Raw genomic sequence first — 55,041 nt, 5'->3', positions numbered from 1 at the left:
AACTGCCCCGAAGGCGCCATCTCCCTGACCCGTTGAGACCCAAAGTGAATCCGGTGGCGACCGCGCCGTCCAACGATCGGATGATCGCGGGGGTCGCCGCCGCATCGGTCGCGCTCGGGGTGGCCCAACTGGTGGGCATCCCGTTCGGTGCGCGGGCCGACGCGCGGGCCGCGATCGGCACGGCCGTCGTCGACCTGACACCCGGCCCGGTCAAGGAGTGGGCGATTCAGACGCTGGGCTCGTCGGACAAACTCTTCCTCGCCGCGGCCGTGCTGGTGGTGATCGCCGCGATCGCCGCCATCGCCGGGACGTTCGAGACTCCGCGCCGCCCGGTCGGGAGCGCCGTGATCGCCGCGGCGGGCGCGCTCGGCTGCGTCGCGGTGCTGTCGCGGCCGGGCGCGACGGCGCTCGACACCATCCCGACCCTCGCCGGCGCCGCCTGCGGCGTCGCCGCCCTGCGCCTGCTCACCCGCCGCCTACGCCCGGTCCCCGAAGACACCGGCGACCACGACGAGCCGGATGCCGGCAGGCGCCGGTTGGTCGTGCTCGGGGTACTCGGATTCGGCGTGGTGAGTGGCGTTGCGGGCGCTGTCATCACGCGGTTGGCGCATTCGGTCGCCGCCGACCGCATCAGCTTCGCGCTGCCCAAACCGCGTACCCCGGCGCCCCCGATACCCCCGGATGTGCAGCCGAAAGGCGTTGCGCTGCCGAGCTTTGTCACCCCCAGCGCCGACTTCTACCGGGTGGACACCGCGCTCAGCGTCCCCCAACTCAGTCACTCCGACTGGCGGCTGCGCATCCACGGCATGGTGAACCGGGACGCCACCTACGGCTTCGCCGACCTCGCCGGCTTTGAGGTGGTCGAAAAGGTGGCCACGCTCACCTGCGTGTCCAATCCCGTTGGCGGCAACCTCATTTCGACCGGGGTCTGGACGGGCTATCGCGTGGCCGATCTGTTGGCCGCGGCCGGTGTGCGTCCGGAAGCCGACATGGTGCTCTCGACGTCGATCGACGGGTTCACCGCGGGAACGCCGGTGGACGCGCTCACCGATGGCCGCGACGCGCTGCTGGCGGTCGCCCTCAACGGTGAGCCCCTGCCCATCGAGCATGGCTATCCGGCCCGGCTGGTCGTGCCCGGGCTCTACGGGTACGTGTCGGCCACCAAGTGGGTCGTCGACATGGAGCTGACCCGCTTCGACAAGGCGGAGGCGTACTGGACGCGGCAGGGCTGGGCGGCGCGCGCGCCCGTCAAGACCGAGTCGCGGATCGACGTGCCGAAAAGCGGCCAGCGGGTGCCGGTGGGTCCCGTCGTTTTCGGCGGCGTGGCGTGGGCGCAGAATCGCGGCGTGCGGTCCGTGGAAGTCCGCGTCGACGACGGCGCCTGGCAGGCCGCCGAACAGGGCGCCAGCTACTCCAACGAGACGTGGCGGCTGTGGAGCTTCCCCTGGCAGGCGAAAGACCCTGGGCGGCACACCATCACGGTGCGCGCCACCGACAACACCGGGGCCACCCAGACCTCGGACAGGGCCGCCAGCGTCCCCGACGGCGCCACCGGCTGGCACACGGTGGACTTCACCGTCACCGGGGCCTGACGCCTACTTCGACGACAGCTTCCGCCAGCTGAGCACCGCGATCACGATGCCGATCACCGCCGTGATGGGACCGATGACGGACCAGGTCGTGGTGTTGCTCATCGGGCTGCCGCCAAGCACCCCGAATCCCTGCAGCGCCCAGATCAAACCGAACAACGCGACGATCACACCCAAGGCCAATGTCGCGACCGCTGTCCTTCTCATAGGCGGATGGTACGACCCGGCTCAGCGGCGGGCCAGGGCGTGCCACGCCATGTCGACGATGGCCGCGCAATAGCCGTCGTCGACGGGAACGTCGGAGTACAGGGCGCGAATGTTGAGCGGCGCCAGCACGATCTGAACGGCGGCCAGGGTGTCGACGCCCTCGCGCAGCTCGCCCCGCTCCCTGGCCCGGTCCACGATTGCGCGCACGGCGGCGAAATGCACCATCCAAAATCTCACCCGGGTAGCTTCGTCGTGCCCGCCGCGGGTGTCCATCACCAGCGCACGCAGTATTGTGCGGCCGACCTCGGTGTTGATCCGGTTCGTCACGTTGCGGGCCAGGGCCTCCAGGTCGCCGCGCAGCGACCCGGTGTCGGTCCCCGCGCTCTCGCTCTCCAGGTCGGAGAGCACCGCATCCACGATGAGTTGGCGCCGATCCTCCCAGTACCGGTACACCATGGCCGCGTCGATGCGGTGCCGCTCGGCCAGCGCCTCGATGCTGAACCGCTCGAGACCCCAGCGCGCCAGCTCGTCGAGCACCGCCGGCATCACCCGTGCCCGGACATCCGCGGGGACGGATTCACGGATCGGCTCGGACGGCTGCATCGACGTCTCCTTACCCCGGCTAGAGGTACCCGGTTTGGTTCACCAGGCGCACGGACGAGGCCCCGTCAGGATAGAACTCGGCGATGCTCAGCGACGCCAGATCGAGGTGCAGGCGATAGAGGATGCCCGGCCCGGCCTCCAGCGCCAACCGCAGCAGCATCTTGATCGGCGTCACGTGCGACACCACCAGCACCGTCGTGCCGGGGTGCGCGGCGATGATCCGTTCGCGGGCCCGCACCACCCGGTCGAGCACGTCGTCGAAGCTCTCACCCCCCGGCGGGGTGGTGCCGGTGTCACGCAGCCAGCGGCCGTGCAGCTCCGGGTCGCGCTCGGCGGCCTCGCCGAAGGTCAGCCCCTCCCACGCGCCGAAATCCGTCTCGATCAAGTCGTCGTCGACGGTCACATCCAGGCCGAGCGCCTTGGCCGCCCGGGCCGCGGTGTCGTAGGCCCGCTGCAGGGGCGAGGCGAACACCGCCGAGATCCCGCCGCGCTCGGCCAGATATCGCGCCGCGGCGTCCGCCTGGCGGCGACCCACCTCGGTGAGCGCCGGATTGCCGCGACCCGAATAGCGGCGCTGCGCCGACAGCTCGGTCTGGCCGTGCCGCAGCAACAGCAGCCTGGTCGGCGTGCCGCGCGCGCCCGTCCAGCCTGGCGCCTGCGGGGATTGCGGCACAACGGTTTTCGGGGGCTCGGCCGCGCGCTCCTCGGGTTCTTCCGCCAGGCCGCCGGCGGCCGCCGCGTCCATCGCCTCGTTGGCCAGCCGGTCGGCGTAGGAGTTGCGCTCACGCGGAATCCATGTGTAGCTGACCCGGTCGAACCGCGCCGCCAGCGTTCGGGCCTGGCCGTGCAGTTCGACCAGGTCGGGATGCTTGACCTTCCACCGCCCCGACATCTGCTCCACCAACAGCTTGGAATCCAGGAAGACCGCGGCCTCGGTGGCGCCGAGTTGCAGGGCGTCCTCCAAACCGGCCAGCAGTCCACGGTATTCGGCGACGTTGTTGGTGGCCCGGCCGATGGCCTGCTTGTTCTCCGCCAGCGCCGTCGAGCGGTCCTCGGTCCACACGACGGCCCCGTAGCCGGCCGGTCCCGGATTGCCGCGCGAGCCGCCGTCGGCCTCGATCACCACCTTCATTGGTCGAAGCCCTTGACCCGCAACAGGATCGCGCCGCACTCGGGGCATCGCACCACGTCGTCGTCGGCCGCGGCCGAGATGCGGGACATTTCGCCCCGGTCGATCTCGAGTCGGCAGGCGCCGCATCGGCGTCCCAGCAACGGCCCGGCGCCCGGGCCTCCCCCGGCGCGCTGGCGTTCGTAGAGCGCGGCCAGGTCGGGGTCCAGTTCGGCGGTCAGGGCCTCGCGGCGCGACGAATGCGCCTCCCGGGCCGCACTGATTTCGGTGAGCGCGGCGTCGAGAGCCTGCCGGGCGCCGGCAAGTTCGGTCTCCAGCGCCTCGACCTTGCCCTGCGCGTCGTCCAGTTGGGACTGCAGCTCCTCGCGGCGCTCCATCACCTCCAGCAGCGAATCTTCCAGGCTGCCCTGGCGACGCGTCAGCGTCTCGAGCTCGTGCTGCAGGTCCGACAGTTGCTTGGCGTCGGCGGCGCCGGACTGCAGCAGCGACCGGTCGCGGTCTTCGCGCTGCCGGACCGCTTCGATTTCGGACTCGAACCGCGACACCTGAACATCGATGTCCTCCAAGGCGATCCGAATGGCGCCCACCCGGTCGGCGGCGTCGTTGAGTTCGTCCTGCAACCGCTCGCAGGCCTGTTGCTCGGCCAGATGGCCGGCCCGGTGCGTGATGCGGGACAGCTCCGCATCCAGTTTCGACAGCTCGAGCAGCGAACGCTGCTGAGCGACTTCGGCCTTCATCACGCCTCACCCCCGGTCTCGTCGCCGCACTGCCCCATGGTCCAGGGGTCGGTGCGGATGGTGCACACCCGCACCGCCAGCGCCGCACCGAAACGGGACCGCAACACGTCGGCGGCCTGGTGGCACCACGGAAATTCACTGGCCCAGTGCGCCACGTCCACCAGCGCCACAGCAGAACCCCGGCGATGCTCGTCGGCCGGATGGTGTCGCAGGTCGGCCGTTACGTAGGCCTGCACCCCCGCGGCCGCCGCTGCCGCCAGCAGCGAGTCCCCCGCGCCGCCGCAGACGGCGACCCGCGACACCGGCAGGTCGGGATCGCCCGCCGCGCGGACCCCCCAGGCCGTCCGCGGCAGCGCGGCGTCCACGCGGGACACGAAGTCGCGCAGCGGTTCCGGCCGGGGCAGGGCGCCGATCCGCCCCAGCCCGGCGTCGCCCGGCGCGGGCACCAACGCGAACACGTCGAACGCCGGCTCCTCGTAGGGATGGGCGGCGCGCATCGCCGCCAGCACGCTTCCCCGGATCCGCGCGGGCGCGACCACCTCGAACCGATCCTCGGCCACCCGCTCGACGGTGCCGACGCTGCCCACCGCGGGCGACGCCCCTTCGTGCGGCAGGAACTGGCCGATGCCGCTGACACTCCAGCTGCAGTGCGAGTAGTCGCCGATGTGCCCGGCGCCGGCCTCGAACACGGCCGCCTGCACCGCTTCTGAGTTCTCGCGCGGCACGTAGACCACCCACTTGTCGAGGTCGGTCGCGGCCGTCCGCGGCTCCAGCGGTGCTTCGACGGCGAGGCCGAGGGCTTCGGCGAGCGCGTCCGAGACGCCCGGGGCGGCCGAGTCGGCGTTGGTGTGCGCGGTGAACAGCGAACGCCCCGTTCGGATCAGGCGGTGCACCAGCGCGCCCTTGGGCGTACTGGCCGCCACCGTGTCGACGCCGCGCATCAGCAACGGATGATGGGCCAAGAGCAGCCCGCCGTCGGGAACCTCGTCGACGACGGCCGGCGTCGCGTCGACCGCCACGGTCACCGACTCGAGCGCATCATCGGGGTCCCCGCACACCAGGCCCACCGAATCCCACGATTCGGCCAGCCCCGGTGGGTAGGCCTCGTCCAGCGCGTCGATCACGTCGGCCAGCCGCACGCTCACGCGCACACCTCCGAGACGGCCTCGACCAGCAGCGGCCATTCCCGGCGCACCGCGGCCCGCAGGTACCGTTGGTCCAGGCCGACGAACGTGTCACAGCGACGGATGGCAATCCCCTTGTCTCGCAGCTTGTTTCGGATCTCAACGGCGTCCGGGCGGCGGAACAGCACGAACGGCGCCCGCCCGTGGACCACCTCGGCGCCCACCGACGTCAGACCGTCCACCATCTCGGCGCGCAACTCCGTGAGACGCTCGGCACCGGCCGCCGCTTCGGCGACGGACTGCGGGCCGCAGCACGCCGCGATCGCCGTCAGCTGCAGTGTGCCCACCGGCCAGTGGGCGCGCTGAGCGGTCAGCCGGTCGAGGACTTCCGGTGAGCCCAGGGCGTAGCCCACCCGCAACCCCGCCAGCGCCCAGGTCTTGGTCAGGCTGCGCAGCACCACCACGTCGGGCAGCGAGTCACCGGCCAGCGACTCCGGTTCGCCCGGGATCGCATCGGCGAACGCCTCATCGACCACCAGGATGCGGCCCGGCCGCCGCAGCGCGAGGAGCTGCTCGCGGGTGTGCAGCACCGAGGTGGGGTTGGTCGGGTTGCCGACCACGACCAGGTCGGCGTCGTCGGGGATTCGCACCCCGTCCAGGCCGAACGGCGGCTCGAGCACCACATGGTGCACGGCCACCCCGGCGGCGGTGAGCGCCGCCGCCGGCTCGGTGAACGAGGGCGCAACGATCGCCGCCCGCGCCGGACGCAGGTTGCTCAACAGCGCGAACCCCTCGGCCGCCCCGGCGAGCGGCAGCACCTCGTCGCGGGCCCGGCCGTGCCGCTCGGCGACCGCGTCCTGCGCCACCCGGACGTCCTGGGCGCTCGGATAGCGCGCCAAATCCGGCAGCCGCGCGGCCAGCCGCCGCACCAGCCATTCGGGTGGTTGGGCGTGACGGACGTTGACGGCGAAATCCAGCATCCCGGGTGCGACGGCCTGATCACCGTGATAGCGCGCCGCAGGCGGGGTCAAGTTCAGACTCGCCATCCGAGAAACACTAGTGGGCCGCGCCGGGGCGCGGCAGCGACACCGGCACACCCGGCCGCGGGGCATCGAGGACAATGGTGAGGTGACAGGCTCAACGTCCACCGATCGCCCTTCGCCACGCCTGGCGACCGAGCTGGTGATCTTCGACCTCGACGGCACGCTCACCGACTCCGCGGAGGGGATCGTGGCCAGCTTCCTGCACGCGCTCGAGCAGGTCGGCGTGGACGTGCCGGACGGCGACCTGGTGGCCCAGATCGTGGGCCCGCCGATGGACGACACGTTCCACGCCATGCTGGGCGAGGACGCCGAGCGGGCGATCGCGGCCTTCCGCGCCGAATACGCCGACCGCGGCTGGGCGATGAACACCCTGTTCGACGGTATCGAGCCGCTGCTGGCCGACCTGCAGGCCGCTGGCGCCCGGCTGGCGGTGGCCACGTCGAAGCTCGAGCCGACGGCGCGCCGCATCCTGGCCCATTTCGGGCTCGATCGGCATTTCGAGGTCATCGCCGGGGCGAGCCCGGACGGCTCGCGCAAGACCAAGGTCGAGGTGCTGGCGCACGCATTGGAGCAACTGCAGCCGCTGCCCGATCGGGTGCTCATGGTCGGCGACCGCAGCCACGACGTGCACGGCGCGGCCGCGCACGGCATCGACACCGTGGTGGTCGGCTGGGGCTACGGCCGCGACGACTTCCCCGACGGGGCGACCGCCGCCGGCGCCACGGCGGTGACACACGCCGCGACCGTCGACGAACTGCGGGCGGTGCTCGGTGTCTGAGCGCGAGCCGCTGCACGTGACGTTCGTGTGCACCGGCAACATCTGCCGGTCGGTGATGGCCGAGAAGATGTTCGCCGACCAGCTGCGCCGCCGCGGCCTCGCCGACGCGGTGCGGGTGACCAGCGCGGGCACCGGCAACTGGCACGTCGGGGAATGCGCCGACGACCGGGCGACCGACGTGCTGCGCGCCCACGGTTACTCCACCGACCACCGCGCCGCCCAGGTCGGCGCGGACCATCTGGCGGCCGACCTGGTGGTGGCCCTGGGCCGTAACCATCTTCGGATGCTGCGCGAGCTGGGCGTCGACGAGGAGCGGGTGCGGATGCTGAGGTCGTTCGACCCGCGTTCGGGCGCCCACGCCCTCGACGTCGAGGACCCGTACTACGGCGACGCGCGGGACTTCGAGGACGTGTTCACCGTCATCGAGGCCTCGTTGCCCGGCCTGCACGCCTGGGTCGACGATCGGCTAGACCGGAACGGATCGCCCTGACATGCGTCGGTTGACGTTCTTGTTGCGGCCCGGCTGGATCGCGCTGGCGCTGGTGGTCATCGCGTTCGCCTACCTGTGCTTCACCGTGCTGGCGCCGTGGCAACTGGGCAAGCACAACCGGACGTCGCGGGAGAACCGCCAGATCGAGTATTCCCTCAAAACCGAGCCTGTTCCCCTGAAAACCCTGCTGCCGCAGCAAGGTTCGGCGGCCCCGAACGCGCAGTGGCGCCGCGTCACGGCCACCGGGCACTACCTGCCCGACGTCCAGGTGCTGGCGCGGTTGCGGGTGATCGAGGGCAAACCCGCGTTCGAGGTGCTGGCGCCGTTCGTCGTCGACGACGGGCCCATGGTCCTCGTCGACCGGGGCTACGTGCGGCCCGAGCAGGGCTCCCAGGTGCCGCCGTTCCCCCGCCCGCCCCGGGAACCCGTCACCATCACCGCGCGGCTGCGCGATTCCGAGGCCGCCGTCCCGGGCAAGGACCCGTTCACCCAGGACGGTGTGCAGCAGGTGTATTCGATCAACACCGAACAGGTCGCTGCGCTGATGAAGGTCCCCCTCGCCGGGTCCTATCTCCAGCTGACCGAGGACCAGCCCGGCGGGCTCGGCGTTATCGGCGTGCCGCACCTGGACGCCGGTCCGTTCCTGTCCTACGGCATCCAGTGGATTTCATTCGGCATCGTCGCGCCGCTGGGTTTGGGTTACTTCGTGTATTCCGAGATCCGCGCCCGCCGCCGGGAAAAGCAACCCCCGGCCGCGGCTGCGCGGGCCCCGGAACCGCCGAAGACCGTGGAGGCGAAACTCGCCGACCGCTACGGCCGCCGCAGGTAACACAGCAGCCCGGCCACGACGGCGGCGCCCGCCTGCACCGTCCGCGACAGCGCCACCGCGCGCCGTAGGTCGGCCGCCGTCGGCTCGTGGCCGTCGCCCAGGGTGGGCCGGATCTGCAACTCGTGGTGGTATTGCGTGGGCCCACCGAGGCGCACGCCCAGCGCCCCGGCGAAGGCCGCCTCGACGACGCCGGCGTTGGGGCTGGGGTGCCGGGCGGCGTCACGGCGCCAGGCCCGCACCGCATCCGAAGCCGACCCGCTGACGAAGGGCGCCGAACCTACCACCAGCGCCGCCGTCACCCGGGCGGCGACGTAGTTGGCTGCGTCGTCCAATCGTGCTGCGGCCCAACCGAATCGGGCATAGCGCGCCGAACGATAGCCCACCATGGAGTCCAGCGTGTTGATGCCGCGGTACGCCAGCACCGCGGGTACTCCGCCCACGGCGGCGCACAGCAGCGGCGCCACCTGGGCGTCGGACGTGTTCTCCGCGACCGATTCCAGCGACGCACGCGCCAGGCCTGCGGCGTCCAGCCAGGCCGGATCGCGGCCGCACAACGAGGGCAGCAGGCGGCGCGCTCCCTCGATGTCCCCGCGTTCCAGCAGTTCCGACATCGCCAAGCCGGTGCGCGCCAGCGAGGTCCCGCCCACCGACACCCAGGTGGCGGCGGCGGTGGCCGCGATCGACCAGGGCCAAACGCCGCGCGCGGCGGCCCGTTGCAGCGCGGCGCCCAGCAGGCCCACCGCTCCCACCAGCACGCCGACGTGCACCACCCCCGCGCCCCTGGCGTCGCGGTAGGTCACGCGCTCCAGCCCCGCCGCGGCCCGGCCGAACACCGCGACCGGATGCCCCCGCGCCGGGTCGCCCAGCGCCACGTCGGCCAGGTAGCCGGCCAGCACGCCGGCCAGCCGCGTCCGCGTCGCCAACACCCTGGCAGCGTCTCACACGCGTGCCGAGCGCTAGGCCATGGCGAAAAGGCCCGCGACGATCACCGCGGCGATCAGCACGACGATCACCCACCAGATCAGCAAGGGTGAGTCGAACGTGGCCGTCGACGCGGTCGCCCGGTGGCGCGCCGGGCCCGTGGCCGGAACGCCGAATGGGGTGCTCATTTTGCTAGGCGTGCCCGTTTTCGGCCGGTTCTAACGTCCGGGTCGTGGTTCACTCGAAGGCATGGCGTCGTCCGCGACGAAGCGGCCCGCGACCCGGGTCGCCGACCTCCTGAACCCGGCGGCACTGCTGCTCCCGGCCGCGAACGTGATCATGCAGTTGTCCTTGCCGGGCGTCGGGTACGGGGTGCTGGAAAGCCCGGTGGACAGCGGCAACGTCTACAAGCATCCGTTCAAGCGAGCCCGCACCACCGGCACCTACCTCGCGGCCGCCACCATCGGGACCGAGTCCGACCGCGCGTTGATTCGCGGCGCCGTCGACACCGTGCACCGGCAGGTCCGCTCGACGTCGTCAAGCCCGGTGCCCTACAACGCTTTCGACCCCAAGTTGCAGCTGTGGGTGGCCGCGTGCCTGTACCGCTATTTCGTGGACCAGCACGAATTCCTGCACGGCCCGCTCGACGACACCGCCGCCGACGCCGTCTACCTCGACGCCGCCCGGCTGGGCACCACTTTGCAGGTGCCCGAGGGCATGTGGCCGCCGGACCGGGCGGCGTTCGACGCGTACTGGAAGCGCTCGCTCGACGAGCTGCGCATCGACCCTCCGGTGCGCGAGCATCTGCGCGGCGTGGCGTCGCTGGCGTTCCTGCCCTGGCCGTTGCGGGTTTTGGCCGGCCCGTTCAACCTGTTCGCGACGACGGGTTTCCTGGCTCCGGAGTTTCGCGCGCTGATGCGGTTGGACTGGTCGCGGGGCCGGCAGCGCCGGTTCGAGTGGCTGCTGTCCGCGCTGCGGCTGGCCGACCTCTTCCTGCCGCACGGGGTCTGGGTCCTCGGGTATCAAATCTACCTGTGGGACATGCGATTTCGTGCGCGGCGGGGTTGGCGAATCGTCTAGCCCCGGATCGTCGCGAAGAACGCGCGGACGTCGTCGACGAACAGCTCCGGCTGCTCGAACGCCGCGAAGTGTCCGCCGCGCTCCATCGTGGTCCAATGCGTGATGTTGTAGACCGGCTCGCACCAGCTTCTCGGCGCCTTCAGCAGCTCGTGCGGGAAAGCCGCGACCCCCGTGGGCAATTCGACTCGGTCCAGCTGCCCGAACACCCTGAAGCTCTCCCAGTACAGACGCGCCGACGACGCGGCGGTGTCGGTGACCCAATAGACCATCACGTTGTCGAGGAGCTCGTCGCGGGTGAACGCGTTTTCCGGGTGGCCATCGCAATCGGCCCAGGCCCAGAACTTCTCGACGATCCACGCCAGTTGCCCCACCGGTGAATCGGCCAGCCCGTAGCCCAGCGTTTGGGGGCGGGTGGATTGCTGCTTGGAATAGCCGGTGCCCCACTTGCGGTGCTCGGCCATCGCGGCCATCGCCCGCTGTTCCTCGTCCGTCGGGTTCTTCAGGGACTCCGGGGTGGGCCGCCCGATGGGCATGTTGAGGTGGATTCCCGCGCAGTGCCCCCGGTTTCGCCCGATCTGCGTGGTCACCGCGGCGCCCCAGTCGCCGCCCTGGGCGCCGTAGCGGTCGTAGCCCAGGCGCAGCATCAGCGCCTCCCACGCCTCGGCGATCTTCTCCACGCCCCAGCCCGTGCGGGTCGGCTTTCCGGAGAACCCGTATCCGGGCAGCGACGGGCAGATGACGTGGAAGGCGTCCTCTGCGCGCCCGGACGCCGGGTTCGTCAGCGGCTCGATCACCTTGTGGAATTCGACGATCGAGCCGGGCCAGCCGTGGGTGATCAGCAGCGGGAACGCATCGTCGTGCGGCGATCGCTGGTGGATGAAATGGATGTCCAGCCCGTCGATTTGGGTGGTGAACTGGTCGAAGCGGTTGAGCGCGGCTTCGCGTGAGCGCCAGTCGTATTCGTCGGCCCAGTAGCCGGCCAGCTCGCGGGTGTAGGCCAGCGGCATGCCCTGGCTCCAGTCGTCCACGCATTCGGCTTCCGGCCATCGGGTGCGCGCCAGCCTGGAGCGCAGGTCTTCCAGGACGTCCTCAGGGACATCGATGCGAAACGGTTCCACGGGTTGCTCGTCCACGCTCCTGAGGTTGCCACACCGCCACGGTGCGGGGCGAGCGTAACGCCATGGCGAAGATCGGAGCCGAAAGTCGCCGTGGCGTTACGCCCACGACCGCCGCGAATGGATGAGAGCGCGACAGGGACGCGAACCGGCGAAGCCGGCCGGTTGCCGGGCCGGCACCGCGGGTATCGCGGTCGCTACTCGTACGGCGATCATGGCCACCGCGGTCAACTGAACTGTTCTGCGGACATCCATGTCGACGTGGCGATCAGGTCGCCGCGGTCGAGCGCGGCGGCGCGGTGCTCGTGGACCTTCGCGTACTCCTCCGTGGTGACCATCTCCAAAAACGCTCCCGGCGTCGGGTATTCGACGAGCAGGATCGCGTCCCACCACGGCTCTTGACCCTCGCCGATGACCACCGCGGGGGCGGTGCCGCCGAAGCGAACCTTCGCGCCGACGCGCTCGAGGTGCGGCGCGACCTCCGCCCCGTATTGCAGGTAGCGCTCGAGGCCGCCGGGGTTCTTGAACTTCAGCAGATTGACCATCACCACCGGGGCGTCGGCCGGCCGCGCGACGAGCGCTTTCACCTGCTCGGGGGTGGTCTCTATCGAGGTGCTCATGTGGATCTCCTTGTCGTTGTCAGTGCTGGCTAACCGTGCCGGCGGCCCCACCGCCGATGTAATTGACCGGCCCCGCTTGTTGCGCCTCGGCGACCACCGGGGTCAGGTGGCGGATCATCACCGCGTCGAGGACGGAGTGGAATTGGCCGTCCTCGGTGAAATTGATGTTGGCTCCCTCGACGCGGATGAACACGACCGTGTCCTCGGTGTTGGACTCCGGGCAGACGAAGGTGTGCACGGAGCCGGCCGGCTCGTACAGATACGAACCGGCGGTCTGCGGCTGATCGGGGTACTCGAGGTAGTACCAGCGACCCGAGAGTGTGTAGGCCTCCGCGGTGCCGGTGTGGTAGTGCACCGGCAACTGGGCTCCGGGACTCAAGACGGCCAGCACCACCCAGCAGCCGGCTTCCAAATCGAGGCGAAGCGGCTTGAAGTGCACTCCCGGGGCGAGCGCGTCGCGCAGCAGGGGGTTGTCCCCCTCGTTGACCGTCAGGAGTTCGCCCTGCGGCAGGGCCGCCAGCGGCAACGGCGTTCCGGAGCTTGTCTTGGCCGATGTTGGTTCAGCGGCGAGCGTCATGGTCTTTCCTTGGGCTGCAGTGACTTCCCCCGCATCGGTGGAAGGGCGGTGTTGGTACCGCCGACTCCACGATGCCGAAGTGGCATGCCTTCGGTCTTGACCGTCAGAGACTACCTTTTGGCTTTTGACGACACCGGGGTCCGTTCGCTACTAGCATCCCGGAGCATGTCGGTGGTGCGCGGCACGGCGCTGTCGAACTATCCCGAACTGGTCACCGAGCTGGGCGGTGACCCACGACGGCTGCTGGCGCGCGCGGGGATACGGCCCATGGACATCGGCCATTACGAGGTGTTCGTGCCGTTGCGCGGAGTGGTTTTCGCCTTGGAGTCGGCAGCCGAAGAAACGGCCACACCGGATTTCGGCCGCCGCCTGGCCCGGCGGCAGGGCATCGAGATCCTCGGTCCGGTGGGGGTGGCGGCCCGCACGGCGGCCACGGTGGGTGACGCGATGGCGATCTTCGGCACCTTTCTTGCCGCGTACAGCCCCGCCCTGTCGGTCCGCGCCGCGCCGGTGCCGGACCGTCCCGAACGTTCTTTTTTCGAGTTTCACATCCTCATGGAGCGCCTGCCGCCCGTCATCCAAAGCGTGGAGTTGTCGCTCGGCGTGATCCTGGAGGTGCTGCGGCTGCTGCTTGGCGCCGCGTACTGCCCGCTTTCGGTGCACGTGCCCCATGAGCCGGTCACCCCCGCCGCGCAGTATCGCGAATACTTCGGATGCAGGCCGTATTTCGCGGAGCCGGTCGCGGGGTTCACTCTCCGAACCGCCGACTTGAGCGGCTCGCTCCAGCACGACGAACTGGCTCACCGGGCTGTGGTCGAATACCTCAGCACGCTGATCGGCCCGCGCGGCCCGGACATGAGCCAGTCGGTGCGCACGATCGCCCGGCAGTTGTTGCCTACCGGCGCCGCGAAGCTCGAGGTGATCGCGGCGCAGTTCAACGTCCACCCCAAGACGTTGCAACGCAGGTTAGCCGACGAAGGCACAACGTTTTTCGAGCTGATCGACGACTTGCGGCGCGAAACCGCCGAGCACTACCTGCGCGACACCGACATCGACCTGTCTCACCTTGCCCGAGAGCTCGGCTACACCGAACAAAGCGTGCTGACCCGATCCTGCAAGCGCTGGTTCGGCACCGGGCCGGCGGCCTACCGGCGCGCCCTCAGACCCCGCAGACATCCCGCCTTTTCCTGACCTCACAGTCCGACCGCCCGCTCCAAGTCCTTGAGTGAGGTTTCCAGGTGGCCGAGCAGGCGCTGCAGGTGCGGGACGGCGCGACGGCATCCGACGAGACCGAAGTCGAGGCTGTCGGCACTGGTGGCGACCGTGACGTTGAGGGCCTGCCCGTCCACGGCGATCGACAACGGGTAGTTTCCGTCGAGGCGGGCCCCGTTGCAGTACAACGGTTTCTGCACACCCGGTACGTTGGAGACGACGATGTTGAACGGCGGCGGCGTTGCCGCGCCGAGGCCCGGAATCCCGCCGAAAGCGGCCGGCGCCAGCAAGCCCATCCCCAACGCCATCGCCTGGGCGCGTGGCAGTTCGGACAGCACCAGCTTGTTGTCGCGCATGGACTCATGGATGGTCCGCAGACGGTCGGCCGGATCGTCGCGGTCGGTCGCCAGGTTGCACAACACAGCAGAGACCACGTTGCCGCCGTCCGCGTCGCGTTCGGTGCGCAGATTCACCGGGACCATCGCGGTCAGCGGCTTGTCCGGCAGCGCCTCGTGATCGGTGAGGTAGGAGCGTAATGCGCCGGCGCACATGGCCAGAACGACGTCGTTGACCGTCATTCCCGCGACGTTCTTCACGTCCTTGATGCGTTCCAGCGGCCAGGACTGGGCGGCGCACCGCCGGGCACCGCCGATCGGAACGTTCAGCATGGTGCGCGGAGCCCGAAACGGCAGGGTCAGCTGCTGTTCGAGCAGCGCGGCGCGGGTCAGCTTCAGCGTCGCCGGCGCGAAGCCGGCCGCGGTCGCAATGGCGTCGGCCAGCATCGCGCGGCGCCCACGAGCCGGCCGCTTCTGCCGCGGCGGCGGTGCCCAGGGAGCCCGAATCACGGTGTCATGCGGGTCAGCGCTCAAGGCGCCCTGCAACATTCGCAGCGCGGACACGCCGTCGACGACCGCGTGATGCATCTTGGTATAGACCGCGAAACGTCCGTCCGCCAACCCCTCGATCAGATGTGTCTCCCACAGCGGGCGGTGCCGGTCGAGCAGGGTTCCGTGCAGCCGCGACGTCAACTCGAGTAACTCGCGGACCCGTCCGGGCGCGGGCAGCGCCGAGCGCCGCACGTGATAGCCGAGGTCGATCTCCTCGTCGAACTTCCACAGGGCGTTGCTGAACGCACCGAGCGTCTTGGCCGGACGCTTCCGGAAGGCGGGAGCCACGTGGCCGCCCGCCACCAAGGCGTCGTAGATGTCGCGAGCGAACTCCGGGCCGGCGCCCGGCGGCGGCGTGAACAACTGCAGGCCGGCGACGTGCATCGGGTGCTCGCGAGACTCGGCCAGCAGGCAGAAGGCGTCGACTGGTGCGATGAGGTTCATTGTCTTCCTTCGGCTTTCGTCATGGATGGTCGCGCTCACGCGCTCATCGCCGCATCAGGTGTGCGCATCGCCGCCACCGGGATGAAAGTCAAGTTGCCATCCGCGACGGAGCTCTCGCGCAGCATCTTGGCGTCGGCGAGGTGGTCCATCGCCGTCCGCCACGGCTGGCGGTCGCCCTGGCGCGGGAACTCCTCGACCGCCCTCTGGACGTAGCCGGCGTGCACTTCCAGTAGCGGCATGGTGCGCATCTCCCCGCTGAAGTGCGGGTAGCACACCGCGTACCCGTGCGCGTCCATGTGGTCGAGCAGGCGGCACAGGTGCTCGCACACCGGGCCGACCTTCAACGTCCACGACGAGTTGGTGTAGCCGAACGAGTAGGCGAAGTTGGGCACCCCGTCGAGCATCATCCCCTTGAAGGCGACCTTCTCCGGCAGGTTCACCGGTGCACCGTCGACGGTCAGGGTGATGCCGCCCAATGCCAGCAGGTTCAGCCCGGTCGCGGTCACGATGATGTCGGCCTCGAGCTCCCGCCCGGACACGAGCCGGATGCCCTTCTCCGTGAAGGTGTCGATCCGATCGGTGACCACCGAGGCGCTGCCGTTGCGGATCGCGGCGAACATATCCCCGTCGGGGACCGCGCAGAGCCGTTGGTCCCACGGGTTGTAGGCCGGCCGGAAGTGCTCGTCGACCGGGTATCCCTTCGGTAGCTGCCTGGCGTTGAGGTAGCGGATGATGCGCCGTGCGGTGTCGGGATGGCGTTGGCACAGCCGGAATACCGCGCGCTGCTTGGCGATGTTCTTGCGCCGGGTGATCGCGTACGCCCGCTTACGCCCCACCAGCTTGGGCAGCGCATTGGCGATGCGGTCCTTCGCGGGAACCGGCAGGACGTAGGTCGGTGAGCGTTGCAGCATCGTCACGTGGGCCGCCGTGTCGGCCATCGCCGGAACCAGCGTGACTGCGGTGGCGCCGCTGCCGATGACGACCACGCGCTTACCGCTGTAGTCGAGGTCCTCCGGCCACAGTTGCGGATGCACGATCTGCCCCGAAAACCGTTCGCGGCCCTCGAACTCGGGGGTGAAACCTTGGTCGTAGCGATAGTAACCGCCAGCGCAGAACAGCCAGCCGCAGGTGATGCGCACCCGCGCACCGGTGTCCGTGCACTCGACGTCGACCGTCCACCGGGTGTCGGTGCTCGACCATGACGCACTGATCACCTTGTGGTGGAAGCGAATCGCGGGCGCAATGTCGTTTTCCGCGACCGTCTCGCGCAGGTAGGCCATGATGGCATCGGCGCTGGCGATCGCCTTGTCGTTCTCCCACGGCTTGAACTCGTAGCTGAAGGTGTGTAGATCGGAGTCGGAGCGAATCCCCGGGTAGCGGAACAGATCCCAGGTGCCGCCGATCTCACCGCGCGCCTCCACGATCGCGAAGGTCTTGGCCGGCCGCCTGGTCTTCAGGTAGTACGCCGCCCCGATGCCGGAGATTCCGGCCCCGACGATCAACACGTCGACGTGCTCGGTGGTGGTGGTCATCGCGAGGCTCCTTTGCTTTCGATGTAGTGCATCAACTGTGCGGCACCAGCGGCCCATACGTCTTGACCGAAGAGGACTCGTATTTAGCATCCGGAGACAGGCGAGCTGCAGATATGCGCGCAAGGGTGCAATCGGCCTCCTGTGCGAGCGGGGATCAGATGCCGGCGAGTAAGCCGCGGAGCCGGTCGAGCAGGACGTCGGGGCGCTGCTCGGCGAACCAGTGGCCCACGCCGTCGACCAACTCCACGTCGAAGTCCCGAACCCGCCCCTCGTACCCACGCAACCGCGTCGGGGTGAGCACCGGGACTCGCGATGAGGCCCCGAGCGTGCGGCCACGGCGAAAATCGAGCCTGCAAGTCGCGATGGCGTTGTGCCCGCGAAGCGGATGAGTGGGCGCGGACGGTATCGAACCGCCGACCGCTGGTGTGTAAAACCAGAGCTCTACCACTGAGCTACGCGCCCGTGCCCCGGGGAGGCTACACGTCCGAAGGGCCGGTACTCAAAACTGTAAGCTCGCGTCAGGCCCGCTCAGCCCCGCAAGGCCGCCAGGGCTTCGGTCCACAGCCCCTGGTTGCGCGATTCGCCGGGTTGCTTCATCTCCGCGAACCGGATGATGCCGGCCTTATCGACGACGAACGTGCCGCGATTGGGGTAGCCGGCCTCGTCGTTGAACACGCCGTAGGCCTGGCTGACCTCGCCGTGCGGCCAGAAGTCCGACAGCACCGGGAAGGTGAAGCCGCTTTCCAGCGACCAGATTCGGTGCGTGGGCGGCGGACCCACCGAGATCGCCAGCGTCGCGCTGTCGTCGTTCTCGTAGTCGGGCAGGTGGTCGCGCAGCTGGTCCAACTCGCCCTGGCAGATGCCGGTGAAGGCCAGCGGGAAGAACACCAGCAGCACGTTCTTGGCGCCGCGGTAGGAGCTCAGGGTGACACGCTGTTGGTTCTGGTCGCGCAGTGTGAAATCCGGGGCGGTGGCGCCAACGGGCAGCATCAACGCTTCCCGGTTCGGGACTTCGGCTGCACCAGTCGGCTGGCGCTCCAGTCGCCCAGGTTGACCGACGACGTCGGCATCAGGCCGGCGGTCGGGGCCGCCTCGGCGATTTCGGCAGGCAGGACGTGGCCGGGCTTGCCGGTCTTGGGCGTCAGCACCCAGATCACGCCGTCCTCGGCCAGCGGACCGATCGCGTCCATCAGGGTGTCCACCAGGTCGCCGTCCCCGTCACGCCACCACAGCAGCACGACGTCGACCACCTCGTCGGTGTCCTCATCGAGCAGCTCAGCGCCACACGCTTCCTCGACGTCGGCCCGGATCTCGTCGTCGGTGTCCTCGTCCCAGCCCCATTCCTGGACAACTTGGTCTCGTTGGATGCCCAGTTTGCGAGCGTAGCTCGGGGCGTGATCCGCCGCGACCACCGTGGAGCCTCCTTAAACCGTCCCGCGCCGTGCGATGGGGATTATCGTCGCACAGCCGCAACCGCGTCGACACCCGCGCCTTTAGAAGGATGCCAGGCACAGTTTCAGCGCTTTCGTCTTGGCGTCGTTGAGGCGGTCCACGCGCCGATTGAACTCACCCGTCGCGGCGTGGGTGCCGATCGCGTTGGCCACCCCCCGGGCCGCGTCGATATACGTGTTGAACGCGTCCTTCAGCTGCTGGGACAGCGCATCGCTGAAGCTGTTGCCCACGGTGTCGGCGCTGCTGTTCAGGGCGTCGATCGCCGGGCCCTCCGTCGGGCCGGTGCTGCGGCCCGCGTTGAACGCGCCGACGAAGATGTTCACCTTGTCGATCGCGTCCTTGCTCGACGTGGCCAGCGTGTCGCACGAGGTGCGCACGGCCCGGGTGGTGAGCGATTGCTGCCGCTGGGACTCGCGGACCCGCGAGGTCGCCGACGACGCGGACACCGACGCGGACACCGACTGCCGATACGCCGGGGCGACCTGGGTGTCGGGGGTGGCGGTGCCGTTGGTGACGGTGGTACACCCCACGATCCCCATCAGCGTCGCCGCTATACATCCGAGCGCCAAAGCGCCTCGCCTGGGGGAGCCCCCCGCAAGGACGGCACGCCATCCACTGAGCACGGCTCATGACGTTACCGGGTGGCCTCCCCGATCGTTTCGCTACGCGCGGGTTCGTGTCCGCGGGGTGAACCCGCGTCAGCTACCCGATGTCGGCTAGCCCCGCGAAACGCCGGTGCGGCACGATAGGGGGAGACGGTGCACGGCACCCCGAGGGCACAAACCCCGCCAACTACAGGAGAGTGCGTTGACAACCGAGTTCGCGCGCCACGATCTGGCCAAAACCCCTAGCAGCGCAAGCGAACCCGACCGCGTTCGGGTGATCCGTGAAGGCGTGGCGTCGTACCTGCCCGACATCGACCCCGAGGAAACGTCGGAGTGGCTGGAATCCTTCGACGAGCTGCTGGAGCGCTCCGGGCCCGCGCGGGCCCGCTATTTGATGCTGCGGCTGCTGGAACGGGCCGGCGAGCAGCGCGTCGCCATTCCGTCGCTGACGTCAACCGATTACGTCAACACGATCCCGACCGAACTCGAGCCGTGGTTTCCCGGCGACGAGGACGTGGAGCGGCGCTTCCGGGCCTGGATCCGCTGGAACGCCGCCATCATGGTGCACCGCGCGCAGCGCCCGGGAGTCGGCGTCGGCGGCCACATTTCGACGTACGCGTCGTCGGCGGCGCTGTACGAGGTCGGGTTCAACCACTTCTTCCGGGGCAAGTCGCATCCCGGCGGCGGCGACCAGGTGTTCATCCAGGGCCACGCGTCGCCCGGGATTTATGCGCGCGCCTTCCTCGAAGGCCGGCTCAGCGAGGACCGGCTCGACGGCTTCCGCCAGGAACACAGCCACGCCGCCGGCGGGCTGCCGTCCTACCCGCACCCCCGGCTGATGCCCGACTTCTGGGAATTCCCAACCGTGTCGATGGGCCTGGGCCCGCTCAACGCCATCTACCAGGCGCGGTTCAACCACTACCTGCACGACCGGGGCATCAGGGACACCTCCGACCAGCACGTGTGGTGCTTCCTCGGCGACGGGGAGATGGACGAGCCGGAGAGCCGCGGGCTCGCGCACGTCGGCGCGCTGGAGGGCCTGGACAACCTGACGTTCGTGATCAACTGCAACCTGCAGCGCCTCGACGGCCCGGTGCGCGGCAACGGCAAGATCATCCAGGAGCTGGAGTCGTTCTTCCGCGGCGCCGGCTGGAACGTCATCAAGGTGGTCTGGGGCCGCGAGTGGGACGCCCTGCTGCACGCCGACCGCGACGGCGCGCTGGTGAACCTGATGAACACCACCCCCGACGGGGACTACCAGACGTACAAGGCCAACGACGGCGCCTACGTGCGCGACCACTTCTTCGGCCGCGACCCCCGCACCAAGGCGCTCGTCGAGAACATGACCGACGCCGAGATCTGGAACCTCAAGCGCGGCGGCCACGACTACCGCAAGGTGTACGCCGCCTACCGGGCCGCCCTCGACCACAAGGGCCAACCGACGGTGATCCTGGCCAAGACCATCAAGGGCTACTCGCTGGGCGCACACTTCCAGGGCCGCAACGCCACCCATCAGATGAAAAAGCTTGCGCTGGAAGACCTTAAGCGCTTCCGGGACTCCATGCGCATCCCGATCAGCGACGCCCAGCTGGACGAGAACCCCTACCTGCCGCCCTACTACCACCCGGGGTCGGACGCCCCGGAGATCCGCTACCTGCTCGACCGCCGGCGCACCCTCGGCGGGTTCCTGCCCGAGCGCCGCACCAAGGCCAAGGCGCTCAAGCTGCCCGGACGCGAAATCTACGCCGCGCTGAAGAAGGGATCGGGCACCCAGGAGGTCGCCACCACCATGGCGACCGTGCGCACCTTCAAGGAAGTGTTGCGCGACAAGGAGATTGGGCCGCGCATCGTGCCGATCATTCCCGACGAGGCGCGCACATTCGGCATGGACTCCTGGTTCCCGTCGCTGAAGATCTACAACCGCCTGGGCCAGCTCTACACCGCCGTCGACGCCGAGCTGATGCTGGCGTACAAGGAGAGCGAAGTCGGGCAGATCCTGCACGAGGGCATCAACGAGGCCGGGTCGGTGGGCTCGTTCATCGCGGCAGGCACCTCGTACGCGACGCACAACGAGCCGATGATCCCGATCTACATCTTCTATTCGATGTTCGGTTTCCAGCGCACCGGCGACGGGCTGTGGGCCGCCGCCGACCAGATGACCCGCGGCTTCCTGCTCGGGGCCACCGCGGGACGCACCACGCTGACCGGCGAGGGGCTGCAGCACGCCGACGGTCACTCGCTGCTGCTGGCCAGCACGAATCCCGCCGTGGTCGCCTACGACCCGGCGTTCGCCTACGAGATCGCCTACATCGTGGAGAGCGGGCTGGCGCGGATGTTCGGGGAGGACCCCGAGGACGTGTACTTCTACATGACCGTCTACAACGAGCCGTACGTGCAGCCGCCGGAGCCGGAGAACTTCGACCCCGAGGGCGTGCTGCGGGGCATCTACCGCTACCGCGCGGCCACCGAACAGCGCGCCAACACCGCGCACATCCTGGCCTCCGGGGTGGCGATGCCGTCGGCGCTGCAGGCGGCCGAGATGCTGGCCGAGTGGGACGTCGCCGCCGACGTGTGGTCGGTGACCAGCTGGGGCGAACTGAACCGCGACGGCCTGTCCATCGAGAAGGCCAAGCTGCGCCACCCGGACCGACCGGCCGGGACCGCCTACGTCACCCAGGCCCTGTCGAATGCCGACGGGCCGGTGATCGCCGTGTCGGACTGGATGCGCGCCGTGCCCGAGCAGATCCGGCCGTGGGTGCCCAACACGTTCGTCACGCTGGGCACCGACGGCTTCGGCTTCTCCGACACCCGGCCCGCCGCCCGGCGCTACTTCAACACCGACGCCGAGTCGCAGGTGGTGGCGGTGCTGGAGGCGTTGGCGCGCGACGGTGAGATCGACCCGTCGGTGCCGGTCGCGGCCGCCCGCCAGTACAAGATCGACGACGTCCAGGCCGCGCCAGAGCAGACGTCCGACCCCGGGGTCGCCTGAGCGCCCAGGATTCCGCGAGCGCCCCGCCAGCGGGGCGCTGGGCCGTGAGCGCCCCGCGAGTGTGCGGCCAGCCGCACACTCGCGCAAAACCGCCCACCTCTTTGGCGGATACTTCCAAAATGTGGCGTAGGTTTTAGGGGTGAATGACAACCCGTTCGCCGGTCCGTTCGCCAAGCAGCCCAGGTCGCCGCTGGAGATGCTCAACACGGTGCCCGACTCCGTGCTGCGCCGGCTCAAGCAATACTCCGGCCGGCTGGCCACCGAGGCGGTCTCGGTCATGCAGGACCGGTTGCCCTTCTTCGCCGACCTGGAAGCCTCGCAGCGGGCCAGCGTGGCGCTGGTGGTGCAGACGGCCATCAACAACTTCGTCGAGTGGATGCAGGACCCACACAGCAACGTCAGCTACACCGCCCAGGCCTTCGAGCTGGTGCCCCAGGATCTGGCCCGCCGGATCGCGCTGCGGCACAGCGTCGACATGGTGCGCGTCACCATGGAGTTCTTCGAGGAGGTGTTGCCGCTGGTGGCCCGCTCCGAGGAGCAGCTGACGGCCCTGACCGTGGGTGTCCTCAAGTACAGCCGCGACCTGGCGTTCACCGCGGCCTCGGCCTACGCCAACGCCGCCGAGGCCCGCGGCACGTGGGACAGCCGGATGGAGGCCAGCGTCGTCGACGCGGTGGTCCGCGGCGACACCGGCCCCGAACTGCTGTCCCGGGCCGCGGCGCTGAACTGGGACACCACCGCCCCGGCGACCGTGGTGGTCGGCGTCCCGGCCCCCGGGCGGGACGGCTCCACCGGGCCCGGCGACGACCAGCGGGCCAGCCAGCACGTCCGCGACATCGCCGCCCAGCATGGCCGCGCCGCCCTCACCGACGTCCACGGCACCTGGCTGGTCGCTATAGTTTCCGGCCAACTGTCGCCAACCGACAAATTCCTCGGCGATCTGCTGCAGGCCTTTTCCGACGGCCCGGTGGTCATCGGGCCCACCGCACCGATGCTGACGGCCGCCTATCACAGCGCCAGCGAGGCTATTTCCGGGATGAACGCCGTCGGTGGCTGGCGGGGCGCACCGAGGCCGGTTCAGGCCCGGGAACTTCTGCCCGAACGCGCCCTGATGGGCGACGCGTCCGCGATCGTCGCGTTGCACACCGACGTGATGGGGCCGCTGGCCGACGCGGGACCGACGCTCATCGAGACTCTTGACGCTTATTTGGATTGTGGCGGCGCGATTGAAGCTTGTGCCAGAAAGTTGTTCGTTCATCCAAATACGGTGCGCTACCGGCTCAAGCGGATCACCGACTTCACGGGACGCGATCCGACCCAGCCCCGCGACGCATACGTGCTGCGCGTGGCGGCGACGGTCGGCCAGCTCAACTACCCCACCCCGACCGCCAGCGTCGGCACCAACCCGCTGCCCCCTGTTCCGCTGCCGGTCAGGGCGGCTATCGTCGGTCAATCGGAGTAATAGTGACCCAGGCAACAGATCAAGCAACGGTATCGAACATGTAGCTTACGGAGCTGTTTTGTGGGGAGTACACAAAAACCTAAGACCAGGTTCATAATCTGTTACACCCGCCAAAACCGTTTCCACAGTGTTCTCTTAAACACGTGATTGCTTTGCTTGCGCCCGGACAGGGTTCGCAGACCGAGGGGATGCTCTCGCCGTGGCTCGACCTGCCGGGTGCCGCGGACCAGCTCGACCTGTGGTCGAAGGCCAGCGGCCTCGACCTGGTCAGGCTGGGCACCACCGCGTCGACCGAAGAGATCACCGACACCGCGGTCACGCAGCCCCTGGTCGTCGCCGCCACCCTGCTGGCCCACCAGGAGCTCACCAAGCGCGGCCTGCTCTCCGGCGCGGAGCTGATCGTCGCCGGCCACTCCGTCGGCGAGATCGCGGCGTACGCGATCGCCGGTGTGATGGCCGCCGACGACGCCGTCTCGCTGGCCGCCACCCGTGGCGCCGAGATGGCCAAGGCGTGCGCCATCGAGCCGACCGGCATGTCCGCCGTGCTCGGCGGTGACGAGGCCGAAGTGCTGGCCCGCCTCGAGCAGCTCGACCTGTTCCCCGCGAACCGCAACGCCGCCGGCCAGATCGTCGCCGCCGGCCCGCTGACGGCGCTGGAGAAGCTGGCCGAGGACCCGCCGGCCAAGGCCCGGGTTCGCGCCCTCGGCGTGGCCGGGGCGTTCCACACCAAGTACATGGCTCCGGCCCTCGACCGCTACGCCGCCGCGGCGGCCGCGGTCGCGACCGCCGAGCCCACCGCCACGCTGCTGTCGAACCGCGACGGCCAGCCCGTCGGCTCCGCGGCGGCGGCGATGGAGGCGCTGGTCGCCCAGCTCACCCAGCCCGTGCGCTGGGACCTGTGCACGGCGACCATGCGTGACCGGGAGATCACGGCGGCCGTGGAGTTCCCGCCCGCGGGCACTCTGACCGGCATCGCCAAACGCGAACTTCGGGGGGTTACGACCCGCGCCGTCAAGGCACCCGCAGACCTGGACGCACTGGCTGAACTGTAGAAAGCCGCTTCCAGTACAACCACATAACGCTCTATAAGAACGCTCTGTTCGATTAACACAACACATCACGAAGGGAAGACGCTGTGGCCGTCAGCCAGGAAGAAATCATCGCCGGTATCGCGGAGATCATCGAAGAGGTCACCGGTATCGAGCCGTCCGAGGTCACCCCGGAGAAGTCGTTCGTCGACGACCTGGACATCGACTCGCTGTCGATGGTGGAGATCGCGGTGCAGACCGAGGACAAGTACGGCGTGAAGATCCCGGACGAGGACCTCGCCGGTCTGCGCACCGTCGGTGACGTCGTCTCCTACATCCAGAAGCTCGAGGAAGAGAACCCCGAGGCTGCCGAGGCCCTGCGCGCCAAGCTGGAGACGGAGAACCCCGACGCCGTCGCCAACGTCAAGGCGAGGATGGAAGCGGACAAGTGAGCAAGCCTTCCACTGCTAATGGCGGTTACCCCAGCGTTGTGGTGACCGCCGTCACGGCGACGACGTCGGTCGCGCCGGACATCGAGAGCACGTGGAAGGGTTTGTTGGCCGGCGAAAGCGGCATCCACGTACTCGAGGACGAGTTCGTCACCAAGTGGGACCTGCCCGTCAAGATCGGTGGGCACCTCAAGGAGCCCATCGACGAGCACATGAGCAGGCTCGACCTGCGGCGTATGTCGTACGTCCAACGGTTGGCCAAGCTGCTCAGCACTCAGCTGTGGGAGTCCGCCGGCAGCCCGGAGGTCGACCCCGACCGGTTCTCGGTCGTGGTCGGCACCGGGCTCGGTGGCGCCGAGCGGATCGTCGAGAGCTACGACCTGATGAACGAGGGCGGCCCCCGCAAGGTGTCGCCGCTCGCCGTCCAGATGATCATGCCCAACGGCGCCGCGGCGGTGGTGGGTCTGCAACTGGGCGCTCGCGCCGGGGTCATCACCCCGGTGTCGGCATGCTCGTCGGGCTCGGAGGCGATCGCGCACGCGTGGCGCCAGATCGCGATGGGTGACGCCGACTTCGCCGTCTGCGGCGGTGTCGAGGGTCCCATCGAGGCGCTGCCGATCGCGGCGTTCTCGATGATGCGGGCGATGTCCACTCGCAACGATGAGCCCGAACGCGCCTCGCGCCCGTTCGACAAGGACCGCGACGGCTTCGTGTTCGGCGAGGCCGGGGCCCTGATGATCATCGAGACCGAGGAGCACGCCAAGGCCCGCGGCGCCAAGCCGCTGGCCCGGTTGATGGGTGCGGGCATCACCTCGGACGCGTTCCACATGGTTGCGCCGGCCGCGGACGGCGTGCGCGCCGGCCGGGCGATGCAACGGTCGCTCGAGTTGGCTGGCTTGTCCCCCAAGGACATTGACCACGTCAACGCGCACGGCACGGCGACACCGATCGGCGACACGGCCGAGGCCAACGCCATCCGGGTCGCGGGCTGCGAGCAGGCGGCGGTGTACGCACCGAAGTCGGCTCTGGGCCACTCCATCGGCGCGGTCGGCGCGCTGGAATCTGTCCTCACGGTATTGAGCCTTCGGGACGGCGTGATACCGCCAACTCTCAATTACGAAACGCCAGATCCCGAGATCGATCTTGATGTTGTCGCGGGCGAACCCCGCTACGGCGATTTCCGTTACGCCATCAACAACTCGTTCGGATTCGGTGGCCACAACGTGGCGCTCGCCTTCGGGCGGTACTGAGCACGACGTCGGGCGACGAAGCGGGCCTCAGCAAGCGGCCCGCGGAGGAGCCGGACAAGTACGAAAGGAACGTTTGCAAGACCCATGACAGAGCTGGTTACCGGGAAAACGCTCCCGAATGTGGTCGTCACTGGCGTCGCCATGACGACCGCACTGGCCACTGACGCCGAGAACACCTGGAAGTTGTTGCAGGACGGACAAAGTGGTATCCGCAGACTCGAGGACCCGTTCGTCGAGGAGTTCGACCTGCCGGTCAAGATCGGCGGGCACCTGTTGGAGGAATTCGACAGCCAGATGACCCGTGTCGAGCTGCGGCGCACGGGTTACCTGCAGCGGATGTCGACCATCTTGAGCCGCCGGGTCTGGGAGAACGCCGGCTCGCCCGAGGTCGACTCCGACCGGTTGCTGGTGTCCATCGGCACCGGCTTGGGCTCGTCGGAGGAAATGGTCTTCAGCTACGACGACATGCGCGCCCGTGGCATGCGGGCGGTTTCCCCGCTCGGTGTGCAGAAATACATGCCCAACGGCGCCGCGGCGGCGGTGGGTCTGGAACGGCACGCCAAGGCCGGCGTGATCACGCCCGTGTCGGCGTGCGCGTCCGGTTCCGAGGGTGTGGCCCAGGCGTGGCGCAACATCGTCTTCGGCGAGGCCGACATCGCCATCTGCGGTGGTGTCGAGACCAAGATCGAGGCGGTGCCGATCGCGGCGTTCGCCCAGATGCGCATCGTGATGTCGACCAAGAACGACGACCCGGCGGGTGCCTGCCGCCCGTTCGACCGGGATCGCACCGGCTTCGTGTTCGGCGAGGCCGGGGCGCTCATGGTGATCGAGACCGAGGAGCACGCCAAGGCTCGGGGGGCCAACATCCTGGCCCGCATCATGGGGGCCGCCATCACCTCGGACGGCTACCACATGGTCGCGCCGGACCCCAACGGGCTTCGGGCCGGGCACGCGATGAGCCGGGCGATTCAGCTCGCCGGCCTGACCCCCGGCGACATCCACCACGTGAACGCCCACGCGACGGGTACGTCGGTGGGTGACGTGGCCGAGGGCAAGGCGATCAACAACGCGCTGGGCCCCCACGGCGGCAACGCGGCCGTCTACGCGCCCAAGGCCGCGCTGGGCCACTCGGTGGGCGCGGTGGGTGCGGTCGAATCGATCCTGACGGTGCTGGCCCTGCGGGACCAGGTGATTCCGCCGACGCTGAACCTGGAAAACCTCGACCCCGAGATCGACCTGGACGTGGTGGCGGGCAAGCCGCGGCCGGGCAAGTACGAGTACGCGATCAACAACTCGTTCGGATTCGGCGGGCACAACGTCGCGATCGCCTTCGGGCGGTACTGACCATCGCTGCCCAACCAGAGAGCACACCGGAGAACAGGAGACCTGCGATGACAATCATGGCCCCCGCGTCGGTCGGCGAATCGCTCGACCCCAGGGACCCGTTGCTGCGTCTGAGCAACTTCTTCGACGAGGGCAGCGTCGCGCTGCTGCACGAGCGTGACCGCTCGGGTGTGCTTTCTGCGTCGGGCACCGTGAACGGTGTGCGCACCATCGCCTTCTGCACCGACGGCACCGTCATGGGCGGCGCCATGGGTATCGAGGGCTGTGCGCACATCGTCAACGCCTACGACACCGCCATCGAGGAGCAGAGCCCGATCGTCGGGATCTGGCACTCCGGCGGTGCGCGGTTGGCCGAGGGCGTGAAGGCGTTGCACGCGGTGGGGACGGTCTTCGAGGCGATGATCCGTGCGTCCGGTTACATCCCGCAGATCTCGGTGGTCGTCGGCTTCGCCGCCGGTGGCGCCGCCTACGGGCCGGCGCTGACCGACGTGATCGTGATGGCTCCGGAGAGCCGGGTGTTCGTGACCGGGCCCGACGTCGTGCGCAGCGTGACCGGCGAGGACGTCGACATGGCGTCCCTCGGCGGTCCGGAGACCCACCACAAGAAGTCCGGCGTGTGCCACATCGTCGCCGACGACGAGCTCGACGCCTACGAGCGCGGCCGTCGACTGGTCGGATTGTTCTGCCAGCAGGGCCATTTCGACCGCACCAAGGCCGAGGCCGGTGACACCGACATCCACGCCCTGTTGCCGGAATCGGCGCGGCGGGCCTACGACGTGCGTCCGATCGTGACCGCGATCCTGGACGCCGAGACCCCGTTCGACGAGTTCCAGGCCAACTGGGCGCCGTCGATGGTGATCGGGCTGGGCCGGCTCTCCGGCCGCACGGTGGGTGTCCTGGCGAACAACCCGCTTCGTCTGGGCGGCTGCCTGAACTCCGAAAGCGCCGAGAAGGCAGCACGTTTCGTGCGCCTCTGTGACGCGTTCGGCATCCCGCTGGTCGTGATCGTCGACGTGCCCGGCTACCTGCCCGGCGTCGACCAGGAGTGGGGCGGCGTGGTGCGCCGCGGCGCCAAGCTGTTGCACGCCTTCGGCGAGTGCACGGTTCCGCGGGTCACGCTGGTCACCCGAAAGACCTACGGCGGGGCCTACATTGCGATGAACTCCCGGTCGCTCAACGCGACCAAGGTGTACGCCTGGCCGGACGCCGAGGTGGCGGTGATGGGCGCCAAGGCCGCCGTCGGCATCCTGCACAAGAAAAAGCTGGCCGCCGCGGCCGATCACGAGCGTGAGGCGCTGCACGACCAGCTCGCCGCCGAACACGAGAAGATCGCCGGTGGCGTGGACAGCGCCATCGAGATCGGCGTGGTCGACGAGAAGATCGACCCGTCGCACACCCGCAGCAAGCTCACCGAGGCGCTGGCTCAGGCCCCGGCGCGCCGCGGTCGGCACAAGAACATCCCGCTGTAAGCCGCAGCGGCACCTTCTAGCGCGAGCAGACGCAAAATCGCACTCGCGGTGCCCGCGTGGTGCGATTTTGCGTCTGCTCGGCGGTTAATCCCCAGGCGTGACTGGTCAATTGAGCCGAGCCACCGCATGCTTCCGCGGTGCTCACCGACGCGCTAAAGCTGATGCAGGAAGTCGGCGGGTTCGCGACGACGTCCCAACTGCTGACAGTCATGACCCGTCAACAACTCGACGTTCAAGTCCGAAACGGTGGGCTGGTCCGCGTATGGCACGGGGTCTACGGCGCCACACAGCCAACTTGTCTGGGGCGGTTGGCCGCCTTGGACGTCTTCATGGGCCGACATGCGGTGGCCTGCCTGGGCACCGCCGCGGCCTTGTACGGATTCGACACCGAGAACACGAGAGCTATTCACGTTCTCGATCCCGGTGTGCGCATGCGCCCTACGGCCGGCTTGATGGTTCACCAACGAACCGGTGCCCGGCTCCAACGAATTGGGGGTCGTCTCGCGACGGCACCGGGATGGACTGCAGTGGAGGTCGCAAGGCAACTGCGCCGGCCGCGGGCGCTGGCGACGCTTGACGCGGCGTTGCGCTCAATGAAGTGCACTCGCAACGAAATTCGGAGAGCCGTTATCGAGCAGCGAGGACGTCGAGGCATAGTTGCTGTGCGCGCACTGTTGCCCTTGGCGGATGGCCGTGCGGAATCGCCCATGGAAAGCGAGGCGCGGCTGGTGATGATCGATCGCGGGCTACCGCTTCCCGAGCTGCAGCATCCGATCGTCGGACGCGATGGCCAGTTGTGGCGCGTCGACTTCGCATGGCCGCATCTGCGTTTGGCCGCAGAATACGAGAGCGTCGATTGGCACGTTGGTCGCGAGGAAATGCTTCGCGACAAGACGCGGTGGGCCAAGATCCAGGAGCTTGGGTGGACGATCATCCCAATCGTCGTCGACGACGTGCGACGAGAACCTGACCGCCTCGCTGACCGCATCGCGACGCACCTGAACCGCCCACCGATGGCCGGTTAACGCCGCCGAGCAGACACATAATCGCACGCAACACGCTTTGGCCATGCGCTTTTGTGTCTGCTCACGGAGCGCGGTCATGGTCTGCAGAGGATCTTCGCAAGCACCGCCCGCAGTTGCCCTTCGGGATCGTCGGGCAGAAAGTCACAGCGCCAGCCGACGAAATCGTCGGGGCGCACCAGCAGCGCGCCGGAAGGGCCGAGCCCGGTGACCGCCGCCCACTCGTCGCTCTCGATGCGATGCGCGGCCACCGACGCCGAAGCCGCGGCGGCGCACCAGCGTTCGTCGCCGGTGAGCACGGTGAATCCCGGGCCCAGCAGGTCGAGCGTCGAAACCCCCTCGCGCACCCAAACATGCGGCACCCGAGTGCCGGGCTGCCCGCGCAATTCGTCGATCAGCGACACGGCGTCGGGATCCGCCGGGCCGGGATCATCGGAAACCACTGCGCCCGAGCGGTATTGGTAGCCGATAAGCAGCGCGAACATCGGCGCCTCCTCGTCCGGCGGCAACATGGGCCGGTCGTCGTCCAACCGCAGGAAGCCCAGCGACGGCCCGCTAAGCGACTGGCGAGCATTGAAGCGCCCGACCGGGTGTCGCTCGGCATGGTAGGTGGTCAGCAGGGCCGGGCCGGCGGTCCCGTTCACGACGGCGGCCAGTTTCCAGGCCAGGTTATGCGCGCTCTGGATGGCGGTGTTGGCCCCGCCGCCCTTGAACGGCGGCATGGTATGGGCCGAGTCGCCGACGAGAAACACTCGGCCGCAGTGGAATTGGTTGGCTACCCGCTCGTAGGGCTGCCAGGGTGCCACATCGATGATTTCCACGTCCATCGGCTCACCGATCGCTTTGCTCAGCATCTCGCGGCACCGCTGGGCGGTGAACTGTACGGCGGTTTCCCCGCGGGCGGGAAAGTACGTGGTGATGAACATGCCCATGTCGTCGCGCACCGACAGAAAAATTCCCTCGACGTCCGGGTTGCTGACTTGGATGGCGTCGCCGTCGCCCAGGTCCGGAGCGAATTTTCGCCACGGCGCCCGGAAGTAGATGAACACGACATAGATGGGCAATGCCCCGTGGCCGGAGGTGGTCACGCCAAGCGCGTCGCGGACCGGGCTGTGCACGCCGTCGGCCGCGACGAGATAGTCGGCGCGTACCGCCTCGGTCGCGCCCGACTCGCGATCGCGGACAACCGCGGTGATGCCGCTAGCGTCTTGTTCGAACGAGCCCAACTCCGTGTTGTAGCGCACCTCGCTGCCGCGCCGGCGGATGTGGGTGAGCAGGATCGGTTCGAAGGCGCTCTGCGGGCAGTACTGGCCGCCGGGCTCGGGGCTTAATTCGTCGAACGGCGCGAAGATCGCGTTGATGTCGATCGCCTGACGCTGTTCGGCGCTGTTGAGCGTCGGCTTGCTCAGCATGTCGGAAACGCCGTTGGCGACCGCGTGGATCTCGTCGGCCAATCCAAGACCGCGCAGGATTTCCAGGGTGCGGAAGCTGAGGTTGCGGGCCTTCGGATAGATGAACACCTCGCGCCGCTTCTCGACCAGCAGCGAGCGGACCCCGTGTTTCGCCAGCAATGCCGACGTGGCGAGGCCGGCGGCGCCGGCGCCGACGATGAGGACTGGAACTCGTGTGGTCGTCATAGAACAAAATGATAGTCGCTATCATTCGATATCTACAGTCAGAATCAAGTTTCGGCGCCTAACCCAGGCGCGCCACGAACTCCTCGGCCGCCGGCAGCGCCCGCTCGCGATCGGAGGCCACCAGGCCGATGCGGGTCCGCCGGTCCACGATGTCGGAGACATCCAGCGCGCCCTCATGGGTGATGGCGTACTCGAATTCCGCCCGGGTGACGTCGATGCCCTCGGCGACCGGCTCGGTCGGGCGCTTACACGTGGCGGTGGCCACGACCTTGGCGGCCTCGGCGCCGTACCGCCGCACCAGCGAGTCCGGCAACCCGGCGACCGGGCCGGAGCCCGGCGGTCCCGGATTGGCGGGCGCCCCGACCAGCGGCAGGTCATGGGTCCGGCACTTCGCGGCGGGCAGGCGCCGAAGGCCGACGGCGCGGTCCAGCACGTCTTGCGCCATGTAGCGGTACTCGGTCAGCTTGCCGCCGATCACGCTGATGATCCCGGACGCCGACTCCACGACGGCGTGCTCGCGCGAGACGTCGGCGGTGCGGCCCTCGCCGGTGTCGATCAGCGGCCGCAGCCCCGCGTAGGCGCCGATGACGTCGGCCGGCCCGAGCGCGACCCCCAACGCGGTGTTGACCGTGTCGAGCAGGAAGGTGACCTCGTCGGCCGACGGTGTGGGCACATCCGGAATCGGGCCGGGGGCGGCTTCGTCGGTCAGCCCCAGATAGACCCGGCCCAGCTGCTCGGGCATGGCGAAGACGAACCGGTTGAGCTCGCCGGGGATCGGAATCGTCAGCGCCGCAGTGGGATTCCCGAACGCTTCGGCGTCGAACACCAGATGCGTTCCGCGGCTGGGCCGCAGCCGCAGCAGGCCGTCGATCTCCGCGGCCCACACCCCGGCGGCGTTGATGACCGCCCGCGCCGCGACGTCGAACGACTGTCCCGTGCGCTGGTCGGTCAGCCGCACCGAGGTGCCGGTGGCCCTCGACGCCGCCACGTAGGTCAGGATCCGTGCGCCGTGCTGCGCCGCGGTGCGCGCGACCGCGGTGACCAGGCGGGCGTCGTCGATCAACTGCCCGTCGTAGGCCAGCAGCCCGCCGTCCAGCCCCGCGCGCCGAACGGTGGGCGCCAGCTGCACGACGCGCTCCGGTGAGATCCGGCGCGACCGCGGCAGTATCGACGACGACGTGCCCGCAAGCGTCCGCAGCGCGTCGCCCGCCAGGAACCCCGCGCGCACCAGCGCGCGCTTGCCCCGGCTCATCGAGGGCAACAACGGAACCACTTGCGGCATCGCGTGAACCAAGTGGGGGGCGTTGCGGCCCATCAGGATTCCGCGCTCGAGGGCGCTGCGGCGGGCGATCCCCACGTTGCCGGTCGCGAGGTAACGCAGCCCGCCGTGCACCAGTTTGGAGCTCCACCGGCTGGTGCCGAAGGCGAGGTCGTGCTTCTCCACCAGCGCCACCCGCAGCCCGCGCGACGCGGCGTCCAGGGCGATGCCGGCGCCGGTGATGCCGCCGCCGATCACGACGACGTCCAGCGGCTCGCCGTCGGCCAGGGCAGTCAGGTCCGCCTCGCGGCGGGCGGCGTTCAGCGCGGTGGGGTCGGGTATCACGACAGGTATCCGTTCAGCGAGTAAGCGAGTTCGACGGCCAGCGTGTCGGCGTCGAGGAGGGGTTCGACGATCTGCGCCGACTGAATGGTCGACTGGGCGATCAGCAACACCATGGTGGCCATCTGGACGGGGTCGCCGGCGCGCACGCTGCCGTTGCGCTGGGCCACCCGCAGCCGGGCGGCGAGGGCGTCGATCAGCATGTGCTGGCTGGTTCCCAGCCGCTCGGTGATGTAGATCGGCGCGAGTTCGGAGTGCAGCACCGACATGACGAGGCGGTCGCGACGCAGCAGATTGGCCACCGTAACGATCTGTCGCACAAGGGATTCCCGGTCGTCACCGAGCAGCGGCGCGTCCCGCATCACCTCGGTGATGTGGCGGGTCAACAGCGCCGCGACGATCGACGGGGTGTCCGGCCAGCGCCGGTACACCGTGGGCCTGCTGACGCCGGCACGTCGCGCGATCTCGGCCAGGGTGACCCGGTCCACCCCGAAGTCGACCACGCAGCTGGCCGCCGCCGCGAGGATGCGCTCCCCCGTGTCCACCGGGACGCGTGCGTTACTGGTTGACAGCATGTGTAATACTGTAACGCATGACGCAACCCGAGGGCCTGCTCCCCCCGATGAAATGGAACGCGTGGGGGGATCCGGCCGCGGCCAAGCCGCTCTCCGAGGGCATAAGGACGCTGCTGAAACAGGCCGTCGGCGTGCAGGATTCCGGCGCCGCCGAGCTGCAACCCGATCAGGTGCGCCTGCGCCCGTCGGCGCTCTCGCAGGCCCATCGCGACGCGCTGGCCGAGCTCGTCGGCGCCGAGTACTGCCGCACCGACGACCGGGACCGGCTGCTGCACGCCGGCGGCAAGTCCACGCTCGATCTGCTGCGCCGCAAGGACGCCGGCGTGCAGGACGCGCCCGACGCGGTCTTGCTGCCCGGTGACGAGGACGCCGTCGCCACGATCCTGCGCTACTGCTCCCACCACCACATCGCCGTGGTTCCGTTCGGCGGCGGCACCAGTGTGGTCGGCGGCCTGGATCCCATTCGCGGCGAGTTCCCCGCCGTGGTGTCGCTCGACCTGCGCCGCCTCGACCAACTGTTCTCCCTCGACGAGGTGTCCGGCCAGGCCGTGTTCGGGGCCGGCGTCACCGGGCCGGATGCCGAACGCATGCTTGGCGCCCAAGGTTTTTCGCTCGGGCATTTCCCGCAGAGCTTCGAATACGCGACGATCGGCGGCTTCGCCGCCACGCGCTCGTCCGGGCAGGACTCGGCGGGCTACGGCCGCTTCAACGACATGGTGCGCGGCCTGCGGGTGGTCACGCCGGTGGGCACCCTGGACCTGGGCCGCGCGCCCGAGTCCGCGGCCGGCCCCGACCTGCGCCAGCTGATGATCGGGTCCGAGGGCGTCTTCGGCGTCATCACCCGGGTGCGGCTGCGCGTGCACCGGGTCCCGGCGGCCGTCCGCTACGAGGCGTGGTCCTTCCCCGACTTCGAGACCGGCGCCGCAGCCCTGCGCGCCGTCACCCAAACCGCGACCGGCCCCACGGTCATCCGGCTTTCCGACGAGGCCGAGACCGGGGTCAACCTGGCCACCACCGAGTCCATCGGGGAAAGCCAGATCACCGGCGGTTGCCTGGGCATCACCGTGTTCGAAGGCACCGAGGAACACGTCGAAAGCCGGCACGCCGAAACCAGCGCCCTGCTGGCGGCGCAGGGCGGAACCTCGCTGGGCGAAGCGCCGGCGCGGGCGTGGGAGCACGGGCGCTTCGGCGCGCCGTACCTGCGCGATTCGCTGCTGTCGGCGGGCGCGCTGTGCGAGACGCTCGAGACGGCCACCGACTGGTCCAATGTTGCGGCCCTCAAAGCCGCTGTGACGCAAGCGCTTACGGACGCTCTGGCCGCGAGCGGCACGCCCGCGTTGGTGATGTGCCACATCTCGCACGTCTACCCGACCGGGGCGTCGCTGTACTTCACCGTCGTCGCCGGGCAGCGCGGCAACCCGATCGAACAATGGTGGGCCGCCAAGAAGGCCGCGTGCGACGCGATCATGGCCACCGGCGGGACCATCACCCACCACCATGCGGTCGGCGCCGACCACCGCCCCTGGATGGGCGACGAGGTGGGCGAGCTGGGCGTGCAGGTGCTGCGCGCGGTGAAGGCCACCCTGGACCCGGCCGGAATCCTCAACCCGGGCAAGCTGATTCCATGACCCGGCGCGAGATCGCGAAGGTGATCGCGCTGACCAATCCCGTCTCGGGGCATGGCGCCGCGATCCGGGCGGCGCAGCTCGCGATCGCGCGGCTGCACCACCGCGGGGTCGAGGTCGTCGAGATCATCGGCGACGACGCGCAAGACGCGCGGTACCTGGTGGGCGCCGCGCTGGAAAAGGGCGCCGACGCGGTAATGGTGACCGGCGGGGACGGCGTCGTCTCCAACGCGCTGCAGGTGCTCGCGGGCACCGACGTGCCGATCGGCATCGTGGCGGCCGGGACCGGCAACGACCACGCCCGCGAATTCGGGCTTCCCACCAAGGATCCCGAGGCCGCGGCGGACATCATCGTCGAAGGTTTCACCCAGACGATCGATCTGGGCCGCATCCGCAACAGCGACGGGGCCACGAAGTGGTTCGGCACCGTGGCGGCCACCGGATTCGACTCGCTGGTGACCGACCGGGCCAACCGGATGCGCTGGCCGCACGGGCGGTTGCGGTACTACGTCGCGATGCTCGCCGAGCTATCGCAGCTGCGGCTCCTGCCCTTCCGCATGGTGCTCGACGGGACGCGCGAGATCGACGCCGACATCACGCTGGCGGCCTTCGGCAACACCCGCAGCTACGGCGGGGGCATGCTGATCTGCCCGCACGCCGACCCCACCGACGGCCTGCTCGACATCACGATGGTGCACGAGGCGTCGCGCACCAAGCTGGTCCGCCTGTTCCCCACCGTCATGAAGGGCACCCACATCGACCTCGCCGAGGTGAGCACGACGCGGGCCCGATCCATTCACGTCGAGTGCCCCGGCATCAACGTCTACGCCGACGGCGACTTCGCCTGCGCGCTGCCCGCGGAGATCAGCGCGGTTGCGGGGGCGCTGCGGATCCTGCGCCGGGCCGGGGACCAATAGCGGGCCACCGGATTTGATATCGCCCGCGATATCAAATCCGGACGTCGCACATTCCCGCGGAGACCTAGCCGACGCCGCGGCTGAGCCAGGTCACCTCGCCGACCTCGCCGCCGTCGCGGTAGGCCTCCAGGGCGTCGTCCCACGCCGTTCCTAGCACGGTGTCCAGCTCGGCGGCCAGGGTGTCGGCGCCCTGCGACATCAGCGCCCGCAGTCGCATCTCCCCGACCATGACGTCGCCGTTGGCGCTCATCGCCCCGCTCCACAGGCCGAGCTGCGGGGTGTGGCTGAACCGCTGGCCGTCGACTCCGGGGCTGGGGTCCTCGGTGACCTCGAACCGCAGCACCGACCACGACCGCAGGGCGTTGGCCAGCCGGGCGCCGGTGCCCACCGGCCCGACCCAGTTGGTGACCGCCCGCAGCTGTCCGGGCATGGCCGGCTGCGGGGTCCACGTGAGGTTCGCCTTCGCCCCAAGGGTCGACGACAACGCCCACTCGACATGCGGGCACACCGCCGCGGGCGAGGCGTGCACGTACACCACGCCAGTCGTCACGTCGGCGAATTGATTCGACGCACGCATTTCCTGCTCCTTCGGTTCCGCGAGGGACGTCTTCCCCAACGACCTGGCGGGACCTGGCAAGCAGGATGTCTAACTATTTTGTGTGTCGTGCGTGTCTATTGTGCCTTGTGATACCCGTGTTGCGCTAGTGTGCATTTTTTCTCAGCCGTATTCCGCGACCACGGCGTCCGAGAACGCCGGCCACGGCTGCAGCGCCCACTCCCCGAAATCGCGGTTGGTCAGGGCCACCAGCGCCAGCTCCCGTTCGGGATCTGCCCAGATGAACCCACCCGCCTGGCCGAAATGGCCGTAGGTGCGCGGCGAGTTGTGCGCGCCGGTCCAGTGCGGCGATTTGGCGTCCCGAATCTCGAAGCCCAGCCCCCAGTCGTTGGGCCGCTGGACGCCGTAGCCGGGCAGCACGCCGTCCAGGCCGGGAAACTGCACCGTCGTCGCCTCGGCGTGCAGCTCGGCGGAGACAGTCACCGGCCGCAGCAGGTCGCCGGCGAATTTCGCCAGGTCAACCACCGTGGACACCGCCCCGAACCCCGCCGCCGCCGCGCCGCCGTCCAGCCGGGTGGAAGCCATCCCGAGCGGCTGGAACACCGCCTCGGTTAGGTAGCGGCCGAATTCGATGCCCGATTCGCGCTCCACGGTCTCGGCCAGCACGGTGAAGCCGTGGTTGGAGTAGATGCGCCGCGCGCCGGGGGCGGCGAGCACGTGGTCGTTCTGCAACGCCAGCCCCGACGCGTGCGCCAGCAGATGGCGCACGGTGGCCCCGGGCGGGCCGGCCGCGGTGCTCAGGTCGACCACGCCCTCTTCGACGGCGACCTGCACCGCGCGGGCCACCAGCGGCTTGGTCACCGAAGCCAGCACGAACACCCGCTCGGTGTCGCCGTGACCGGCCAGCACGCCGTCGGGTCCGATCACCGCCGCGGCGGCGGCCTCGACTGGCCAATCCCGCAGAGCGTCGAGGGCCGCCATCACTTTCGGGCGATGTAGTAGTTGTTGATCGGGTCGGACTCGATCTCGGCGACCCGCACGTCGCCGAATCCGGCGTCGGCCAGCATCGCGGTGGCCAGCTGCGTCCCCCACGCCGTGCCCAGCCCGGCGCCGTCCAGCGCCAACGACACCGTCATGCAGTGCATCAGCGACGTGGTGTACAGGTAGGTGCTCATCGGAACGCCGACGTTGTCCTCGAGGCGGCTCGACGCCTTGATGTCGGCCATCAGCAGCACGCCGCCGGGCCGCAGGGCGCGGTAGATGTTCTCCAGCACCTGCGCGGGCTGGGCCTGGTCGTGGATGGCGTCGAACACGGTGATGACGTCGTAGGCCTCGACCTTGTCCAACTCGGCCAGGTTGTGGCTCTCGAAGGTCGCGTTCGCCAGGCCGAGGTCGGCCGCCTCACGGGCGCCGACGGCGATCGCCTCGTCGGAGAAGTCGATGCCGGTGAAGCGGCTGGCGGGGAACGCGCGCGCCATCACGTTGATCGCGTGGCCGCTGCCGCAGCCGAAGTCCGCGACGTCGGCCCCGTCCCGCAGGCGTTCGACGAGGCCGTCCACCAGCGTCAGCACCACGTCGACCAGCGCCTTGTCGTACACCACCCCGCTCTGCTCGGCCATCAGCGCGTGGAAGCGGGGGAACTCGCTGTAATGCAGGCCGCCGCCGTCGCGGAAGCAGCCGATGATCTTCTGTTCGACCTCGGCGAGCAGCGGGACGAACAGGGTCACCAGGGCGAGGTTGTCCGGCCCGGCCGCCCGGGTCAGCACGCCGGCACGGTGCGCGGGCAGCGAGTAGGTGGCGGTCTCGGCGTCATAGTCGACGACGTGCGCGGTCGTCATGCCGGCCAGCCATTCGCGCACGTAGCGCTCGTTGAGGCCGGCCGCCTCGGCGATCTCGGCGCTGGTGGCCGGCGCGAGCCCGGACATCGTGTCGAGCAGACCGGTCTGGTGCCCGATGCTCAGCAGCAGGGTCAGGCTGGCGCCGTCGATGGCCGCGGCGATTCGTTCGGTGAATTCGTCGGTGGTTTCCGAGGCGGTCTCGGGTGCTGCGTTCATCTGCGCCGCTCCTCGTCATCGTTTCGTCCCCCGCAAGCGGGTGGGGGTCCCACTGCATCGTCCCCGGCGCGCATGGTCAGCGACGGTACACCGTAGTTTGGTGGCCATGAGTCAGACAGTGCGCGGCGTGATTTCACGAAAGAAGGGCGAGCCCGTCGAGCTGGTCGACATCGTCGTCCCCGACCCGGGGCCCGGTGAGGCCCTGGTGGACGTCATCGCCTGCGGGGTGTGCCATACCGACCTGACCTACCGCGAGGGCGGCATCAACGACGAGTACCCGTTCCTGCTCGGCCACGAGGCCGCCGGCCGGGTCGAGGCCGTCGGGCCGGGCGTGACGGCGGTCGAGCCGGGCGACTTCGTGATCCTGAACTGGCGGGCCGTCTGCGGCCAGTGCCGGGCCTGCAAACGCGGCCGCCCTCACCTGTGCTTCGACACGTTCAACGCCTCGCAGAAGATGACGCTGACCGACGGCACGGAACTGACGCCCGCGCTGGGCATCGGGGCGTTCGCCGACAAGACGCTGGTGCACGCCGGGCAGTGCACCAAGGTCGATCCCGCCGCCGACCCGGCCGTCGCGGGCCTGCTCGGCTGCGGGGTGATGGCCGGCATCGGCGCGGCGATCAACACCGGCGGCGTCACCCGCGACGACACGGTCGCGGTGATCGGCTGCGGCGGGGTCGGGGACGCCGCGATCGCCGGCGCCGCGCTGGTCGGGGCCCGGCGGATCATCGCGGTCGACACCGACGACACCAAGCTGGAGTGGGCCCGAAAGTTCGGCGCCACCCACACCGTCAACGCCCGCCAGGCCGATGTCGTCGAGGCGATCCAGGACCTCACCGACGGGTTCGGGGTGAACGTGGCGATCGACGCGGTCGGCCGGCCGGAGACCTGGAAGCAGGCCTTTTACGCCCGCGACCTCGCGGGAACCGTTGTGCTGGTGGGGGTTCCGACGCCCGACATGAAGCTGGAGATGCCGCTGATCGACTTCTTCAGCCACGGCGGGTCGCTGAAGTCGTCGTGGTACGGCGATTGCCTGCCCGAACGCGACTTCCCGACGCTGATCGATCTGTATTTGCAGGGCCGGCTCCCGCTGGAGCAGTTCGTCTCCGAGCGCATCGGCCTCGGCGACGTCGAGGAGGCCTTCCACAAGATGCACGGGGGCAAGGTGTTGCGTTCGGTGGTGGTGCTCTAATGGTCGAGATCCAGAAGGTGGTCACCCACGGCACGTTCGAACTGGACGGCGGCAGTTGGGAAGTCGACAACAACATCTGGCTGATCGGTGACAACTCCAACGTCGTGGTGTTCGACGCCGCGCACACGGCCGAGCCGATCATCGAGGCCGTGGACGGCCGGCACGTGGTCGCGGTGGTGTGCACGCACGGCCACAACGACCACGTGACGGTCGCGCCGGAACTGGGCGAGGCGCTCGACGCGCCGGTGCTGCTGCACCCGGCCGACGAGGTCCTGTGGCGAATGACGCACCCCGACAAGGAGTTCCGCTCCGTGTCCGACGGCGAGACGGTCAAGATCGGCGGGACCGAGCTGCGCGCGTTGCACACCCCGGGCCACTCGCCCGGATCGGTGTGCTGGTATTCGCACGACCTGGGCGTGGTGTTCAGCGGCGACACCCTGTTCTCCGGCGGCCCGGGTGCGACCGGCCGCTCCTATTCGGATTTCCCGACGATCCTGCAGTCGATCTCCGAGCGGTTGGGCAAATTGCCCGGCGAGACGCTGGTGCACACCGGCCACGGCGATGACACCACGATCGGCGACGAGATCGTGCACTACGAGGAGTGGGTGGCCCGGGGCCACTGAGCGTTCGCGCGCCCTGGCGGCCACATCCGTCACACGCGCAACGGTTTCCTACCACCATGCCGCCGCCGGATTTGATATCGCCGGCGATATCAAATCCGAGGGTCGCCTAATGGTCGCGGACAGGCGGGCTATTGCCCCTCGAAGATCCGCCGCTTCTCGGCCTCGAACTCCTCCTGGGTCAGCGCCCCCGAGTCACGCAGCGCCGCAAGGGTTTTGAGCCGCTCCAGGCGCACCCCCTCGTCGGTCGGCTCGACGGGCGCCGCGGTCACGACCGGCGCCCCGTAGTAGGGATTCGCCGCCACAACGGCCCGGCGGCGGGTGCGGCTCAGCCACCGGCCCGACAACACCGATCCGGCCAGGCCCACCACGAACGTGGCGACGAACAGCCACACCGCAAAGCCGTAGGAACTCTTGTGGCCGAAGGCCAGTCGCGGGTCGATGTACCCGTTGACCTGTCCGTCGGTCGTGATGTTGTAGGTGCCGCTCGACGCGACGCGGGCGACCCACACCCGCACGTGTGCGTCGTTGTTGACCGTCGTCGTCGTCCCGATGCTCTCGGTCACGACGGGCTGCGCCACGCCGTCGGGCGGCGCGATCGTGACGCCCAGCGGCGGCACCGGCAGCCCGCGGTCGGGGCCGCTGATGACGACGGTGTGCAGGCTGATGGTGACATCACCGGCGGGCAGGTAGAGGCTGCCCGACCCGGGGACGGGCACCTCACCGTAGGCGTTGTATTTGTCCAGAAAGAAGGCGTTGAGCACCAGGGCGGCGATGAAGCCGCCCACCGATACGACCATCACGACGATGGCAGCGGCCAGCGAAATCTTCGCGAGCCGTCGGCTGCTCATCCAGGCAGTGTGTCACCGCGACGGCAGACGGCGCACACTGGGAGCCGGGTGAAACCGGTAAGGAGTGATACGCATGGCCAACGATCTCGTCGCCACGGTCCCCGACCTGTCCGGCAAGCTGGCTATCGTCACGGGTGCCAACAGCGGCCTGGGCTTCGGTCTGGCCCGCCGGCTCGCGGCCGCCGGCGCCGACGTCGTGATGGCGATCCGCAACCGCGCCAAGGGCGAGGGGGCGATCGAGCAAATCCGCAAGACGGTGCCGGACGCCAAGCTGACCATCGCCGCGCTGGACCTGTCGTCGCTGGCCTCCGTCGCCGCGCTGGGTGAACAACTCAACGCCGAGGGCCGCCCGATCGACATCCTGATCAACAACGCCGGCGTCATGACGCCGCCGGAACGCGACACCACCGCCGACGGCTTCGAATTGCAGTTCGGCAGCAACCATCTCGGGCACTTCGCGCTGACCGGGCACGTGCTGCCGCTGCTGCGCGCCGCCGGCAAGGCGCGCGTCGTCTCGCTGAGCAGCCTGGCGGCCCGCCAAAGCGGCAAGATCCACTTCGACGACCCGAATTTCGAGAAGTCCTACGCGGCGATGTCGGCGTACGGCCAGTCGAAGCTCGCGGTGCTGATGTTCGCCCTCGAGCTGGACCGGCGCGGCCGCGCGGGCGGTTGGGGCATCGTGTCCAACGCCGCGCACCCGGGCCTGACCAAGACCAACCTGCAGATCGCCGGGCCCTCGCACGGCCGGGAGAAGCCCGCGCTGATGGAGCGGCTGTACAAGGCGTCCTGGCGCTTCACGCCGTTCCTGTGGCAGGAGATCGACGAGGGAATCCTGCCTGCGCTCTACGCGGCGGCCGCCCCGCACGCCGAGGGCGGCGCGTTCTACGGGCCCCGCGGGTTACAGGAGCTGGCCGGCGGCGGCGTCCGGCCGGCCAAGGTCCCGGCGCCGGCCCGCAACGAGGCTGACTGCCAACGACTTTGGGAGCTTTCCGAGCGGCTCACCGGCGTCAGCTACCCGAAGCCGGACTGACGACTATCGTTGGGACATGCGGCCTGAGCCAAGGATGCCCGAATCGAGCATTGTGGTTCGGCCCGAGCCCGTTTACACCCAGTCGTCGCGGCTGCAGGCCGCCGGGCTGGCGCCGGCCATCGCGATGTTCGAGCGCGCCGCCGAGCAGGTGGCGCTGCCCAAGCCGCCGCAGCCCATCGTCATCGCCGACTACGGCGCCGCCAACGGCCACAATTCGCTGAAGCCCCTCGCGGCCGCCATCGCGGTGCTGCGCCGCCGTACCCGTCACGACCACGCAATCCTGGTGGCGCACACCGACATACCGGACAACGACTTCTCGGCGCTCTTCCACACCCTGGAAGACGACCCGGAGAGCTACCTGCAGCTCGACAACGCGACGTTCGCGTCGTCGATCGGCCGTTCTTTCTACGACCAGATCGTGCCGTCCAAGACGGTCAACCTCGGCTGGTCGTCGTGGGCGACGCAGTGGCTGAGCGCGATGCCCGGGGAGGTGCACGATCACGTGCACGTCGCCTACAGCAGCGACGCCGCGGCGCGCGCGGCGTACGCCGAGCGCGCGGCGCTGGACTGGCACAACTTCGTCGCGTTCCGGGGCCGCGAGCTGGCCCCCGAGGGGCGGCTGGTGGTGATGACGATCGCGCTCGACGAAGACGGCACGACGGGGTTCCCGACGCTGATCGACGCGATGCTCGAGGGGCTGCGGGAGCGCGTGCGCGACGGCCTGGTGCGCGAGGACGAGGCGCGGCGGATGACCATTCCCACCTTCGCCCGCGGCGAGAAGGACTTCCGCGCCCCGTTCGCGCCCAGTGGGCGCTTCGAGGGCCTGACGATCGACCAGCTGGAGATGTTCAACGCCGAGGACCGATTCTGGGCCCGCTTTCAAGCCGACCGCGACGCCGAGGCCTTCGGCGCGCAGTGGGCTGCCTTCGCCCGCGCGGCGCTGTTTCCCGCCCTGGTGCGCGGGCTGGACGGCGGGGTCGACGACGCCCGGGCCCGCGAGTTCGTCGATCAGCTCGAGCGCGCGGTCGCGGTTCGGCTGGCAAGCGCACCCGAGCCGATGCGAATCCCCCTGGCCTTGGTCGAGCTGGTCAAACGCGAACGATCCGGTGCGTGAGAGTTTCGACACATCCCGGCAACGGGTAACCCCCGACAATCGCGACCTGCGATTGCGAGGGGGTTATTGCATGAGCGTGCAGGACGACAAGTCGGCTGACCAGGACGCCGATCTCAAGTCGGCTGACGAGGACACCGATCAGAAGCTGACGGAAAAGCCCGAGCCTGACGAGGACGATAAAGCGAAGGCCGCCGAGATGATGGAGGCCTATAAGGAGAAGCCGACCATCGTGCTCCCCGGCACCGGCGGGAGCGTATCCGGCACCGCCGTCAACGACTGGCTGGACGAGGACGGCAATCCCAAGCACGAGGTTCCCGAGGGTACCGACTCGAAGGCCGAAAATTCCGACGACGAGCGCGACGAGCAGGCGTTGAAGGAACAGATCGAGAAAGACAAGGAGCTCAACGAGAAGCTCAAAGAGGCCGCGGCCGCCGAGAACAAGGGCGAAAAGGGTTGACCCGTCGGCCCGTTCCGCGCTACGGGCCGAATTGAGGGATGCCGCTGATGCCCAAGTCGCCCGCGATCCCCTGCACGATCTGATTGACGCGGTCCAGCCCCGGGATGGGTTCGTTGAGACCCGGCACCGGCGGGATGGGCGGCACCTCGGGGATCCGCGGGGCCACCGGACGGGCGGGCGCGGCCGCGAGTGGGGGCGCCTGCTGCGGTTTGGCTGACGGGACGCTGCTGGACGGCGTCTCGGTGTTGGCCGGCGGGTTGGTGTCCGTGCTCGACGGCGGCGGAGCCTCTTGCGTCGGGGGCGGCGGCTGCGCCGTCGCGGTATTGGGCGGCGGGGCGGGCGCCCGACTGCTGGTCACGCCCGGAGCCGGCGTGTTCGCCGAGTCGTTCGAGGAGGTCAGGCCGATCGTGACCGCGGTCCCCACGAGCGCAACCGCGGCCGCCCCGCCGACGATCGCGGCCAGCACCGGCAGCCGAAACAGGCGGTTCTTGCGCTTGGCGATCGGCCGCTCGCGCGGCTCGTCGATGTCAATGGCGGGCGCGGCCCCCGTCGGCCTCTCCGACCCCACTGGAGCCGCCTGCGCCGTCGCCGTGACGGGTGCGGCGGGCGCGGCCCCGGTCGCCGCCGCCGCGAACGCCTCCCCGGGCCCGTGCGCCGCCCGCAGCGCGGCCCCGGTCGCGGCCGTCAGCTCCGGGCGCGCCGTGGTGATGACCGGGACACGGAAGTACTGCGACAGCGTGGTGGTGATCGACGGGATGTGCGCCCCGCCGCCGGCGGATGCCACCGCGACCAGATCTTGAATCCCGTTGCGCGCCAACGCGTTTTCCAACACGGCCACGAACCTGTCCAGCGGGGTGCGGATCGCGTCGTCGAGCTCCTCGCGGGTGACCCGGATTTCGCCGGTCAGCCCGTCGGCCACCGTGGTGACCGTGTTGAACGACAGCTCTTCCTTGGCGTTTCGGCACGCGGTCCGCAGCCGGCTCAGCGAGCCGATCGCCACGGTGCCGGCCGGGTCGAAGGACGCGGTGCTCGGCATGTTGGCGACGACGGCGCTCAGCAGCGCCTGATCGATTAGGTCGCCGGAGAAGTCGTGCAGCCGCAGGGTCGGGGCCAGCGCCTGGTAGTCGCCGTCGGCGCGCAGGAAGGTGACGCTGGTGCCGGTGCCGCCGAAGTCGCACACCGCCACCGTGCCGCGGCCCGGGATGCCGGCGTTGTTGCGCGCGGCGACGAGCGTGGCGGCGGCGTCGGGAATCAGCAGCAGGGGCCGGGCCCGGTTGGACCATTCGGCCACCGAGCTCAGCGCCGTGCCCACCGCGTCCACCGCCGCGGACGGCCAGTGGGCGGGGTAGGTCACGGCGACGCTCTCGGGCAGGGGCCGCCCGCCGGTGACGGCGTAGGCGAGCGCGCGCATGGCGTCGGCGATCAGTTGCTCGCCGCGGTGCACCGAGCCGTCGGGCGCCACGATGCCGCGGGGGTCGGAGACCCGGTTGACGAATCCGGTCAGCACCAGGCCGGGCTGGTTGAGCCGCGGGTTCTCGGCGGGGATGCCGACCTCGGGGGCGCGCTCGGGGTACAGCGTCAGGACGGGCTTGCGGGTGATGGCCTGGCCGGGGGCGACGGCCGCCAGGTTGGTGGCCCCGATCGACAGTCCCAGCGCGGTCTCAGCTCCATCGGCCATGTATCCCAACCCCAAACCTCAGCGACTCGCAAACCGGCTCGCCGTCATTGTGCCGCGGAAACCTGTACCGCGTCTCAGCGCAACCTAGGTGCCGGCTGTGCGGCGCGTCAGCGAATGTTGCCGGTCCCCGCGATCAGCGGGAGGTCCAGCGGCGTGACCCAGCCCGGCCGCAGGTCGTTGACGGCCGGCACCGCGTTGAGGGCGCGCATCCCGGTCGCCAGGCACCCGGCCGTGGCCGCGTCGCGGCCCGAGCCGTCGGTGAACCGGAACGCGGTCTCCTGGAAGATGCTGGGCGTGCCCTCGATGTCCACCCGGTAGACGTCGTTGTCGTGGCCGGACGGCCAGTCGGGGGCGGCGTCCAGGCCGATGCGGTTGACGTGCTCGAGCTGAATCCTGGTGTCGCCCTTGTAGATTCCGTTAATGGTGAACCGGACGGCGGCGACGTGCCCGGCCTTGATGACGCCCTTGACGGTGTGCCGCTCGGTGGGCGTCACCCACTTGTCCCAGGTGGTGGTGATCTCATCGAGCATGATGCCCGCGGCATGAGCGATCATCGGGACCGTGGCGCCCCACGCGAAGATCAACATGTTGGAGTCTTCGAGCATCGGGCTGTATTCGGGTTCGCGGCCGATGCCCATCTCGACCTCGTAGTCACCCTCGTAGTTGGTGTAGTCGAGCAGCTCGGACGCGCGCACCCGGCGCACCTCCGAGCACAGGCCCATCAGCGTCATGGGGAACAGGTCGTTGGCGAACCCCGGGTCGATGCCGGTGGTGAAGCAGGACGACTCCCCCAGCTCGCAGGCTTCGGTGATGGGCGCGATCCACTGCGGCGGGTTGAGGTGCATCGTCGGCCACACCCAGGGGGTCATCGCGGTCGAGCACACGTCGATGCCGGCCCGCAGGAAGCGGGTGATCAGCGCGATGTTGTCCTTGGCGTGCATCGCCGTCGGGCCGTAGTGCACCAGCGCGTCGGGCTGCAGCGCGATCAGGGCGTCGACGTCGTCGGTGGCCTTGATGCCCACCGGCTCGGGCAGCCCGCAGATGTCGCCGACGTCGCGGCCGACCTTGTCGGGATTGCTGACGCCGACACCCACCAACTCGAACAGCGGATGCTTGACGATCTCGGCGATCACCATCTTGCCGACGAAGCCGGTGCCCCAGACCACCACACGTTTTGAACCGTGTTCCGACATACTCACCTTCCCGTACCAGCCCCCGTGGGACTCACACTAGACCGGGCCGGTCGTCGCCTTGGCCGGAAACCTTCCCTAGCACCGCGTGTGGTGACACGATGCAAATCATGACCAAGCATGTGCGCGGGCTCTCGATCCTGTTCGCCGTCGCCGTCGCGGCGGCCCCGGGCGTGGCGCACGCCCTCCCCCAGATGCCCCAGGCCCGTTACGAGGTGACCGGTACCGGCGTCGCGCAGTACATCTCGTACCAGACCGACAACGGACAGCTGCACCAGGTGAATGCGCCGCTGCCGTGGTCGACGGAATTCACCGCCTTCGGGGGCCAGGTGTTCGTGGTCAGCGCGCAGGGGGTCGGCCCCATCCGCTGCCGGATCCTGCTCGACGGCAACGTCGTCGCCGACGCGCAGTCGGCCGGCGGCCGGACCGTATGCACCCATTAACGGAGGTCCTGTGAGTCTGAAGACGGGTATCGCGACGCGAACCAACGGGGCGCCTCCGCCGGAGGTCCCGCTCTCCGACATCCATCTGGAATCGCTCGACTTCTGGGGTCTGGACGACGACTTCCGCGACGGCGCGTTCGCCACGTTGCGTCGCGAGGCCCCGCTGTCGTTCTGGCCCGCGATCGAGATGGAGGGATTCGTGGCGGGCGAGGGTTATTGGTCGCTCAGCCGCCACGACGACGTGCACTTCGCCAGCCGTCACCCGGAGATCTTCAGCAGCACCCCCAACATCACGGTCAACGACAACGCGCCGGAGATCGCCGAGTACTTCGGGTCGATGATCGTGCTCGACGATCCTCGGCACCAAAGGCTGCGCTCGATCGTCAGCCGCGCGTTCACGCCGAAGGTGGTGGCGCGCATCGAGGCGTCGGTGCGCGAGCGCGCCCGCCGGCTGGTCGCGTCGCTGATCGCCAACCACCCCGACGGCGAGGCCGATCTGGTCACCGAGCTCGCGGGGCCGCTGCCGCTGCAGATCATCTGCGACATGATGGGCATCCCCGAGGACGACCATCAGCGAATCTTCCACTGGACCAACGTGATTCTCGGGTTCGGTGACCCCGACCTGACGACCGACTTCGACGAGTTCCTGAAGATCTCGATGGACATCGGCGCGTACGCGACCGCGCTCGCCGAGGACCGCCGCGTCAATCACCACGACGACCTGACCACCAGCCTGGTCGAGGCCGAGGTCGACGGTGAACGGCTGTCGTCGGCGGAGATCGCGTCGTTCTTCATCCTGCTGGTGGTAGCCGGCAACGAGACGACGCGCAACGCGATCAGCCACGGCGTGCTGGCGCTGTCCCGCTACCCCGACGAACGGGACAAGTGGTGGGCCAACTTCGACCGGCTGGCGCCGACCGCCGTCGAGGAGATCGTGCGGTGGGCCTCGCCGGTGGTCTACATGCGGCGCACCCTGACCCGTGATTTCAAGCTCAGCGGCACCAAGCTGGCCGAGGGAGACAAGGCCGTGCTGTGGTACAACTCGGCCAACCGCGACGAGTCGAAGTTCGCCAATCCCTGGCAGTTCGACGTGGCGCGCTCCCCCAACCCGCATTTCGGATTCGGCGGCGGCGGGGCGCATTTCTGCCTGGGCGCCAACCTCGCCCGCCGCGAGATCCGGGTCGTCTTCGACGAATTGCGCCGCGAGATACCCGACATCGTCGCGACCGACGAGCCCGCGCGGCTGCTGTCGCAGTTCATCCACGGCATCAAGGCCCTGCCGGTCGCCTGGACCCCGCCCCGGTAGCGCTCAGTCCGGCTCCGCGAGCAGACACAAACTCGCACTGAGCGCAGCAAAATTGTGCGAGTTTGTGTCTGCTCGACCAGGTTTATCGTTACCTGCATGACGATTCCCGAGTTTCCTAACCCGGAGGTGCTGGCCGCCCGCGAGAAGCTCGTGCTCGACCATTTCCACGACGAGGTCCGCCAGGACTGGGACGACGTGTTGGCGACGTTCCCGCATCCGCGCTACGAGCTGATCCCGCAGATGATCGTGCACGACGGCGACAGGGCGGTGCGCGACTACTACACCTACACGCGCACCGCCTTTCCCGACCAGGACCACGAGATCATCGCGCTGCGCCACAGCGCCGACGCGGTGATCGTCGAGTTCTGGTTGATGGGCACCCATCGCGGTTACCTGGGCAAGGTCCCGCCCACCGGCAGCCGGTTCCGGGTCCGGATGACCGCCTACTTCGTCTTCGACGACACCGAAACCCTTGTCTGCGAACGTATTTACTTCGACACGCTGACCATGATCAAACAGCTGCTCGGCGGGCTGGACATGAAGAAGCCAGCGAACTGGCTGCTGGCCGCGCGCTGCGCGCGCGGCTTCCTGTCGATGTCGTCGGAAAAGCCCGACCCGGCGCTCACGGGTGCCTAGACTCTCTGCATGCGTGGCCTTTACGCGTTGGGCGGCCTGACCGTCGCGGCGATGCTGGCCGCCTGCCCCGGCGCCGCGGCCGCCCCCACCACCTCGCACACCGTGAAGTGGATCGACCTGCAGGTCGGCGACTGCGTGGCCGACCTCCCGCCGATCGACCTGAGCCGGGTGACCGTCACCGCCGTCGACTGCGCCACACCACATTTGGCCGAGGTGTACCTGCGCGGTCCCTTGGCCGTCGACAAAGCCGTCGCCATCGTCGCCAACAAGGACTGCAACGACGGATTCGCCCCGTACACCGGGCGATCCGTCGACGGCAGCCCGTTCTCGATCACGTTTCTCATCGACTCGAACCAGGACCGGACCGGCGCGGACCCCACGCCCAGCACCGTCATCTGCCTGCTGCAGTCCGCCACCGGGCAACCCCTGACCGGGTCGGCGCGCCGCTGATCAGCGGCCGAGTTGTGCCGCCAGGTCCAAGAAGTCGGACGCGTTGACGTCGAACTCGTCGGAATAGGCCACGTCGGCCTGGCCGTCGGCCCCGAACTCCATCGGGCGCGCGACGAAGGCGGTCCGGAATCCGATTGCGGCCGCGGCGCGGATGTCGTATTTGTGGCTGGCCACCATCATGATCTCGGCGGTTTCGAGGCCGAGGTAGGTCGCGGCCATCCGATAGATGGCCGGGTCGGGCTTGAACACCCCGGCCATCTCCGCGGCGAACACCGCATCCCACGGCAGGCCCGCCCGTTTGGAGATCTCGACGACGGCCGACACGTCGGCGTTGGACAGGGTGGCCAGCGTGTACCCGGCTTTCAGGCGCGTCAGCCCGGGCACCACGTCCGGCCAGGGTTTCAGCCGCCGCCAGGCCTGCGTCAGCTCGTCCCTTTCGGCCGCTGTGAATGCGATGCCGCGCTCGTCCAGGATGGCGTCGAGCGACCGCCGATACACCGAGTGCACCGACACCCACCCGCTCTGACGGGACCGCGCCGCCTCCAGCGTCGTGAAGTAGCCTGCGCGCCAACGCCTTACCACCTCGGGCCAGTCCGCTTCCGGGTGCCGCCCGGCGCTGATCCGCCGCGCCTCGTCGCAGACGGTCGAATGAAAGTCCGTCGCCGTGCCTTGCACGTCGAACAGCAGAGCCTTGACCACAGGCTTCATCATGCAACGATGTGCGTCGTGGCCGACACCGACTGCGCCGACGAGCTAGAGCCCGACTACCGGTTCACCTTCGCCAACGAGCGGACCTTCCTGGCCTGGCAGCGCACCGCGCTGGGGTTGCTCGCCGCGGCGGTCGCGCTCGTCCAGCTGGTCCCCGAGCTCGCCGTCCCGGGCGCCCGCCGGGTGCTGGCGGTGGGGCTCGCGGTGCTCGCGATCCTCACCAGCGGGATGGGCCTGCTGCGCTGGCGGCAGGCGGATGACGCGATGCGCCACGGGCGGCCGCTGCCCCGGCATCCCTCGCCGACCTACCTAGCGATCGGGCTCACGCTGGTCGCGATCGTGGCGCTCGGACTGGTGATCGCCAAGGCGGTGATGCATTGACCGACGCGCCGGGTGGCCCGGTGGAGCGGACGATCCTGGCCTGGACGCGGACCTCGTTCGCGTTTCTGGGCAACGGCGCCCTGCTGATGATCAGGAATCTGCACGGCCCGGTCGGGCCCGCCGCCTTCATCCCGGCCGGCCTCGCCGGCGCGGTGGCGTTGGCGACGTTCGTGATCGCCGTTCGGCGCCAGCGGGTTCTGCAGCAGCGCCCCATTCCGCCGCGCGTCACGCCGCGGCGGCAGGTCTACATCGTCGGGGTCGCCGTCCTGCTGCTCGTCGCCGTGACTACGGTCGCCCAGCTGATCTAGCAGCGTATTTCGTCGTCAACGGGGTCGACGTCATCCGCGCGATCTTCGGCTACGAATCACCAGCGTGGACAGGTCCGGGCACCCCGCCGCCCTGCTGCGGCATCGGGTTGCCGCAGCAGGGCGACAAACTCGATCCTTCGGCGGCGCGCCGGGCGCTAGGCTACCGATCGATGACCGGACCGCCCACGCCCAGCAAGGACCTGGACGCGCTGCTGCACCAGGTCGCGCGCGGCGACCGCGACGCCTTCGCCGCGGTCTACGACCTCACAAAGAGTCGGGTGTACGGCATGGTGATGCGGGTGCTACGCGATTCCGGCTACAGCGAGGAGACCACCCAGGAGGTCTACTGCGAGGTGTGGCGGACGGCGCCGGACTACGACTCCAGCAGGGGGTCGGCTCTGTCCTGGCTGCTGACCATCGCGCACCGGCGGGCCGTCGACCGGGTGCGGTCCGAGGAGGCTTCCGGCAGGCGGGATTCCCGCTACGCCGCGGCCAGCGCCGACCCCGCCAGTGATGTGGTCGCCGAATCGGCGATCGCCGGCGACGAGCGCCGCCGCGTCGCCGAATGCCTGGGCGCGTTGACCGACACGCAGCGGGAGTGTATCCAGTTGGCGTACTACGACGGACTCACCTACAGCCAAGTGTCGGACCGGCTGGCGGCGAATCTGTCGACGGTCAAGTCGCGCATGCGCGACGCGCTGCGTGCCTTGCGTAACTGCCTGGATGTGCCATGACGGAACCGAACGAATTCGAATTGCTCGAGCTGGCAACGCCGTACGCGTTGGACGCCGTGTCCGACGAGGAGCGGGCCGACATCGAGCGGCGGCTGGCGGCCGCGCCACGGTCGGTGGCGGCGGCCTTCGACGACGAGGTTCGTGCCGTCCGCGAGACGCTGGCGGTCATCTCGGCGACGACAGCCGTCGAACCACCGGCGCACCTGCGGGCCGCGACGCTGGCGGCGATACCCGCACACGGCGAACGCAGATACGGTTGGCGCGCCGCCCTTTTGGGGGCCGCGGCGGCAGCGGTGGTGGTCGGCGCCGCCGCATTCGGCATCGGCATACTGCTGCGTCCGCATCCACCGTCCACGATCGCCGAGCAGGTGTTCGCGGCCCCGGACGTGCGCACCGTGTCGGGACCGCTCGGCAATGGCACTGCGACCGTTGTCTTTTCCCACGACCGCAACGCCGGCGTGCTGGTGATGAACAACGTCCCGCCGCCGAAGCCCGGGACCGTCTACCAGATGTGGCTGCTGAGCGACAAGGGGCCGACGTCGGCCGGGACGATGGGCACCGCCGCGGTGGCGCCGTCGACGACCGCGACGCTCACCAACCTGGGGTCGTCCACCAGCCTGGCGTTCACCGTCGAACCGGGCACCGGGTCCCCACGTCCGACGGGGACGTTCCTGGCCGCGCTGCCCCTCGGCTGAGCGGCGCACGGCTCCCGGAAAATCGTGGCCCGTCCGCGGCGTCGGCACAACCACTTTCGACCACCCGCCCACTCTTCCGGACGGACGATCCGTCGCCATTCCCATCGGCGGCCCGCCGACGTCACATCAGATCGTCTCCGGCGATCGCCTGCAATCAGAACCCTCGAGGTCGCCCCGACCAAGGGCTGCAGGTGTATTCGTTCAACTACGGCTAGAAACTTCTGCCCCGGCACCCATCCGAAGGTGTTCGGGCTCCGAATCGCTGTCAAATGTCGGACCAACCAAAGGAGTCAAAGGCGATGAAGTCACACAGGACGTCGGTGGCGGCGAAGGGGTTCGCGGTGGCGGCGATGCTGGGTCTGGGTGTGGTGACCGCTCCCACCGCGGCAGCGGCCGATTTGGTGGGCCCCGGGTGCTCTGATTACGCGGCAGCCAACCCCAGCGGCCCGGCGTCGGTGGAAGGAATGTCGCAGGTTCCGGTGGCGGTGGCGGCGTCCAACAACCCCGCGTTGACCACCCTGACCTCCGCGCTGTCGGGCAAGCTGAACCCGAATGTCAACCTGGTCGAGACGCTGAACAATGGGCAGTACACGGTCTTCGCTCCGACCGACGCCGCATTCGGCAAGCTGCCGGCGCAGACGATCGACCAACTGAAGACGGATTCCAGGTTGCTGACCAGCATCCTGACCTATCACGTGGTGCCCGGCCAGCTGAGTCCGGCCAAGGTCGCCGGCTCGCACAAGACCGTTCAGGGCGCGAACGTCACGGTGACCGGCCAGGGCAACGGCCTGCGGGTCAACAACGCGGGCCTGGTCTGCGGCGGCGTACCGACCGCCAACGCGACGGTGTACATGATCGACACGGTGCTGCTGCCGCCGGCGTAACGGCGCACTCGGTCCCGCTCGCCACACCGGCCTCCCCGGGAAGTCAAGCGGTCTTGCAGCCGGCCGCTTGCGCCCGGCCAGAGGCTGGTGTGGCGATGCGCTAGCGGCCCACGGCGAGACGATCGGTCAGCGGTCGCTGACCTGTACGGCGGCCGAGAGCTCTACGTGCGAGTAGGCGACCGAATGCGCGGGCGCGTCCATGTTGCCCAACACGAACGCAAGGGGCGCCGCCAAGCAGGCGCACCAACGGCACAGTGTTTCCATTGGGCCACACCGCCTTTCGCATCGGTTGGGGATCGCGCCTTGTTCGGTTACCCCGCCGACTGCGGGGGCAAACGGAGATTCGCCGAAAAGCTGGCGCCCCGCCCGCCTCACCCGTCACCGGAAAGCAGACGGACGCCGAACTGCCCGCCTCACAGCGACAACCGCGCCTACCCCGGCGTTGTCGCTACGAGGCGGGCAAACACCCGCCCGCTTCCGCCGTCGGGGCGGCCGGGGCTGGTGTGGCGGGTGTGGCGTTAGGCGATGACGTAGTCGCTGAGCGGGAATGTCGCGGCTTCCCGCACCGAGTTCAACGTCGAGGTCGGTCGCAGCAGCGAGGCCTCGCCGCTGGGGCTGAAGTAGTACGAACGCGACGTCGCGCAGTTCCCGGCGTAGAACACCGTGTTGTCCAGCCGCTTGGTCATCCGCTCCATGAATCGGTCGTTGGCCTCTTCGGTCACCTCGAAGGTCGTCGCACCGCGGCGCTTGACCTCGCCGAGCAGCCGGTCCATGTGCCGCATCTGGTATTCGATGGTGTGGAAGAAGGACAGCCCGGAGAAGGCGAACGGGCTGGCCAGGCTCAGGTAGTTCGGGAAGTAGGGCATCGAGAGGCCCTGGTAGGCCTGGAAGCGGGTCTCTCGCCACCACTTGCCCAGGTTGCGGCCCTTGCGGCCGACCACCTCGATGGCCGGGAAGTTGGCCTCCCACAGGTCGAAACCGGTCGCCAGGACCAGGGTGTCGATGACGGTCTTGCGCCCGTCGACGGTGACGATGCCGTCCGACTCGATCCGTGCGATCGAGTCGGTCTCCAGGTGCACGTTCGGCTTGGTGAACGCGCGGTAGAAGCCGTTGGAAAAGGTTGGCCGCTTGCAGCCGAGGTCGTAGTCCGGCGTCAGCCTGGCGCGCAGTTTCTTGTCCCGGATCCACCGGAATCGGTTGATCTTGGCCAGGTCGGATGCAGAGATGTTCCCCCGACCGCGGGACTCCCGGAAGTGCAGCGCTCCGACGACCATGATGATTTCGAGGAGGATGTCGGTCACCCACCGCAGCGTCCGCTGCGCCACCGGCACCCGGGCGAACAGGCTGGGGAATTGACCGTGTACCAGCGCACCGCGACGCATGTGCTGCCCAAGTTCGACTTTGAGTTTCCCC

General features: G+C 69.2%; 58 protein-coding genes, 1 tRNA gene and 1 pseudogene (1 of these 60 only partly in view). 31 read left to right on the top strand and 29 right to left on the bottom strand.

Features of this window, described 5'->3' with window-relative positions:
- Both A5691_RS01025 and A5691_RS01020 read left to right on the top strand, forming a co-directional pair.
- On the top strand, nucleotides 1–36 hold the 3' end of the coding sequence (locus tag A5691_RS01025) for a ferredoxin (RefSeq protein WP_067757963.1). It extends 159 nt beyond the left edge of the window; the window shows 36 of its 195 coding nt (coding positions 160–195); the start codon falls outside the window, past its left edge; the stop codon is at nucleotides 34–36.
- A 44-nt stretch (nucleotides 37–80) separates the two neighbouring features.
- Entirely contained in the window at nucleotides 81–1,592 is a 1,512-nt protein-coding gene (locus A5691_RS01020) for a molybdopterin-dependent oxidoreductase (RefSeq protein ID WP_067758020.1), read from the top strand.
- Nucleotides 1,593–1,595: 3 nt separating this feature from the next.
- On the opposite strand, the gene A5691_RS01015 is transcribed toward A5691_RS01020, so the two are convergent.
- The 6 genes from A5691_RS01015 to cobC are packed head-to-tail and all read right to left on the bottom strand — an operon-like array spanning nucleotide 1,596 to nucleotide 6,435.
- Nucleotides 1,596–1,796 carry a hypothetical protein gene (locus A5691_RS01015; protein ID WP_067757960.1) on the bottom strand — a complete coding sequence of 67 codons (201 nt, stop codon included), beginning with the start codon at nucleotides 1,794–1,796 and terminating at the stop codon, nucleotides 1,596–1,598.
- Nucleotides 1,797–1,817: 21 nt separating this feature from the next.
- The gene (locus tag A5691_RS01010; RefSeq protein ID WP_067757957.1) at nucleotides 1,818–2,399 is read right to left on the bottom strand and encodes a TetR-like C-terminal domain-containing protein; all 582 of its coding nucleotides are present in this window, start codon (nucleotides 2,397–2,399) and stop codon (nucleotides 1,818–1,820) included.
- A 19-nt stretch (nucleotides 2,400–2,418) separates the two neighbouring features.
- Nucleotides 2,419–3,531, bottom strand: a complete 1,113-nt coding sequence (locus A5691_RS01005; RefSeq protein ID WP_067757954.1) for a bifunctional RNase H/acid phosphatase — start codon at nucleotides 3,529–3,531, stop codon at nucleotides 2,419–2,421.
- Complete coding sequence (locus tag A5691_RS01000) at nucleotides 3,528–4,265, bottom strand: zinc ribbon domain-containing protein (RefSeq protein ID WP_068015519.1); 738 nt, start codon at nucleotides 4,263–4,265, stop codon at nucleotides 3,528–3,530. The genes A5691_RS01005 and A5691_RS01000 overlap by 4 nt, the downstream gene beginning before the upstream one ends.
- Nucleotides 4,265–5,410 (bottom strand): Nif3-like dinuclear metal center hexameric protein, encoded by a 1,146-nt coding sequence (locus A5691_RS00995; protein ID WP_068015529.1) that lies wholly within the window; start codon nucleotides 5,408–5,410, stop codon nucleotides 4,265–4,267. The genes A5691_RS01000 and A5691_RS00995 overlap by 1 nt, the downstream gene beginning before the upstream one ends.
- On the bottom strand, nucleotides 5,407–6,435 hold the full coding sequence (cobC, locus tag A5691_RS00990) for an Rv2231c family pyridoxal phosphate-dependent protein CobC (RefSeq protein WP_067749692.1): 1,029 nt from the start codon (nucleotides 6,433–6,435) through the stop codon (nucleotides 5,407–5,409). The genes A5691_RS00995 and cobC overlap by 4 nt, the downstream gene beginning before the upstream one ends.
- Before the next feature lie 82 nt (nucleotides 6,436–6,517).
- Here cobC and A5691_RS00985 point away from each other — a divergent pair, with 82 nt between their 5' ends.
- Genes A5691_RS00985 through A5691_RS00975 form a run of 3 tightly spaced genes read left to right on the top strand, consistent with a single transcriptional unit; the run spans nucleotide 6,518 to nucleotide 8,529 of the window.
- Nucleotides 6,518–7,210 carry an HAD-IA family hydrolase gene (locus A5691_RS00985; protein ID WP_197498854.1) on the top strand — a complete coding sequence of 231 codons (693 nt, stop codon included), beginning with the start codon at nucleotides 6,518–6,520 and terminating at the stop codon, nucleotides 7,208–7,210.
- Complete coding sequence (locus tag A5691_RS00980) at nucleotides 7,203–7,700, top strand: low molecular weight protein-tyrosine-phosphatase (RefSeq protein ID WP_068015517.1); 498 nt, start codon at nucleotides 7,203–7,205, stop codon at nucleotides 7,698–7,700. The genes A5691_RS00985 and A5691_RS00980 overlap by 8 nt, the downstream gene beginning before the upstream one ends.
- Nucleotide 7,701: 1 nt before the next feature.
- Nucleotides 7,702–8,529: an SURF1 family protein gene (locus A5691_RS00975; RefSeq protein WP_068015511.1), complete on the top strand. Its 828-nt coding sequence runs from the start codon at nucleotides 7,702–7,704 to the stop codon at nucleotides 8,527–8,529.
- Here the strand turns inward: A5691_RS00975 and A5691_RS00970 are convergent.
- Both A5691_RS00970 and A5691_RS27780 read right to left on the bottom strand, forming a co-directional pair.
- Entirely contained in the window at nucleotides 8,511–9,455 is a 945-nt protein-coding gene (locus A5691_RS00970; protein WP_068015502.1) for a cobalamin biosynthesis protein, read from the bottom strand. The two genes, A5691_RS00975 and A5691_RS00970, sit on opposite strands and share 19 nt — an antisense overlap.
- Nucleotides 9,456–9,485: 30 nt before the next feature.
- Nucleotides 9,486–9,638, bottom strand: a complete 153-nt coding sequence (locus A5691_RS27780; RefSeq protein WP_156669934.1) for a hypothetical protein — start codon at nucleotides 9,636–9,638, stop codon at nucleotides 9,486–9,488.
- A 61-nt stretch (nucleotides 9,639–9,699) separates the two neighbouring features.
- Between A5691_RS27780 and A5691_RS00965 the strand changes: the two genes are divergently transcribed.
- Nucleotides 9,700–10,530 carry an oxygenase MpaB family protein gene (locus A5691_RS00965; protein WP_068015500.1) on the top strand — a complete coding sequence of 277 codons (831 nt, stop codon included), beginning with the start codon at nucleotides 9,700–9,702 and terminating at the stop codon, nucleotides 10,528–10,530.
- Here the strand turns inward: A5691_RS00965 and A5691_RS00960 are convergent.
- The 3 genes from A5691_RS00960 to A5691_RS00950 form a co-directional block, all read right to left on the bottom strand.
- Nucleotides 10,527–11,648 (bottom strand): epoxide hydrolase family protein, encoded by a 1,122-nt coding sequence (locus tag A5691_RS00960; RefSeq protein ID WP_067890643.1) that lies wholly within the window; start codon nucleotides 11,646–11,648, stop codon nucleotides 10,527–10,529. The two genes, A5691_RS00965 and A5691_RS00960, sit on opposite strands and share 4 nt — an antisense overlap.
- Nucleotides 11,649–11,872: 224 nt before the next feature.
- Nucleotides 11,873–12,265, bottom strand: coding sequence for a DUF1330 domain-containing protein (locus tag A5691_RS00955; protein WP_067749702.1), 393 nt, complete (start codon nucleotides 12,263–12,265; stop codon nucleotides 11,873–11,875).
- 19 nt (nucleotides 12,266–12,284) lie between these two features.
- Complete coding sequence (locus A5691_RS00950) at nucleotides 12,285–12,842, bottom strand: 2,4'-dihydroxyacetophenone dioxygenase family protein (RefSeq protein WP_067749684.1); 558 nt, start codon at nucleotides 12,840–12,842, stop codon at nucleotides 12,285–12,287.
- A gap of 165 nt (nucleotides 12,843–13,007) precedes the next feature.
- Here A5691_RS00950 and A5691_RS00945 point away from each other — a divergent pair, with 165 nt between their 5' ends.
- Nucleotides 13,008–14,033 carry an AraC family transcriptional regulator gene (locus tag A5691_RS00945; RefSeq protein ID WP_067749682.1) on the top strand — a complete coding sequence of 342 codons (1,026 nt, stop codon included), beginning with the start codon at nucleotides 13,008–13,010 and terminating at the stop codon, nucleotides 14,031–14,033.
- A 2-nt stretch (nucleotides 14,034–14,035) separates the two neighbouring features.
- Here A5691_RS00945 and A5691_RS00940 read toward each other — a convergent pair whose 3' ends face one another.
- From A5691_RS00940 to A5691_RS00915, 7 genes are all read right to left on the bottom strand, one after another.
- Nucleotides 14,036–15,385: a wax ester/triacylglycerol synthase family O-acyltransferase gene (locus A5691_RS00940; protein WP_067778483.1), complete on the bottom strand. Its 1,350-nt coding sequence runs from the start codon at nucleotides 15,383–15,385 to the stop codon at nucleotides 14,036–14,038.
- A gap of 35 nt (nucleotides 15,386–15,420) precedes the next feature.
- Entirely contained in the window at nucleotides 15,421–16,917 is a 1,497-nt protein-coding gene (locus tag A5691_RS00935) for an NAD(P)/FAD-dependent oxidoreductase (protein WP_067778480.1), read from the bottom strand.
- Nucleotides 16,918–17,071: 154 nt separating this feature from the next.
- On the bottom strand, nucleotides 17,072–17,218 hold the full coding sequence (locus A5691_RS27775) for a hypothetical protein (protein WP_156675533.1): 147 nt from the start codon (nucleotides 17,216–17,218) through the stop codon (nucleotides 17,072–17,074).
- 89 nt (nucleotides 17,219–17,307) lie between these two features.
- Nucleotides 17,308–17,379 (bottom strand) — tRNA-Val (locus A5691_RS00930).
- Between the two features lie 66 nt (nucleotides 17,380–17,445).
- Nucleotides 17,446–17,907 (bottom strand): peroxiredoxin, encoded by a 462-nt coding sequence (locus tag A5691_RS00925; RefSeq protein ID WP_067749675.1) that lies wholly within the window; start codon nucleotides 17,905–17,907, stop codon nucleotides 17,446–17,448.
- Complete coding sequence (locus tag A5691_RS00920) at nucleotides 17,907–18,329, bottom strand: DUF3052 domain-containing protein (protein WP_067269553.1); 423 nt, start codon at nucleotides 18,327–18,329, stop codon at nucleotides 17,907–17,909. Before A5691_RS00920 ends, A5691_RS00925 begins: the two co-directional genes overlap by 1 nt.
- An 81-nt stretch (nucleotides 18,330–18,410) precedes the next feature.
- Nucleotides 18,411–18,992: a hypothetical protein gene (locus A5691_RS00915; RefSeq protein ID WP_082950078.1), complete on the bottom strand. Its 582-nt coding sequence runs from the start codon at nucleotides 18,990–18,992 to the stop codon at nucleotides 18,411–18,413.
- Nucleotides 18,993–19,176: 184 nt separating this feature from the next.
- On the opposite strand from A5691_RS00915, the gene aceE reads away from it, so the two are divergent.
- From aceE to A5691_RS00875, 8 genes are all read left to right on the top strand, one after another.
- Nucleotides 19,177–21,963 (top strand): pyruvate dehydrogenase (acetyl-transferring), homodimeric type, encoded by a 2,787-nt coding sequence (gene aceE, locus A5691_RS00910; RefSeq protein ID WP_067749672.1) that lies wholly within the window; start codon nucleotides 19,177–19,179, stop codon nucleotides 21,961–21,963.
- Nucleotides 21,964–22,102: 139 nt separating this feature from the next.
- Entirely contained in the window at nucleotides 22,103–23,425 is a 1,323-nt protein-coding gene (locus A5691_RS00905; RefSeq protein ID WP_067749670.1) for a CdaR family transcriptional regulator, read from the top strand.
- Nucleotides 23,426–23,568: 143 nt separating this feature from the next.
- Nucleotides 23,569–24,477: an ACP S-malonyltransferase gene (locus A5691_RS00900; protein WP_067749668.1), complete on the top strand. Its 909-nt coding sequence runs from the start codon at nucleotides 23,569–23,571 to the stop codon at nucleotides 24,475–24,477.
- An 83-nt stretch (nucleotides 24,478–24,560) separates the two neighbouring features.
- Entirely contained in the window at nucleotides 24,561–24,905 is a 345-nt protein-coding gene (gene acpM / locus A5691_RS00895) for a meromycolate extension acyl carrier protein AcpM (protein WP_007170888.1), read from the top strand.
- The gene (gene kasA, locus A5691_RS00890; RefSeq protein ID WP_067749666.1) at nucleotides 24,902–26,152 is read left to right on the top strand and encodes a 3-oxoacyl-ACP synthase KasA; all 1,251 of its coding nucleotides are present in this window, start codon (nucleotides 24,902–24,904) and stop codon (nucleotides 26,150–26,152) included. Before acpM ends, kasA begins: the two co-directional genes overlap by 4 nt.
- A gap of 84 nt (nucleotides 26,153–26,236) precedes the next feature.
- Nucleotides 26,237–27,496 (top strand): 3-oxoacyl-ACP synthase KasB, encoded by a 1,260-nt coding sequence (kasB, locus tag A5691_RS00885; RefSeq protein WP_067749664.1) that lies wholly within the window; start codon nucleotides 26,237–26,239, stop codon nucleotides 27,494–27,496.
- A 47-nt stretch (nucleotides 27,497–27,543) separates the two neighbouring features.
- On the top strand, nucleotides 27,544–28,965 hold the full coding sequence (locus A5691_RS00880) for an acyl-CoA carboxylase subunit beta (RefSeq protein WP_067749662.1): 1,422 nt from the start codon (nucleotides 27,544–27,546) through the stop codon (nucleotides 28,963–28,965).
- Between the two features lie 137 nt (nucleotides 28,966–29,102).
- Complete coding sequence (locus A5691_RS00875) at nucleotides 29,103–29,990, top strand: hypothetical protein (RefSeq protein WP_067778471.1); 888 nt, start codon at nucleotides 29,103–29,105, stop codon at nucleotides 29,988–29,990.
- Between the two features lie 74 nt (nucleotides 29,991–30,064).
- On the opposite strand, the gene A5691_RS00870 is transcribed toward A5691_RS00875, so the two are convergent.
- The 3 genes from A5691_RS00870 to A5691_RS00860 are packed head-to-tail and all read right to left on the bottom strand — an operon-like array spanning nucleotide 30,065 to nucleotide 33,799.
- Nucleotides 30,065–31,624, bottom strand: a complete 1,560-nt coding sequence (locus A5691_RS00870; protein ID WP_068015497.1) for an FAD-dependent monooxygenase — start codon at nucleotides 31,622–31,624, stop codon at nucleotides 30,065–30,067.
- Between the two features lie 58 nt (nucleotides 31,625–31,682).
- Nucleotides 31,683–33,227: a glycerol-3-phosphate dehydrogenase/oxidase gene (locus A5691_RS00865; protein WP_068015491.1), complete on the bottom strand. Its 1,545-nt coding sequence runs from the start codon at nucleotides 33,225–33,227 to the stop codon at nucleotides 31,683–31,685.
- Nucleotides 33,224–33,799, bottom strand: coding sequence for a TetR/AcrR family transcriptional regulator (locus A5691_RS00860; RefSeq protein WP_068015490.1), 576 nt, complete (start codon nucleotides 33,797–33,799; stop codon nucleotides 33,224–33,226). The genes A5691_RS00865 and A5691_RS00860 overlap by 4 nt, the downstream gene beginning before the upstream one ends.
- A gap of 47 nt (nucleotides 33,800–33,846) precedes the next feature.
- On the opposite strand from A5691_RS00860, the gene A5691_RS00855 reads away from it, so the two are divergent.
- The gene (locus A5691_RS00855; protein WP_369827044.1) at nucleotides 33,847–35,427 is read left to right on the top strand and encodes an FAD-binding oxidoreductase; all 1,581 of its coding nucleotides are present in this window, start codon (nucleotides 33,847–33,849) and stop codon (nucleotides 35,425–35,427) included.
- Entirely contained in the window at nucleotides 35,424–36,341 is a 918-nt protein-coding gene (locus tag A5691_RS00850; RefSeq protein ID WP_067749650.1) for a diacylglycerol kinase, read from the top strand. Before A5691_RS00855 ends, A5691_RS00850 begins: the two co-directional genes overlap by 4 nt.
- Nucleotides 36,342–36,405: 64 nt before the next feature.
- Here A5691_RS00850 and A5691_RS00845 read toward each other — a convergent pair whose 3' ends face one another.
- From A5691_RS00845 to A5691_RS00835, 3 genes are all read right to left on the bottom strand, one after another.
- The gene (locus A5691_RS00845; protein WP_067749648.1) at nucleotides 36,406–36,918 is read right to left on the bottom strand and encodes a DUF3145 domain-containing protein; all 513 of its coding nucleotides are present in this window, start codon (nucleotides 36,916–36,918) and stop codon (nucleotides 36,406–36,408) included.
- 141 nt (nucleotides 36,919–37,059) lie between these two features.
- Nucleotides 37,060–37,878 carry a serine hydrolase gene (locus A5691_RS00840; protein ID WP_068015486.1) on the bottom strand — a complete coding sequence of 273 codons (819 nt, stop codon included), beginning with the start codon at nucleotides 37,876–37,878 and terminating at the stop codon, nucleotides 37,060–37,062.
- The gene (locus A5691_RS00835; RefSeq protein WP_068015483.1) at nucleotides 37,878–38,951 is read right to left on the bottom strand and encodes a class I SAM-dependent methyltransferase; all 1,074 of its coding nucleotides are present in this window, start codon (nucleotides 38,949–38,951) and stop codon (nucleotides 37,878–37,880) included. Before A5691_RS00835 ends, A5691_RS00840 begins: the two co-directional genes overlap by 1 nt.
- Nucleotides 38,952–39,057: 106 nt before the next feature.
- Here A5691_RS00835 and A5691_RS00830 point away from each other — a divergent pair, with 106 nt between their 5' ends.
- Together A5691_RS00830 and A5691_RS00825 are read left to right on the top strand one after the other, a co-directional pair.
- On the top strand, nucleotides 39,058–40,143 hold the full coding sequence (locus A5691_RS00830; RefSeq protein ID WP_067749642.1) for an S-(hydroxymethyl)mycothiol dehydrogenase: 1,086 nt from the start codon (nucleotides 39,058–39,060) through the stop codon (nucleotides 40,141–40,143).
- On the top strand, nucleotides 40,143–40,766 hold the full coding sequence (locus A5691_RS00825) for an MBL fold metallo-hydrolase (protein ID WP_067749640.1): 624 nt from the start codon (nucleotides 40,143–40,145) through the stop codon (nucleotides 40,764–40,766). The genes A5691_RS00830 and A5691_RS00825 overlap by 1 nt, the downstream gene beginning before the upstream one ends.
- A gap of 128 nt (nucleotides 40,767–40,894) precedes the next feature.
- Here the strand turns inward: A5691_RS00825 and A5691_RS00820 are convergent, their stop codons facing one another.
- A complete protein-coding gene (locus A5691_RS00820; RefSeq protein ID WP_068015480.1) occupies nucleotides 40,895–41,614 on the bottom strand; it encodes an SHOCT domain-containing protein in 720 nt (239 codons plus the stop codon).
- Nucleotides 41,615–41,687: 73 nt separating this feature from the next.
- Between A5691_RS00820 and A5691_RS00815 the strand changes: the two genes are divergently transcribed.
- The 3 genes from A5691_RS00815 (at nucleotide 41,688) to A5691_RS00805 (ending at nucleotide 44,215) form a co-directional block, all read left to right on the top strand.
- The gene (locus A5691_RS00815; RefSeq protein ID WP_068015478.1) at nucleotides 41,688–42,644 is read left to right on the top strand and encodes an SDR family oxidoreductase; all 957 of its coding nucleotides are present in this window, start codon (nucleotides 41,688–41,690) and stop codon (nucleotides 42,642–42,644) included.
- A 16-nt stretch (nucleotides 42,645–42,660) separates the two neighbouring features.
- The gene (locus A5691_RS00810; RefSeq protein WP_067890622.1) at nucleotides 42,661–43,758 is read left to right on the top strand and encodes an SAM-dependent methyltransferase; all 1,098 of its coding nucleotides are present in this window, start codon (nucleotides 42,661–42,663) and stop codon (nucleotides 43,756–43,758) included.
- 70 nt (nucleotides 43,759–43,828) lie between these two features.
- On the top strand, nucleotides 43,829–44,215 hold the full coding sequence (locus tag A5691_RS00805) for a hypothetical protein (RefSeq protein ID WP_067749633.1): 387 nt from the start codon (nucleotides 43,829–43,831) through the stop codon (nucleotides 44,213–44,215).
- 19 nt (nucleotides 44,216–44,234) lie between these two features.
- Here A5691_RS00805 and A5691_RS00800 read toward each other — a convergent pair whose 3' ends face one another.
- Together A5691_RS00800 and A5691_RS00795 are read right to left on the bottom strand one after the other, a co-directional pair.
- Nucleotides 44,235–45,893 (bottom strand): Hsp70 family protein, encoded by a 1,659-nt coding sequence (locus tag A5691_RS00800; protein ID WP_068015476.1) that lies wholly within the window; start codon nucleotides 45,891–45,893, stop codon nucleotides 44,235–44,237.
- A 107-nt stretch (nucleotides 45,894–46,000) separates the two neighbouring features.
- On the bottom strand, nucleotides 46,001–47,086 hold the full coding sequence (locus A5691_RS00795) for a dihydrodipicolinate reductase (protein WP_067749629.1): 1,086 nt from the start codon (nucleotides 47,084–47,086) through the stop codon (nucleotides 46,001–46,003).
- Between the two features lie 107 nt (nucleotides 47,087–47,193).
- Here A5691_RS00795 and A5691_RS00790 point away from each other — a divergent pair, with 107 nt between their 5' ends.
- The 4 genes from A5691_RS00790 to A5691_RS00775 all read left to right on the top strand — a co-directional run bounded on the left by A5691_RS00790 (nucleotide 47,194) and on the right by A5691_RS00775 (nucleotide 49,918).
- A complete protein-coding gene (locus tag A5691_RS00790) occupies nucleotides 47,194–47,526 on the top strand; it encodes an MmpS family transport accessory protein (RefSeq protein ID WP_197499162.1) in 333 nt (110 codons plus the stop codon).
- Between the two features lie 10 nt (nucleotides 47,527–47,536).
- Nucleotides 47,537–48,832, top strand: coding sequence for a cytochrome P450 (locus tag A5691_RS00785; protein ID WP_067783984.1), 1,296 nt, complete (start codon nucleotides 47,537–47,539; stop codon nucleotides 48,830–48,832).
- Nucleotides 48,833–48,928: 96 nt separating this feature from the next.
- Nucleotides 48,929–49,468: an ester cyclase gene (locus A5691_RS00780; RefSeq protein ID WP_067783982.1), complete on the top strand. Its 540-nt coding sequence runs from the start codon at nucleotides 48,929–48,931 to the stop codon at nucleotides 49,466–49,468.
- A gap of 51 nt (nucleotides 49,469–49,519) precedes the next feature.
- Nucleotides 49,520–49,918 (top strand): hypothetical protein, encoded by a 399-nt coding sequence (locus A5691_RS00775; protein ID WP_231975329.1) that lies wholly within the window; start codon nucleotides 49,520–49,522, stop codon nucleotides 49,916–49,918.
- On the opposite strand, the gene A5691_RS00770 is transcribed toward A5691_RS00775, so the two are convergent.
- Complete coding sequence (locus tag A5691_RS00770; RefSeq protein WP_082950077.1) at nucleotides 49,919–50,629, bottom strand: haloacid dehalogenase type II; 711 nt, start codon at nucleotides 50,627–50,629, stop codon at nucleotides 49,919–49,921.
- Nucleotides 50,630–50,635: 6 nt separating this feature from the next.
- Here A5691_RS00770 and A5691_RS00765 point away from each other — a divergent pair, with 6 nt between their 5' ends.
- From A5691_RS00765 to A5691_RS00745, 5 genes are all read left to right on the top strand, one after another.
- On the top strand, nucleotides 50,636–51,007 hold the full coding sequence (locus tag A5691_RS00765; protein ID WP_067785509.1) for a YidH family protein: 372 nt from the start codon (nucleotides 50,636–50,638) through the stop codon (nucleotides 51,005–51,007).
- Entirely contained in the window at nucleotides 51,004–51,315 is a 312-nt protein-coding gene (locus tag A5691_RS00760; protein WP_067785512.1) for a DUF202 domain-containing protein, read from the top strand. Before A5691_RS00765 ends, A5691_RS00760 begins: the two co-directional genes overlap by 4 nt.
- 170 nt (nucleotides 51,316–51,485) lie before the next feature.
- Nucleotides 51,486–52,049 (top strand): sigma-70 family RNA polymerase sigma factor, encoded by a 564-nt coding sequence (locus tag A5691_RS00755; RefSeq protein WP_067785525.1) that lies wholly within the window; start codon nucleotides 51,486–51,488, stop codon nucleotides 52,047–52,049.
- Nucleotides 52,046–52,744, top strand: coding sequence for an anti-sigma factor (locus A5691_RS00750; protein WP_067785515.1), 699 nt, complete (start codon nucleotides 52,046–52,048; stop codon nucleotides 52,742–52,744). The genes A5691_RS00755 and A5691_RS00750 overlap by 4 nt, the downstream gene beginning before the upstream one ends.
- Before the next feature lie 350 nt (nucleotides 52,745–53,094).
- The gene (locus A5691_RS00745) at nucleotides 53,095–53,628 is read left to right on the top strand and encodes a fasciclin domain-containing protein (protein WP_231975330.1); all 534 of its coding nucleotides are present in this window, start codon (nucleotides 53,095–53,097) and stop codon (nucleotides 53,626–53,628) included.
- 518 nt (nucleotides 53,629–54,146) lie between these two features.
- Here the strand turns inward: A5691_RS00745 and A5691_RS00740 are convergent.
- Nucleotides 54,147–55,041: pseudogene (locus A5691_RS00740) on the bottom strand (NAD(P)/FAD-dependent oxidoreductase); the annotation flags it as partial.

It is taken from the genome of Mycobacterium sp. E183, from assembly GCF_001667735.1.
GTDB lineage: Bacteria > Actinomycetota > Actinomycetes > Mycobacteriales > Mycobacteriaceae > Mycobacterium.
This window is presented reverse-complemented; position numbering and strand designations above follow the sequence as displayed.

Bases quoted from the DNA above. Each gene is read 5' to 3' on its own strand.
- kasB (WP_067749664.1), top strand. From the start codon at position 26,237: ATGACAGAGCTGGTTACCGGGAAAACGCTCCCGAATGTGGTCGTCACT.
- A5691_RS00945 (WP_067749682.1), top strand. From the start codon at position 13,008: ATGTCGGTGGTGCGCGGCACGGCGCTGTCGAACTATCCCGAACTGGTC.
- A5691_RS00775 (WP_231975329.1), top strand. From the start codon at position 49,520: ATGCTGGCCGCCTGCCCCGGCGCCGCGGCCGCCCCCACCACCTCGCAC.
- A5691_RS01005 (WP_067757954.1), bottom strand. From the start codon at position 3,531: ATGAAGGTGGTGATCGAGGCCGACGGCGGCTCGCGCGGCAATCCGGGA.
- A5691_RS01000 (WP_068015519.1), bottom strand. From the start codon at position 4,265: ATGAAGGCCGAAGTCGCTCAGCAGCGTTCGCTGCTCGAGCTGTCGAAA.
- A5691_RS00810 (WP_067890622.1), top strand. From the start codon at position 42,661: ATGCGGCCTGAGCCAAGGATGCCCGAATCGAGCATTGTGGTTCGGCCC.
- A5691_RS01020 (WP_067758020.1), top strand. From the start codon at position 81: ATGATCGCGGGGGTCGCCGCCGCATCGGTCGCGCTCGGGGTGGCCCAA.
- A5691_RS00795 (WP_067749629.1), bottom strand. From the start codon at position 47,086: ATGTCGGAACACGGTTCAAAACGTGTGGTGGTCTGGGGCACCGGCTTC.
- A5691_RS00815 (WP_068015478.1), top strand. From the start codon at position 41,688: ATGGCCAACGATCTCGTCGCCACGGTCCCCGACCTGTCCGGCAAGCTG.
- A5691_RS00955 (WP_067749702.1), bottom strand. From the start codon at position 12,265: ATGAGCACCTCGATAGAGACCACCCCCGAGCAGGTGAAAGCGCTCGTC.
- A5691_RS00790 (WP_197499162.1), top strand. From the start codon at position 47,194: ATGACCAAGCATGTGCGCGGGCTCTCGATCCTGTTCGCCGTCGCCGTC.
- A5691_RS00780 (WP_067783982.1), top strand. From the start codon at position 48,929: ATGACGATTCCCGAGTTTCCTAACCCGGAGGTGCTGGCCGCCCGCGAG.
- A5691_RS00870 (WP_068015497.1), bottom strand. From the start codon at position 31,624: ATGACGACCACACGAGTTCCAGTCCTCATCGTCGGCGCCGGCGCCGCC.
- A5691_RS01010 (WP_067757957.1), bottom strand. From the start codon at position 2,399: ATGCAGCCGTCCGAGCCGATCCGTGAATCCGTCCCCGCGGATGTCCGG.
- A5691_RS00830 (WP_067749642.1), top strand. From the start codon at position 39,058: ATGAGTCAGACAGTGCGCGGCGTGATTTCACGAAAGAAGGGCGAGCCC.
- A5691_RS00950 (WP_067749684.1), bottom strand. From the start codon at position 12,842: ATGACGCTCGCCGCTGAACCAACATCGGCCAAGACAAGCTCCGGAACG.
- A5691_RS00745 (WP_231975330.1), top strand. From the start codon at position 53,095: ATGCTGGGTCTGGGTGTGGTGACCGCTCCCACCGCGGCAGCGGCCGAT.
- A5691_RS00755 (WP_067785525.1), top strand. From the start codon at position 51,486: ATGACCGGACCGCCCACGCCCAGCAAGGACCTGGACGCGCTGCTGCAC.
- A5691_RS01015 (WP_067757960.1), bottom strand. From the start codon at position 1,796: ATGAGAAGGACAGCGGTCGCGACATTGGCCTTGGGTGTGATCGTCGCG.
- A5691_RS00770 (WP_082950077.1), bottom strand. From the start codon at position 50,629: ATGATGAAGCCTGTGGTCAAGGCTCTGCTGTTCGACGTGCAAGGCACG.
- cobC (WP_067749692.1), bottom strand. From the start codon at position 6,435: ATGGCGAGTCTGAACTTGACCCCGCCTGCGGCGCGCTATCACGGTGAT.
- A5691_RS00925 (WP_067749675.1), bottom strand. From the start codon at position 17,907: ATGCTGCCCGTTGGCGCCACCGCCCCGGATTTCACACTGCGCGACCAG.
- A5691_RS00800 (WP_068015476.1), bottom strand. From the start codon at position 45,893: ATGGCCGATGGAGCTGAGACCGCGCTGGGACTGTCGATCGGGGCCACC.
- A5691_RS00825 (WP_067749640.1), top strand. From the start codon at position 40,143: ATGGTCGAGATCCAGAAGGTGGTCACCCACGGCACGTTCGAACTGGAC.
- A5691_RS00940 (WP_067778483.1), bottom strand. From the start codon at position 15,385: ATGAACCTCATCGCACCAGTCGACGCCTTCTGCCTGCTGGCCGAGTCT.
- A5691_RS00820 (WP_068015480.1), bottom strand. From the start codon at position 41,614: ATGAGCAGCCGACGGCTCGCGAAGATTTCGCTGGCCGCTGCCATCGTC.
- A5691_RS00975 (WP_068015511.1), top strand. From the start codon at position 7,702: ATGCGTCGGTTGACGTTCTTGTTGCGGCCCGGCTGGATCGCGCTGGCG.
- A5691_RS00835 (WP_068015483.1), bottom strand. From the start codon at position 38,951: ATGAACGCAGCACCCGAGACCGCCTCGGAAACCACCGACGAATTCACC.
- A5691_RS00965 (WP_068015500.1), top strand. From the start codon at position 9,700: ATGGCGTCGTCCGCGACGAAGCGGCCCGCGACCCGGGTCGCCGACCTC.
- A5691_RS00880 (WP_067749662.1), top strand. From the start codon at position 27,544: ATGACAATCATGGCCCCCGCGTCGGTCGGCGAATCGCTCGACCCCAGG.
- A5691_RS00860 (WP_068015490.1), bottom strand. From the start codon at position 33,799: ATGCTGTCAACCAGTAACGCACGCGTCCCGGTGGACACGGGGGAGCGC.
- A5691_RS27780 (WP_156669934.1), bottom strand. From the start codon at position 9,638: ATGAGCACCCCATTCGGCGTTCCGGCCACGGGCCCGGCGCGCCACCGG.
- A5691_RS00750 (WP_067785515.1), top strand. From the start codon at position 52,046: ATGACGGAACCGAACGAATTCGAATTGCTCGAGCTGGCAACGCCGTAC.
- A5691_RS00850 (WP_067749650.1), top strand. From the start codon at position 35,424: ATGACCCGGCGCGAGATCGCGAAGGTGATCGCGCTGACCAATCCCGTC.
- A5691_RS00805 (WP_067749633.1), top strand. From the start codon at position 43,829: ATGAGCGTGCAGGACGACAAGTCGGCTGACCAGGACGCCGATCTCAAG.
- A5691_RS00855 (WP_369827044.1), top strand. From the start codon at position 33,847: ATGAAATGGAACGCGTGGGGGGATCCGGCCGCGGCCAAGCCGCTCTCC.
- A5691_RS00935 (WP_067778480.1), bottom strand. From the start codon at position 16,917: ATGACCACCACCACCGAGCACGTCGACGTGTTGATCGTCGGGGCCGGA.
- A5691_RS00845 (WP_067749648.1), bottom strand. From the start codon at position 36,918: ATGCGTGCGTCGAATCAATTCGCCGACGTGACGACTGGCGTGGTGTAC.
- A5691_RS00840 (WP_068015486.1), bottom strand. From the start codon at position 37,878: ATGGCGGCCCTCGACGCTCTGCGGGATTGGCCAGTCGAGGCCGCCGCC.
- A5691_RS00765 (WP_067785509.1), top strand. From the start codon at position 50,636: ATGTGCGTCGTGGCCGACACCGACTGCGCCGACGAGCTAGAGCCCGAC.